The organism is Nocardioides sp. NBC_00850 (assembly GCF_045207335.1).
GTDB lineage: Bacteria > Actinomycetota > Actinomycetes > Propionibacteriales > Nocardioidaceae > Nocardioides.
Window position 1 is genome coordinate 623080 of record NZ_CP108845.1, and the last position, 57194, is coordinate 680273.

Genomic DNA, 57194 nt, shown 5'->3' on the forward strand with positions numbered 1-57194 from the left:
TCGATGGAGACCGTCCACTGCTTGTCCTCGGTGCTCCACGCGGCACCGGTGACCTTGTGCCCGTAGTGGATCAGCTTGTCGACGCCGTAGTCCTTCGCCGTCTGGCGCAGGTAGTCACGGATCTGGTGACCATCGGCGAGCGCCTGCGCGCTCTCCCACGGCCGCCACTTGAAGGCGAAGGTGAACATGTCGGAGTCGGACCGGATCCCCGGATAGCGGAAGAGGTCCCAGGTGCCGCCACTGGAATCACGCTGCTCGAGGATCGCGAGCGTCTTTCCAGGAAGGCGCTCACGGAGCTGTGCGGCCGCTCCGATGCCGGAGACGCCGGCACCGATGATCAGTACGTCGACATGCATGTGGGTCAGGTTACCCGGGAGTACGTGTTTGCGACACCCTGTCCCGCAAACTTTTGCAAGCATTTTGGATCTCCACCGCTGATCAACGGCATGCAAACAATCGCCACCCGGTCACCACAACCGTGCTTGTAGTCACTACGCTGCGAGCTGCAGCTGTGGGGGCGGCGAAGCATCCACAGCGATTTCGGGGTCACTCACCCATCGCTTTCGGTGGCTGAGGCTGCATGCGGACCGCATGGTGCGGTCAGATGGTCTTCGAAAGGTTTTCGAGTGTTGAGTTTCGTACGCGCCGGCGCGATCGTCGCCGGCGTCACCCTTGCCGGGCTCTCAGCCGCCCCGGCGTTCGCGACCGACCCCGCGGGCAACAACGGCACCGTCAAGATCGAGGAGTACCTCGCTCCCGACGACGCGCCCGACACCACGCCGGAGAACGACCCCCACCAGGGATGCAAGTTCGACATCGAGTGGTACGGCTTCGACGAGGGCGTCGACATCGTCTCGAAGGTCTCCTTCGAGCTGCAGGCTCCGACCCTCGACGGCGAGCTCGACGTCGACGGTGAGCTCGAGGTCTTCGTCGGCGACGACGCCGCCTCCGGCGCCGGCACCGACGACGGCTTCGACGGCCGCGAGACCTACACCCTCCACTCGACCGGTGTCGCGCACGCCCAGCAGGGTTACCACGTGAAGGTCACTGTCCACACCCCGGGCAGCCAGGGCAACGACACCAAGTCCAAGGTCTTCTGGTTCGAGAACTGCGTCACGGAGACCGAGTCCCCCTCGCCGTCCCCCTCCGAGTCGCCTTCGGAGTCCCCGTCCGAGACCCCGACCGAGGAGCCCTCCGAGACGCCGACCGAGGCCACCCCGGTCTCCGACGAGACCGAGCCGGCTGACGAGGAGTCCTCCGAGGCGCCGGTCACCGACTCCGACGTCCCGACCAACATCGACGCCGGCCTCGCCGGTGAGAGCGACTCCGCCGTACCCGCGATGTGGCCGCTGCTGGCCATGCTCGCCGGTGCTGCCGCTGCCGGCACCGCGCTCGTCGTGGTCCTGCGTCGCCGCGCTGCCGCTCTGGTCCACAAGGACTGAGCCAACCCGCGTCACATAGAACGGCGCGGCGTATGACCTTCGGGTCGTACGCCGCGCCGTTTCTGCGTCTTCAGTCCTGGAACGCGGCGCCCTTCTCGATCAGCGCGTCGGCGTCCTCGATGCCCCAGGCGGCGAGGGCCTCGCGGGTGTGCTGGCCCGCGCTGGCGGCCGGTCCCGCACCCAGGGTGGAGGTGGTCCGGCTGAACCGCGGAGCCGGGGCGGGCTGGGTGACGCCGTCGTGGGTGACGTACGTCTGGCGGGCCTGCAGGTGCGGATGCGTAGCGGCCTCGGAGGGGGTGAGGACGGGGGCGACGCAGGCGTCGGTGCCCTCGAAGAGCTCGGCCCACTCGGCCATCGTCTTGGACGCGAAGGTCTTGGCGAAGAGGTCGCGCATCTCGTCGTAGCGCTCCATCTCGTACTGCCCCGGGCAGACCCCGTCGAGCCCGAGCCGGGTGACCATCTCGGCGAAGAACTTGCCCTCCAGCGCGCCGACCGCGACCTGTCGACCGTCGGAGGTGTCGTAGAGCGCGTAGAACGGCATCGCGCCGTCGAGCAGGTTGCTCTGGCGCTGCTCGTGCCAGGTGCCGGAGGCGAGCATCCCGGAGATCATCGTGGCGAGGTGGGCGGTGCCGTCCACGATCGCGGCGTCGACGACCTGCCCCTGGCCGGTGGTCTTGGCCTCGACGAGCGCGGCCAGGATGCCCATCACCAGGTAGGTCGATCCGCCCCCGAAGTCGCCGAGCAGGTTGAGCGGGAAGTGCGGACGGTCCCGGTCCTGGCCGAGCCCGTTGAGCACGCCGGTTGTGGCGATGTAGGTGAGGTCGTGTCCGGCGGACTGGGCCAGCGGGCCGTCCTGGCCCCAGCCGGTCATCCGGCCGTAGACGAGGCGCGGGTTGCGCTCCAGGCAGGTGTCGGGTCCCAGGCCTAGGCGGTCGGTGACGCCCGGGCGCAGTCCCTCGATGAGCACGTCGGCGGTCTCCACCAGGCGCAGGACGGTCTCGACGGCGTCCGGGTTCTTGAGGTCCAACGCGATGCTCGGGCGGCCGCGGGTGAGCAGGTCGCCGGCACCGCCGCCGAGCACGTTGCCGCCCGGCCGGTCGACCCGGATCACGTCCGCACCCATGTCCGCGAGGAGCGTGCAGGCGTGCGGCCCCGGCCCGATCCCCGCCAACTCGACGACCTTGACCCCGCGGAGGGGACCGGTGCCCTGGCCCAACGTCACTGATTCAGTCATGACGGCCATCCTTCCAAAGTCCAGCCTCCCAGAGTCCGGAACCCTCCGCCCGGCGTGACCTGATCGCGGAGCCGAGTCCGATACGCTCCGAGACACACTCGCCGGTGCACAGGAGCAGAGAAGTTGTCTCGGGAAATCCCCACATCCCCCCAGTCCGCCCCCCAGGCCACCTCTGTGAGCCCGCTGATGGCGAACGATCCCCGCGAGATGGGTCCGTACGTGCTCACCGGCCGCCTCGGCCACGGTGGCATGGGCGTCGTCTACCTGGGCGAGGACGCGTACGGGATGCAGGCGGCGGTGAAGGCGATCCTTCCCGAGCTCACCTCCGACCCGGGGTTCCGCGCGCGGTTCGAGCGGGAGATCCAGGCAGCCAAGAGGGTCCAGAGCCGGTTCACCGCGAGGGTTCTCGACGCCGACCCCGATGCCGAGCAGCCCTGGATGGCGAGCGAGTACGTCGCCGACCCGCCGCTCAACAAGCTGATCGGCTCCGGCCAGCGCCTGCCCGAGATCGACGTACGCCAGCTGGTCGCCGGCGTCGCCGAGGCCCTCGCGGCGGTGCACGCTGCCGGGCTGGTCCACCGCGACATCAAGCCGGGCAACATCCTCTACGGCGCCACCGACCCGTGCGTGATCGACATGGGCATCGCGCGCTCCGTCGACGGCACCGCGCTGACCCAGACCGGCAAGGCGGTCGGCACCTACGGCTACCAGGCGCCCGAGCAGGTCCAGACCGGCACCTTCTCCAGCGCCGTCGACATCTGGGCGCTGGGCCTGGTCGCCTTCGTCGCGGCCACCGGCCGCTGGCCGTTCAGTGGCGAGATCGGCTCGATGGGGCATCTCCTCAAGGGCGAGTCGCCCAACCTGAGCCTCTGTCCGGTCTACCTGCGCCCACTGGTCGCCGCCTGCCTGGCCGAGGACCCGACCGGACGCCCCTCCGCGGCGGACATCCTGGCCACCAACGGTGACTGGACCCTGCTGCCGGCCCCGGTCACCTCGGAGGAGGAGACCAGCATCGGCACGCTGTCGCCGGCGCTCACCACGGGTGGGATCGCTCGTGCCCCGCACCCCGCCGCGGCTTCTTCCAACACCGCCGACCTGCCGACGATGGCGCCCACGTTCGCTGAGCCTGCCGAGCCTTCCGGCCGGCGCTGGAAGGTCGCGGTCCTGGCTGCGGCGGCCGTGGTCCTGGTCTCGGCCGGCGTGGCCGTCGCCGCCAACCCCGGCCTCCTGCCCGGCCAGGACGAGACACCGAAGGTCGGCGAGGTGACGCCGTCTGCCGAGCCGAGCACCGGCGAGAGCAGCACCGCGCCGACGACGCCGGTCGGCGGCTCGGTCGACACCGGGACGGATCCCGGTCTGAACGAGGAACCCGACGACGAGGGCGCGGAGGGCGACGGCGAGATCGACCCCAGCAGCGGTACGGAAACCGGCGACGCGGCTCCTTCCGAGACACCGGACGCGAGCGCGCCGGCCCCCAGCGACCCGGCCACCGACCCGGCCACCGAGACGCCGACGGCCGAGCCGACAGAGACCGCGACGGTCGAGCCGACCGAGGATCCCGTCGAGGATCCGACGGCGACCGCGACTCCCTGACGGCTCGGTCAGCTCGTTCTGAAGGGCGGCTCGTAGGGGTCGGAGAGACCCCGGTCACACCGTGTCCAAGGTTGGATCGATCAAGGTGGCCGGGGGTCTCGTCACGCCGATAATCGAGCCTGGCGGGGTGTGCCGTCCCTTCTTCCCGAGCAACCGAAAGTTGAGCTGTGAGCGACACCGACGAGACCTTCAACGACTGGCAGCACCGCGAGGAGCTCGCGGAGACGATGATCCCGATCATCGGCAAGCTCTACCGCGAGAAGGATGTCACCATCCTGGTCCACAGCCGGTCGCTGGTGAGCAAGTCCGACATCTCGATCCTCAAGGCGCACCGCTTCGCGCGCCAGATCGAGGGCGAGGAGCTCTCGGTCACCGAGACGTTCCCGCTGCTCCAGGCGGTCGCCAAGCTCGACCTCGGTCCCTCGAAGATCGACCTGGGCCTGCTCGCGGTCCAGTACGCCGAGGACGAGCGTGGCCTCTCCGTCGACGACTTCGTCGCCGAGAAGCTGTCTGGCGCCACGGGCGAGAACAAGCTCGAGCGCAACGGCGGCCAGGACGTCGTGCTCTACGGCTTCGGCCGGATCGGCCGGCTCGTCGCCCGGCTCCTCGTCGAGAAGGCCGGCTCGCGCCACGGTCTGCGGCTGAAGGCCGTCGTTGTCCGCAAGGGCGGCGAGGACGACCTCATCAAACGCGCCTCCCTGCTGCGTCGCGACTCGATCCACGGCCAGTTCGCCGGCACCATCACGGTGGACGAGAAGAACGGCGTGATCATCGCCAACGGCAACCCGATCCAGTTCATCTACTCCAACGACCCGACGACGGTCGACTACACGGCGTACGGCATCAAGGACGCCATCCTCATCGACAACACCGGCAAGTGGCGTGACCGCGAGGGCCTCTCGCAGCACCTGCGTCCGGGCGTCAAGAAGGTCCTGCTGACCGCGCCGGGCAAGGGCGACGTCCCCAACATCGTCCACGGCGTCAACCACCAGACCCTCACCGGCGACGAGTCCGTGATCTCCTGCGCCTCCTGCACGACCAACGCGATCGTGCCGCCGCTGAAGCTGATGGAGGACCGCTTCGGCATCGTCCGCGGTCACGTCGAGACGGTGCACTCGTTCACCAACGACCAGAACCTGCTGGACAACTACCACAAGGCCGACCGCCGCGGCCGCTCCGCACCGCTCAACCTGGTGCTCACCGAGACCGGTGCCGCTTCCGCCGTCGCGAAGGCGCTCCCGGACCTGAAGGCGAAGATCACCGGCAACTCGATCCGCATCCCCACCCCGGATGTCTCGATCGCGATCCTGTCGCTCTCGCTCAAGAGCGAGACCTCGAAGGAAGAGGTCGTCGACTACCTCCGCGAGGCCTCGCTCACCGGCGAGCTGCGTCGCCAGGTGGACTTCACCACCGCCCGCGACGCGGTCTCCTCCGACTTCATCGGCTCGCGCGCCGCCTCGATCGTCGATGGCAACGCGACCATCGTCGACGGCGACTCCGCCATCCTCTACGTCTGGTACGACAACGAGTTCGGCTACTCCTGCCAGGTCGTCCGCACCGTGCAGTCGATCTCCGGTGTCGAGTACCCGACTTTCCCGGCCCCGGCTGCTGTCTGAGCCGCCTGAAGCGGAACAGCCTCTACGCTGCCCCGTCTCGTCCGATCTCCGGATGAGGCGGGGCATCTTGGTCCCAAGCCCGGAGGATGGCGTCGGTGTCGGTCAGGCCGACCTGCGCCACGTCGCGCAGGACCGGGGCGGATCGGAGCCACATCTCGTACTCGAGCCGCTCCTTCTGCTTGTCGGCATCGACCCTGAGCCAGTCGACCTCACGCAACGGCCCGTTCGTCGGCGCACCCCAGACCGTCACCGCCGGCCCGTGCTCGAGGGGCAACCAGGTCTCCTTCATCGGCTCGAACCAGTTGCCCGGCGGTTCGACCCGGAACGTACGCGGCGGCGCACTGCGGTTCGCCGCCGGCGGTGCTCCTTCGTCGTAAGTGTGGCCGGTCACCTCCGCTCCGAACACCACCCAGCTGGCGACCGTCGCGACCAGCGGGAACCGGCCGCCGTCCACGCAGCCCCAGCGGTCCAGCATCGAGCCGAGGAGGGGCGGCAGGTACCAGTTGCGTCGCACGATCTCGGCCTGCTCCTCCCAGGTCTGTGCGAGGTCCAGCTTGCGATCGCGACCGAGCCTGACGATGAGCGGCCGGACCGTGTCCAACGTCTGGTCCGTGCAGCGCGGTCGCGCGAGCAGCTCGGCCAGCCTGCCCACGTCATAGACGATCGAGCTGCCCACCTTCCGCCCTGGGCCGGCGAGACCGGTGGTCAGGACTCTGTTCGCCTCGACCTTCCCGATCATGTGCAGCTCGCAGATTCGACGTATCGCCTCGCGCGTCGTGATTCGTGTAGTGACCGCCATACGCAGGGACGATATGAACCCACGTCGCCCCGTGCGACCCGAAATCAAGACCCTGTGGAAAAGCCTGTGGAAACCGCCTGGTGCCCTTCCACCAGGAGCCGGATCCGTTCCTTTTACAAGACGATGACGCTTTGTGAACCGTTCACAAGGTGTCATCGTCTTGTAAAAGGAACGCGCATCGAAGTTCCGCTCAGGAACGGACCCGAGCGAGGAAGGCGCGGGTGCGCTCCTCGACGGGGTCGCCGAAGAGCTGCTCAGGCGGACCCTGCTCCAGCACGCGCCCACCGTCGAGGAAGCAGACCTTGGTGGCGACCTCGCGGGCGAAGGACATCTCGTGGGTGGCGAGCACCAGGGTCGTACCCGCCTCTGCCTCGGCGCGGACGATCTCCAGCACCTCGCCGACGAGCTCGGGGTCGAGGGCGGCGGTGATCTCGTCCAGGAGCAGCAGGCGCGGCCGCGTGCACATCGCGCGCACCAGCGCGACCCGCTGCTGCTGACCTCCCGAGAGGGCGTCGGGATGAGCATCGGCCTTGTCGGCGAGGCCGAACCTAGCCAGCAGCGTCCGCGCCCGATCAGCGGCCTCATCAGCTCGGACACCATGGACGCGCACCTGCGCCAGCGTGCAGTTGTCGAGCACGGACAGATGCGGGAAGAGGTTGTAGGCCTGGAAGACCATCCCGATCTCGCGGCGAACCGAGCGCGGGTCGACGAGCGGGTCGGAGATCTCCCGGCCGTCGAAGGTGATGACCCCGTCGTCGATCGTCTCGAGCAGGTTCAGGCAGCGCAGCAGGGTCGACTTCCCCGACCCCGACGCACCGATCAGGCAGACCACGTCGTGCTCGGCGACGGACAGGTCGAGGTCGTCCAGGACGACCTTCCCCCGATAGGCCTTACGCAGCCCCTTGGCCTCCAGCAACCCGTACCCAGTCATCGGCCCAGTCATCGGCCCTGCTCCTTCTCGATCTGTCGCCGCATCAGCCAGTCGGTGAGCCGGGTGAGCGGGACCGCGACGATGAGGAAGTACGCAGCGGCGACCAGCAGCGGCGTGCCGTTGAAGTTGTAGCCCTGGTAGTCCTGAGCCGCCCGGAGCGCCTCGAAGACACCCACCGCCGAGATCAGCGCGGTGTCCTTCTGCAGCGAGACGAGGTCGTTCATGAGCGGCGGTACGACGCGGCGTACGGCCTGCGGAAGGACCACGAAGCGCATCGTCTGGGAGTGGGTCAGCGCCAGCGCCTCGGCCGAGGCGACCTGAGTCGGATGGATCGCCAGGATGCCGGCACGGAAGACCTCGGCGACGTAGGCGCCGTAGCAGAGCACCAGGGCGAACGTGGTCAGCCAGAACAGCGAGCTGGTCACCCCCGACAGCCCCAGCGCCGGGATGCCGATGCCGCAGATGACGACGACCAGGATCGACGGCACCCCGCGGAAGAGGTCGGTGTAGCCGGTCGCCAGGAGTCGCAGCGGCGCCAGCCACGGTGAGGTCGTCTGGCGGGCGATGGCGACGAGGGCGCCGAGGATGAGTACGCACGGCTCGGCGACCAGGAAGATCCGGATGTTGATCCAGAACCCCTCCGCGATCGCCGCGAACGACTCGCGCGCGTGCGACCAGCTCAGGAAGTAGTCCCGGACCCGGTCCCACCCGGGCGAGGAGAGGACCAGCAGCACCAGCCCGACCGCGACCACGGCGGTCACCACCGTGGCGATGGCCGTCTGCTGGAGCCGCTGCCGGCGACGTACGGCCTGTCTTTCGAGCTCCCGCTCGCTGGGTTCCCAGGTCACCTGCGGGCTGGTCACTTCAGACTGCGTCATTTCAAGACGGGCACGGAGACGACGTCGGAGAGCCACTCCTTCTCGAGCGCGGCGAGGGTTCCGTCCTCCTCGAGCGCGGTCAGCGCCTCGTCGAGGCAGGACGCCAGGCCGCTGTCCTTCTCGGTCAGCAGGCCGAACTCCTCCGGCTTCTCGCTGCTCTCGAACTGCCCGGTGATCGTGCTGCCCTCGATCTCGGCGGCGGTGATGTAGAACGCGGTCGGCAGGTCGAAGACGAGCGCGTCGACCTGGCCGTTGAGCAGCGCCTGCTTGGCCTGGTCGCTGGTGTCGAAGACCAGCGGGTCAGTGGTCGGCTGCACGTCCTCGCGGATCGCGGTGAGTGACGTGGTCGCGGTCTGGGCGCCGAGCTTGAGGTCCTTCAGGTCGGCCAGCGACCCCGCCGCAGCGGCACCATCTTCCATCGTCACGACCGCCTGCGAGGCCGTGTAGTAGCCCTGCGAGAAGTCGACGACGTTCGCCCGCTCGGGCGTGATCGAGATCTGGTTGATGTCGAAGTCGAACTTCTTCTCGCCCGGCGTGTAGGAGGTGTTGAACGCCTGCTTGACCCAGACGACGTCGTCCTTCGCGAACCCGAGCTGCTCGGCGACGGCGTAGGCGACCGCCGACTCGAAGCCCTTGCCGTTGCTGGGGTCGTTCTCGGAGAACCACGGTTCGTACGCCGGGGAGTCGGTGCCGATGGTCAGCTTGCCGTCTTGCTTCAGCGGCAGGTCGGCGGCCTCGCAGGAGGCCGGTGCGCCGCCCCCGGCGCTGGTGTCGCCCTCGCCTCCACAGGCGGTCAGCGCCGCCGTGAGAGCGAGCGGAGCGACGATAAGGGCAGTAAGGCGAGTACGCATGTGCGGAATGGTAAATGGAACACGCACTGGCCGCTTCTTATTACTCATGAGTAGCATACGGCCATGGCGTACGAATCCCTGCTCTCACCGATCACCATCGGGTCGCTCACGCTGCGCAACCGGGTGGTGATGGGGTCGATGCACACCGGCCTCGAGGACCACGCGTGGGACATCCCGAAGCTGGCGGCCTACTTCGCCGAGCGGGCACGCGGCGGCACCGGGCTGATCATCACCGGCGGCTACGCCCCGAACAAGCGCGGCTGGCTCAAGCCGTTCGCGAGCGAGATGAGCTCCCGGCTGCACGCCGCCCAGCACCGCCGGGTCACCGGCGCGGTGCACGATGAGGGCGGCGCGATCGCGATGCAGGTGCTGCACGCGGGTCGCTACGCCTACACGCCGTTCTCGGTCAGCGCCTCGGCCGTCCAGGCGCCGATCAACCCGTTCAAACCCGCGGCCCTCTCCGACAAGGCCGTGGACGCGACCGTGAACGACTTCGCGAAGAGCATCTCGCTGGCGAAGAAGGCGGGCTACGACGCGGTCGAGATCATGGGCTCGGAGGGCTACCTGATCAACCAGTTCCTCGCCGAGCGGACCAACCAGCGCGAGGACCGCTGGGGCGGCACCGCGACCAACCGGATGCGGTTCCCGGTGGAGATCGTGCGACGCTCTCGCGAGCTGGTCGGTGACGACTTCCCGATCATCTTCCGGCTCTCGATCCTCGACCTGGTCGAGGACGGCCAGACGTGGGAGGAGACGATCGAGCTCGCCTATGCGCTCCAGGACGCCGGCGTCTCGGTGTTCAACACCGGCATCGGCTGGCACGAGGCGCGGGTGCCGACGATCATCACCCAGGTCCCGCGTGGTGCGTGGCTCGACATGACCGCCCGCCTCAAGGCCGAGGTGTCGATCCCGGTCTGCGCCTCCAACCGGATCAACACCCCCGAGCTCGCCGACGGGGCGATCGCCGAGGGCAAGGCCGACCTGGTCTCGATGGCCCGGCCGCTGCTGGCCGACCCCGAGTTCGTCAAGAAGACCGCCGAGGGCCGCACCGACGAGATCAACACCTGCATCGCCTGCAACCAGGCCTGCCTGGACCACGCCTTCTCCAACAAGGCCGCCTCCTGCCTGGTCAACCCGCGCGCGGCGCGCGAGACGACGCTGGTGCTCAGGCCGACCAAGCTCAAGCAGACCGTGGCCGTCGTCGGCGCCGGACCGGCCGGCCTCGCCGCCGCCACCTCGGCCGCCGAGCGCGGCTTCGCAGTGACCCTGTTCGAGAAGTCCTCGCAGGTCGGAGGCCAGTTCCGCCTCGCGATGGCGGTGCCCGGCAAGGAGGACTTCAAGGACACGCTGCGCTACTTCACCCGGCGCCTGGAGGTGCTGGGCGTCGAGGTACGTCTCGACACCGAGGCCACCACCGCCGACCTGGAGCCCTTCGACCACGTCATCGTCTCCACCGGCGTCACGCCGCGGCTCCCGCAGATCGCCGGCTCCGAGGACGACCGGGTCGTGACGTACGCCGACGTGCTCGCCGGCCGGGTCGTCCCGGGCCGCCGCGTGGCCGTGATCGGCGCCGGCGGCATCGGCGTCGACGTGTCCGCCTGGCTGACCCACCAGCCGGAGACCCTCGAGGAGTGGAAGGCCCGTTGGGGCGTCGGCGATCCGGCGACCTTCCGCGGCGGTCTGACCAGGCCGGTCCTGGAGGCACCGGCTCGCCAGGTGACCCTGCTGCAGCGCAAGTCCACCCCGATCGGCATCGGCCTCGGCAAGACCTCCGGCTGGGCCCACCGCGCCCACCTGAAGCAGGACGGCGTCAAGCAGGTCCGGGGCGCGACGTACGACAAGATCGAGGCCGGCGACGACTCCCTCACCCTCCACTACGCCGTCGACGGCGAGCCCCGCACGCTCGAGGTCGACCACGTGATCCTCTGCGCGGGCCAGGAGTCGGTACGCGACCTGTGGACCGAGCGGGAGCACTGGCACCTCATCGGCGGGGCCGACGTGGCCGCCGAGCTCGACGCCAAGCGCGCGATCAGCCAGGGCACCGAGGTCGCCGCGGGCCTGTGACCCGATAGCCTCGGAATATGAGCGATCCCGACTGCCTGTTCTGCAACATCGTCGCGGGCAACATCCCCTCGACGAAGGTCTACGAGGACGAGGAGACGTACGCCTTCACCGACATCGCCCCGGCGGCGGAGGGCCACACTGTGGTGGTGCCGAAGACGCACACCAAGGACGTCCTGGAGGCCGACCCGGCGGTGTACGCCGCGACCGCGAAGACCGCCCAGGCGGTCGCGAAGCGGGCGGTCGACGTGCTGCAGGCGGACGGGGTCAACGTACTCAACAACTGCGGGCCGGCCGCGTGGCAGACGGTGTTCCACCTGCACTTCCACGTGATCCCGCGCTACACCGACAAGACCAGGGACTCGCTCACGCTCCCCTGGGTGCCGCACCCGGGCGACATGGACGCGATCAGGGCGATCGGCGAGAAGCTCGCCTTCTAGTCAGCCGGTCGGGGCGCCTTCGGCATGGGCGGCGACCATGTCGGCGTACCAGCCGAAGGACCGTTTGGGCGTACGCACCCCGGCAGCGTCGACGTGCACCAGGCCGTACTTCCCACCCACGCCGTCCTCCCAGTCCTTGCCGGTGAACGGCGCTTCCCAGCCGTCACGGTCGAGCAGGGTGTAGGCGTAGAAGCCGCGTACGTCGACACCGCGCTCGATGGCGGCCGAGACCGCCTCCAGGTGTGCCTCGAGGTAGTCGATCCGGGCCTGGTCGTCGACCTCGCCGTCGACCATAGGAGCGTCGTACGCAGCACCGCACTCGGTCACCACGATCGGCGGCATCGCGGCGCGATAGCGGGACCGGGTGATGATCAGCCACTCCCGCAGGGCGGTGGGCACCACACCCCAGCCGGTGTCGGTGGCGGGGTAGCCGACGAGCGGCACCATCCGGAACGGGATGTCGTCGCCCTCGGCGGAGGCGCCGATGCGCTGCGGCGCGAAGAAGTTGACCCCGTAGAAGTCGAGGGGTGAACGGATCACGGCCATGTCGCCCGGCATCGTGACCTCGTCGGCGAGACCGGCGATGTCGCGGGGGTAGCGGCCCATCAGCATCGCCTCGAGAGGCACCGCGTTCCAGGCCAGGTCGATGAGCTTGGCCGCGCCGACATCGGCAGGATCCTCCGAGAGCGGCCAGATCGGCTCGTGGTGGTTGGCGCAACCGACGGACTCGACCCCGGCGGCGCGAAGCACCTGCACGCCGCGGCCGTGGGCGAGGAGCAGGTGGTGCATCGCCGCGACGACTCCCCAGCCCGCGCGGCGGCCGGGCGCGATCGTGCCGAGCCCGTAGCCGAGGTAGCCGGCGACGTTGGGATCCTGGACCGGCACCCATTCCGGAACCCGGTCGCCGATCAGGTCCGCGACCGTCTCGGCGTAATCGCCGAACGCATCGACCGTGGCGCGGTTGAGCCAGCCACCGTCGGCGGCCAGCGTCTCCGGCAGCTCGCCGGCGTAGAGCGTGGCCGACGGGCGCAGACCGGCCTCGAGCAGCTCGTCGACCAGGCGGTCGTAGCGAGCGCGGGCATCGGGATCGAAGGCACCGCGCCCACCCGGCTGAAGCTCACGCCAGGAGACCGCGAACCGGTATCCCGGCGCACCGAGACGTTGGAGCAGCGCAACATCCTGCTCGCCCCCCGGCCGGGTGGCGTCTGCAGTGCCGAACACGAAGCCAGTCGGGAACTTGGGAAACGCCACGGCACAATCATGACTGTGACTGCCCAGATCCGCCGAGGAAACGCCCGATTCACGGAACGTCCCCCCGGCCTCCGGCCAGGAAAAATTACCTGGCACACCTACTCATTCGGTTCCCACTACGACCCCCAGCGCGTCGGCTTCGGCCCGATCGTGACCTACGACGAGCACCTGCTGGGCAACGGTGAGGGGTTCGAGACCCATCACCACGCCGGCGTCACGATCGTGACCTGGCCGCTGTCCGGCGAGGTGACCCACACCGACTCGACCGGCGCCACCGGCACCGTCGCGCCCGGCCAGGTCGGCGTCTTCACCACCGGCGACGGTGTCGACCACTCCGAGTTCGCCTCGGCCGCCGGCACCCGGTTCATCCAGGTCTGGATCGCCGGCAGCACCGGCGCGCCGGCGTACGCCGTCCACGACGTCGCCGCGGTCGAAGGCGAGTGGACCGAGGCGGTCCGCCTGGACCAGGGGACGCTGCGGGTCGGTCACGTCGGCACCGCCGGCCATGCCGAGATCACCCTCCCGGAGGCGAGGCTCCGCCATCTCCACGTCGCCTCAGGCGCGCTCCTGCGCAGCGGGATGGCCGAGCCGCTCACCGCTGGCGACGCCTTCGAGGTCACCGCCGGCGACGATCTGCCGCCGGAATTCACGGTCAGAGCGGGCGTACCGACCGAGCTTCTGCTCTGGACCTTCGACTAGGCCGATCAAAGCGCGGACAGGCAGCATCAGAGGCGGATAAGGTCCGCCTTAGACTGCTGCTCAGTGTGGAGACTCTGCCGAAGGATTTGGTGTGACGACGTTCCTGATCATCGGAGCCGTCGGGCTGGGCCTCCTGCTGGTGTCGCTGGTGATCGGCGACCTCCTCGACGGCTTCCTCGGCGGCCTGCTGGACTGGCTGGCGAGCGACTCGTACTCCACCGCCGCGCTGGCCGGATTCGTGTCGGCGTTCGGGTTCGGCGGTGCCATCGCCCACGGGCCGCTGGACCTCGGCCTGCTGCCGTCCATCCTGATCGGCTCCGTCGTCGGAGCGCTCTTCGCCTGGTTCGCGTTGTGGCTGACTCGCCTGCTGAAGGATGACCAGACCGACGCGGCGCCCTCGGGGGAGGCCGCCGTCGGCCTGGACGCTGCCGTGATCACCACGATCCCGGCGGACGGGTTCGGCGTGGTGCGGGTCGCCCTCGGGGGCCACACGGTGACGTACAACGCCAAGGCACCCGACACCGACGAGGCGATCACTCCCGGCACCGCCGTGCACGTGACCGGAGTCCTCTCACCGACGGCAGTCACCGTCGCGCCGACGTGGCGCGAGATCATCTCCTGACTGAAGGAATCCTCATGGAACTGCTGGTGCCGATCGCCGGCCTTGTCGTACTTCTCATCCTGCTTCTGCTGCTGGTCACCAGCCGCTACAAGGTCGCCGGTCCCAACCAGGCCTTCATCGTCACCGGCCGCAAGGGCAAGGCGGTGCTCAACCCCGAGACCGGCCAGCTCACCACCGACCTGTCAGGCCAGAAGGTCGTGCTCGGCGGCGGCGTCTTCGTGGTGCCGTTCGTCCAGAAGCTGGCGACGATGGACCTCTCCTCGCGCCGGATCTCGGTCCAGATCCGCGGCGCGGTCTCCGGGCAGGGCATCAAGCTCAACCTCGAGGGTGTCGCGATCGTGAAGGTGGGCGGCAACGCCGACCAGATCCGGCTGTCCGCACAGCGCTTCCTCTCCCAGCAGGAGGAGATCGAGCCCTTCACGCAGGAGGTGCTCGCCGGCGCGCTGCGTTCGATCGTCGGCGGTCTGACCGTCGAGCAGATCATCCGTGACCGGGCAGCGTTCGCCCAGCGGGTCGCCGACGAGTCCGAGTCGTCGCTAACCGGCCAGGGCCTGATCCTGGACACCTTCCAGATCCAGGACGTCACCGACGACGGCTCCTACCTCGCCAACCTGGGCCGCCCCGAGGCCGCCCGCATCACCCAGGCCGCCTCGATCGCCGAGGCCGAGGCCCGTCGCGCCGCCGAGCAGGCCCGGATCAAGGCCGAGGAGGAGATCGCGGTCGCCCAGCGCGCGCTCGCGCTCAAGCAGGCCGAGATCAAGGCCGAGACCGACGCGGCCACCGCCAACGCCGCCGCCTCCGGTCCGCTGGCCCAGGCCGACCGCGACCAGGCCATCCTCACCGAGCAGGAGAAGGTCGCCGTACGCCAGGCGGCGCTGACCGAGCGACAGCTCGAGACGCAGGTGCGCAAGCCGGCCGACGCGGAGCGCTACCGCGTCGAGCAGGAGGCGGAGGGACGCCGCAGCTCCGAGATCGCCGCCGCGGAGGCCCGCAAGGCGGCCACCATCGCCGCTGCCGAGGCCGACGCCGAGCAGGCCCGACTCTCCGGCGAGGCCGAGAAGGCCCGCCGTGCCGCTCTGGCCGAGGCGGAGGCCATCGAGGGCGCCCGGCGCGGTGACGCGCAGAAGTCGCTGCGTCTGGCCGGCGCCGAGGCCACCCGTGCCGAGGGTGAGGCGAGCGCTGCCGCCACCCTGGCCGTCGGTCACGCCGAGGCCGAGGCGATGGAGAAGCGCGCCGCGGCGTTCGCGTCCTACAACGACGCCGCCGTGCTGCAGATGCTCATCGAGGTCCTGCCGCAGGTCGCCAGGGAGGTCGCCGCGCCGATCAGCGCCATCGACAACCTCACCGTGCTCTCCACCGAAGGGGCCGGCGCCATCCCGAAGCAGGTCAACGACAACGTCATCCAGACCCTCAACATGCTCAAGACCACGACCGGTGTCGACCTCGGCGCGATGCTCCGCAAGGCCGCCGACTCGACCTCGGCGAACGGCACCGTGGAGATCCCGGCCGGGCAGTGACCGATCCACATGTTGCTAACACCCGGTCACAGATCCGGTAGAAAAGCGACATAGACGTGACAGCCAGGAACAAGTCTGGTTATGTATCCACGTCGACGTAGGGAGGGAGCACTCCAAACCTCGACCGGGCCTCGCGGCCGAAAGGCCGCCAGGCTCGCCCCTTGAGCTTCTCTACTGTTCCCCCCGTCGGTAGAGAAGCACCGAGGGAAATTGAATGTGGCCCGGCCTCACGGCCGGGCCACATCTTATTTTGCCGGTCTCTATCGCTCGTTGACCATCCGCAGGAACGCCTCGACGAGCGGGCCCGAGGTGGCGGCACCGTTCTCGCCCTCGTCGACGTAGACGGCCACGGCCAGGTCGCCCTGCGCCGCGATCATCCAGGTGTGCGTGAGGCGCTTGCCGTTGCGGTCGAACTCGGCCGTGCCGGTCTTGGCGATCACCGGCTTGCCCGGAACATCGGCCAGGCCGCTGCCGGTGCCGTCGGTGACCACACCCCGGAAGATCGTACGCAGCTGCTCGGCCTCGTCGGCGGCGAGCGGCTCGACGCCCGACGGCTTGGCGACCTGGCCCTCGACAAGGGTCGGGACCACGGTGTGACCGGCCTGGATGGAGCCGATGACGGCGGCCATCACGAGCGGCGAGGCGAGCACCTTGCCCTGTCCGATCAGGTCGGCGGCGTGCTCGGTCTCGCCCGCGGGCTCGGGGATCTGGCCGAAGTAGGAGGTGAAGCCGGCGTCGCGGTCGATGCCGAAGCCCAGCGAGGCGGCGGCGGAGGCGATCTCGGCGTGGCCGACCTCGCCGGCCACGCCGACCATGGCGGTGTTGCAGGACTCGGCGATGGCGTGGGCGAGGGTGATCTCGCCGAGGGCCGACTTCGGGTACCAGGAGTCGTTCTTGAAGGTCTTGCCGTCGACGGTGGCCTTGGTCGGGCACGTGACCTGACTCTTGGCGTTGAGCCCCTTGCGCAGCAGGGCCAGCGTGGTCGCGGCCTTGAAGGTCGAGCCCGGCGCCGCCTGGCCGTAGGTGGCCAGGTTCATCTTGTTGTCCTCGCCGTTGGCGGCGACCAGCACGGCACCGTCGCTGGGCCGGATCGCCACCAGGGCGCTCTCGGGCTTGACGCGCTTCAGGATCTTCTCGGCGCTCTTCTGCAGCCGCTCGTCGAGGGTGACGGTCAGCGACTTCCCGTCGATCGGGTCGGTGCTGTAGAGCCGCTTGAGGACCTCGCCCTCGTCGCCGAGCACCGCGACCTGCAGCCCGGGCTTCCCCCGCAGCTGCTCGTCGTAGCGTGCCTGCAACCCGGAGAGCCCAGCGAGATCACCCGGAAGGTAGGTCCCGGGCTTCTTCTTCATCATCTCCGCCGTGACCTCACCGACGATGCCGACGACCGGCGAGGCGAACTCCTTGGTCGGGCCGAGCGGGAGGGTCCGGTTGAGCATTGCGGCGCCCTTGATCTTGGCGATCTTCGCGGTCTTGGCCTTCGTCATCATCGGCTTGCGGATCGAGAGCGCCTCGACGAACGCCTTGTCCCCGGCCGCCTTGACGCGCTTGGCGTAGCGCTTCGGGTTGATGCCGACGATCGCGGCGACGTCGCGGGCGGCCGCGGGAGCCGCCACCGGGTCGATCAGGGTCTTGTCGATGCCGACCGTGACGACCGGTCGATCCGCGACCAGGGTCGCTCCGGACGTACTCAGGATCTCGCCGCGCTGCTGCTGGACGGTCTCGACGTGGAGGCTGCGTCCTTCGGCGAGCGTCGGGGCGACGACCGTCGGCTCCCAGACGAACTCCCACTTCTCGTCGGTCTTGCGGAGCTCGACCTCCGACTCGTAGGTCCAGCGGCCGCCCGGCAGGCCCCACGCCCAGGTGAGCGTCGACTTCGCGCTGTCGGTCCCGTGGCCGGAGAAGACCGGCTTGGTCGCGGACACGTCGGGCGCGCCCAGCTTCCCGAACAGGTTGCCCGTCAGATTGCTGTAGTCGGTGGCGACGGCAGCGGGATCGGTCTTCGCCACGAAGTCGACCTTCGTGAAGGTGCCGGTCTCCAGCGCCGTGGTCAGGGTCGACATGCTCGGACCCGGTTCCTTGGCCCCACCACATGCGGCAAGCAGCGGTAAGGCAACAGCAAGGGCCGCTATGCCCCGGGAGACTCGCATGGAACGGTTCTATCAGCCTCGCCCCCAAGATTGGGTTACACCCGTCCAACGCGGAGGTTGTGAAGCCGAGCGCGCCTGGTGGACACACCCGGCTTCACCACCACCTGGATCAGTGCGTCGCCAGCCAGGCGTCCAGGTCGACGCCGCGCTGGTCGGCGAGCTTCTCCAGACGTTCACGGGTCGGCGGCTGGAACACCTTCGGCTCGATGTGGCGGTCGAGGGCGGCGTACTTCCTCTGCTTGGCGGCCTGAGCGGGACCGGTCGCCTCGGCCGCGGCGACCACGGCAGGGGTCGCGGTGACGGAGGCGCCGGTGAGCGGCGAGCTCACCAGAGGGGTGTAGCCGTCACGATGGCCGGCGGTGTTGGCGTGGTAGGACTCCACGATCGGGTTGGAGAGCCCGTTGACCCACTCGGGGTTGTCACAGACCGCGTGTCCGGTGAACCGGCTGATCGGGTTGACGTAGCTGAATCCGGCGGCGCTCGCCCGCGAGGCCGTGGTGTTGTTGAGGAGCACCGCGGTGTCGTTGAGGATCGCCTCGTCCGACGGGCTGAACCAGGTCAACGCGTTGCAGTCCTCGCCCATGAACAGTTTCGGATAGCCCACGACCACCACCTTCGCGCTGGGGGCGGCCGACCGGATCCTCGAGTAGAGGGTCCCTAGGCTGGCCGGGAGCGTGTTGCGGATGTAGTTCTGCGCACCCGCGACGGCTCCCGCGCAGTCGCTCGCCCAGGCGGGGAGAGCGCACTCGGTGATCACGTCGGCGAAGCCGGCGTCGTTGCCGCCGACGGAGATGGTCACGTAACGGGTCGAGCTGGACAGTGCACTGAGCTGGCTGTTGGTGACGTCGGCGACGACCGCGCCCGAACAGGCGCGGAAGTTGAGGCTGTAGCTCTTCGCCGCGGCGACCAGGCTCGGGTACGCCAGGGTCGACCGCATGCATTCGCTGCCGTCGTTGATGTAGCTGCGGGTGCCGACTCCTGAGGAGTAGGAGTCGCCTAGTGCGACGTAAGGCTCCCCAGCCGCGGCGGCTGGGGAGCCTGGGGCGACGGCGAGGCCGGCGCCGAGAAGGACGATGGATGTGAGGGAGACCGCGAGGCGGACTTTGGACAGGCGGAAGATCAAACCGTTCATGGCAACTCCCGAAAGCCGGGGACCGCTGGTGGCGGCCCTTCCCTTCGGTTGTACGCGCCCTTACTTCCGCCCGCAGGAAATTAGTTTCACGTCTTAGTAACTGTCCGGAACCCGCTTACCTGAGTTCATCCGACGTTCTGCAGGCGCGGCAGGAGCCGGTCGAGCCACCGCGGCAGCCACCAGGCGCCGGCGCCGAGCAGCCGCATCACCGCGGGCACGATGAGGCACCGCACCACGACCGCATCGAGCAGCACCGCCACCGCCATCACGAAGCCCATCTCCTGCAGCATCCGGTCGGGGCTGAACCAGAAGGCACCGAAGACCACCACCATGATCGCGGCGGCCGCGGTGATGACGCCGCCGGTGTGCGCCAGCCCTTCTCGGACCGCCTCCTGGGCGTCGCCGCTGCGCAGCCACTCCTCGCGCATCCGCGAGATCAGGAAGACCTCGTAGTCCATCGAGAGCCCGAAGACGATCGCGAAGGTCATCACCGGCAGGAACGCCTCGATCGGACCGGGCTCGACCCCGAGCAGCCCCTCCTGGAAGACGTACGTCATCGCGCCCATCGAGGCGCCGATCGAGAGGAGGTTGAGGATGGCCGCCTTGATCGCCACCGCGACGGATCGGAAGACGCACATCAGCAGCAGCGAGGAGAGCCCGACGACGAGCCCGATGAAGAGCGGCAGCTTCTCCCCGACCGCGTCGGAGTAGTCGATCAGCGCCGCGGTCGATCCGCCGACGAGGACGTCGTCGCCGAGATCGGTGCGCAGATCCTTCACCAGCTCGGTGGTCTCGGCGTCCTGCGGGCCGGTCTCCGGGAAGGCGATGGAGGTGTACACCGCACCGTCGGCCGACGGCTGCGGCGGGGTCACGGAGGCCACACCCGCGTACCCCGTGACCTTCTCGTACGCAGCGACCGCCTGCTCCTGGGAGCCCTCGGTCATGATGATGAGCGGGCCGTTGGCACCGGGGCCGAACTTGTCGCTGACCAGGTCGTACGCCTTCCGCGTGGTCGAGGATGGGTCGTCGTTGCCGGCGTCGGCGAAGCCGAGCTGGAGGCCGAGGACCGGGGTGGCCAGCGCGCCGAGAGCGACCAGGGAGACGACCAGCGCGGCCCACGGGTGCCGCTGGACACCGGAGGCCCATGCCCGCCAGCGCTGGCCGGGCTCACGCCGAGACCGGGCCGCGTGCTTGCGTACGGACTTCTCCAGGCGCTTGCCGAACAGCGTCAGCAGCGACGGCAGCAGGGTGACCGCGGCGATCATGGTCATCAGGACGGTGAGGGCGACGCCGAGCACGACCCCCTGGATCGAGGTCAGCTGCAGCACGTAGAGGCCGCAGAGAGCGAGGATCACGCTGACGCCGGCGAAGAGGACCGAGCGACCGGCGGTGTCGATCGCGGTCGCTGCGGCATCCTCCCGGGTGGCGCCACCGAGCAGCTCGCTGCGGTAGCGCGAGAAGACCAGCAGCGCGTAGTCGATGCCCACGCCGAGCCCGACGATCATCAGCATCGGTGCGGTGTAGTCCGGGATCGTGGTCAGGTGCGAGAGCAGCGTGACCACTCCGAAGGTCGTGCCGACCGCGAAGATCGCGGTGATAAGCGGCAGGCTCGCCGCCAGGAACGAGCCGAACATGAACAGCATGATCACCAGCGCGGCGAGCATGCCCATCCCCTCGGAGCTGCCGCCCTCGCCCTCGTTCACCTCGCGCATCGAGTCCCCGGACATCTCGATCTGGAGGTCGTCGGTCGACGTCTCTTCCGCCAGCTCGAGGAACGGCTCATAGGCGCTCACGGGGAGCTCTCCGGCCTCGGCGTCCATCACGATGGTGACCAACGCGGTCGTACCGTCCTCGCTCACCGACCCGCGCTGCGGATCCGCCGCTTCGACGGTCTCGACATGAGGGACCTCGGCGAGGTCGGCGAGCAGCTGATCCACGGCCTGCTCGTCGGTGTTCCAGCCGCGCTCGTCGTGGATGACCGCGCGCACCTCGTCACCGGTCGATCCGCCGTGCTTCGCCTGCAGGTCGGCCATCTCCTGCGACTGGGTGCCGGGGATGTCGAAGGAGTTGCGGTAGTCGTCGCCGATGCTCTGCGCCGCCGCCGTCACGCCCACCAGGACGACCACCCACAGCAGCAGCGCGGTCCAGTGATGGCGTTGGGAGAAGGACGCCAGTCGCCGCAGCGGACTGGGTCTCGTGATCGTCTGGGTGGTCATCATGTCTCCTGTCGTGTCTCGCCTGGCTATAGGTAGTCTGGCAACATGTATGGAGCCAATGTACGTCGGACTGTGTAGGCTGTCTACATGAAAGCCGATGCCCTCCGTGGCCACCTCGACTCGCTGATCCTGGCCGTCGTCGAGAAGCAGCCCCTCCACGGCTACGCGATCATCGAGGCCCTGAGTGCCCGCAGCGGCGGCGAACTCGACCTCCCCACCGGCACCATCTACCCCGCGCTGCGCCGCCTGGAGAAGGCCGGCTACCTCGACAGCTCCTGGTCCGAGGTCGGCGGCCGCAAACGCCGCACCTACGAGCTCTCCTCCGCCGGCCGTAGCGCCCTCGCCGCCGACCGCCAGGAGTGGCGGACCTTCGCCAAGGTCGTCTCCGGCGTACTCGGCGAAGCCTGACCCCTCGCCGAGACGGCACTTCTGTCGGCCGAGACCGCACTTACGTCGGCCGAGTCGGCACTTCTGGCGAGTCATTCAGGGAGTTCCCTGATGTGCCCGACACCGCCGAAGACAGAAGATGAGCGCATGAGCGCCGTCGACGTCTACCTTGCGGACCTGCGCGCCGCGATCCCCGGTCCGAGCTGGACCCGGCGCGACCTCCTGCGGGAGGCCGGCGACCACCTCGAGGACGCGACCGACGCCTACACCGCCGCGGGCTACACGCCCACCGAGGCCGAGGCGCTCGCCCTGCGCGACTTCGGCTCCGTCGCCGACATCACCCCCGGCTTCCGCGACACCGTCGCGATCGGCGCCGCCCGACGTACTGCCATCCTGCTCGTCCTCGTCATGCTCCCCCAGGCCTTCCTGTGGGACGGCGGGATCGAGCTCGGCGCGAGCGCCCACTCAGCCGCGCCGGACAGCGGCCTCTTCCACGTCCTCGACATCGTCATCGGGTACGTCGGCACAGCAGGCGCCGTCGGCGCCCTGGTCGCCCTGGCCGTGACCGCGATCGGTCAGCGCTGGCTCCGGATCGGGCGTCGTACGGCCCGGCTGACCGCCACCTGGTCCCTGGCCACGGCCATGATCGTGCCGATCATCGGCTTCACGATGCTGGCCCTGACCGGCGGCCTCACCGTGTTCCTGGCCTTCAGCGCGCTGGCCTTCATGGCCGCGCCGTTCGCCCTGGTCGCCCTCTCCGCGCAGCGCACCCTCGCCGCCTGCTGAAACACGAGTGCCGCAGCCGCTCTGGCAGCGGTCGCCAGCGGGCTGACGCGTGGGCGAACGCTCGTCGGGCCGTCCCTCTCGCCACTTCCGTCACGGTGCTCAGGCAACGCCTGCACTTCTCAGGCGTTGCAATGCCTGAGAAGTGCAGGGATACCCGGTTAACCGGGTATCCCAACGTCAGTCGAACTTGCGCTTCTGCCGCGGCTTGCGGGGGCGGTCGCCGAAGTCGGAGCTGCTGCCCGGTCGGCCGCCCTTGTCGAAGCGACCGCCGGAGCGACGCACGGGGCCGCCGCCGGAGTCCTCGGAGAGCTCGATGAGCTTGCCGGAGATGCGGGTCGACTCGAGCGCCTTCCAGGTCTCGGGAGCCAGGTCCGCGGGGAGCTCGACGAGCGAGAAGTCGTTGCGGATGGAGATGTTGCCGAAGTCGGCGCGGCGCAGGCCGCCCTCGTTGGCGATGGCGCCGACGATCTGGCGGGGCTCGACGCGGTGGCGCTTGCCGACCTGGATCTTGTAGGTGGCCAGCGGCTGCCCGCTGTGACGCGACGTGCCGGTCTCGCGGCGAGGGCCACGCTCACCACCACGGTCGCTGCCGCGGTCATCGCGACGCCCGCGCCGGTCCTCGTAGGCAGGCTTCTCGGGCTCCGGGTCGAGGAGCAGCGGCTCCTCGCCGTGGAGGACGGCGGCCAGAGCGGCCGCGACGTCGACCTCGGGGATGTCGTGCTCCTCGACGTAGTGACGCACCACGTCGCGGAAGAACTCGATGCGCTCGCCCTCCTGCAGCGCGGCGGTGATGCCGTCGTCGAAGCGGGAGAGGCGGGTCGCGTTGACCTCGTCGACCGAGGGCAGCTGCATCTGCACCGGCTGGGCCTTGGTGTGCTTCTCGATCGCGCGCAGCAGCCACCGCTCACGCGGGGTGACGAACGAGATCGCGTCGCCGGTGCGGCCCGCGCGCCCGGTGCGACCGATGCGGTGGACGTACGCCTCGACATCGGTCGGCAGGTCGTAGTTGACCACGTGCGAGATCCGCTCGACGTCGAGACCGCGAGCCGCGACGTCGGTCGCGACCAGGATGTCCAGCGAGCCGTCCTTGAGCTGGTTGACGGTCTTCTCGCGCTGGGCCTGGGCGATGTCGCCGTTGATCGCGGTCGCGGCGAAGCCACGCGCGCGCAGCTTCTCAGCCAGCGACTCGGTCTCGGACTTGGTGCGCGTGAAGACGATCATGCCCTCGAAGTTCTCGACCTCGAGGATGCGGGTGAGCGCGTCGACCTTCTGGGGGTAGGACACCATCAGGTAGCGCTGGGTGATGTTGGTGGCGGTCTGGGTCTTCGCCTTGACCGAGATCTCCTTCGCATCGCGAAGGTACTTCTTCGACAGCCGGCGGATCTGCGCGGGCATCGTCGCCGAGAAGAGCGCGACCTGCTTGTCCTCGGGGGTGTCGGCGAGGATGGTCTCGACATCCTCCGCGAAGCCCATGTTGAGCATCTCGTCGGCCTCGTCGAGCACCAGGAAGCGCAGCTGGGAGAGGTCGAGCGTGCCCTTCTCCAGGTGGTCCATGATCCGGCCGGGGGTGCCGACGACGACGTGGACGCCGCGACGCAGCGCGGTCAGCTGGGGACCGTAGCCCTGGCCGCCGTAGACCGGCAGGATGCGTACGCCGTCGAGGTTGGACGCGTAACGCTCGAACGCCTCGCACACCTGCAGGGCCAGCTCGCGCGTCGGCGCGAGCACGAGCGCCTGCGGCGCGTTCTGGTAGACGTCGAGGTTCGAGAGCACCGGCAGCGCGAACGCGGCGGTCTTTCCGGTGCCGGTCTGCGCGAGACCGACGACGTCACGGCCCTCGAGCAGCGACGGGATCGTCGCCGCCTGGATCGCCGAAGGCGTCTCGTAGCCGAGCGCCTTCACGGCCTCGAGGACACCGGCGGAGAGGCCGAGTGAGTCGAACGTCGGACCCTGCTCAGCCTCCACGCTGGACCCACCGCTGGGCGCACTCGGCTCCTCGGGCGCGGTAGTGGTGGATACGGCAGATTCAGGGTCGGTGCTCACCCTGCAACGGTAGGCCCATATAGCACGTTCTATGCATTTCTCGGCGCGGTGGGCCCCGTCACTCACCCCTCGCTCGAGCCGCTCAGGAGACGATGACCTCGTCGCCGACCGCGATCTCGCCGGGATGGGCGACGGCGAGATGCACCGCCGCCCAGACCTTGCCGTCCCAGCGGCGATGCTTGGCGAGTGCCCGGAGCGGGTCCTTGCCCGACTCCAGCGTGTCGGCGTCGATGGTCGTCATCACGCACCGGTCGATCGGGGCTGCGACCCGGAACCGAGCGCCACCGATCCCGACCTCCCTCCAGCCGTCCTCGGCGAACGCCTCCGGGGCACCCTCGATCAGCAGGTTGGCACGGAAGCGCTGCGCAGGGACGTCGCCCTCGGCCCACGCGTCGATCTGGTCGGCCGAGGCGTCGGTGATCAGCGACACCGGGGAGGAGTCGTGGAACGCAGCGAACTCACCGGGCCGATACTTGTCCGGGTTCATCGCCCGCTTCGTCGGGTCGGCACACCACATCAGCCTCAGATCGTCGCGGCCGAGCGCCTTCCTCAGCCACGCGTCGGCAGGCTCCCCGACTGCCTGCGCCGTGAGCGACTTCGCGAAGAAACGTACGCCGACGGCCGGCGCCTCCCGCTCGGGCACCGCCACCTCCAACGGGTCCATCTCGGGAGCGTTGAGCAGCAGATCCACGCCCGCCGGCCCGCCGGTCGACGGCGTGTCCGCCACGACCTTGAACAGCTCCCTCACCTCACGAGCCGTCACCAGCTTTCCACTGCCGTCGACGACCATCCACTCGCGGTCTCCCACGATCCCGGCCCGGCCGACGTACGCCTCCTCGACCGGTCTGATCGCCGTCGACTTCACCGGATGGATGTTGATCCCTGCGAGGCGCATGGGGCCCATTGAAGCGGACACCACTACTCGACCGTGACCGATTTAGCGAGGTTCCGGGGCTTGTCGACGTCGTGGCCGAGGGCCTTGGCGGCGTGGAAGGCGATCAGCTGGAGCGGGATGGTCAGCAGGATGGGGTCGAGCTCGACCTCGTTCTTCGGTACGTCCACGCGCAGCGCGTCCAGCTCGCCGAGGTCGACATCGGGGTGGGTGACGACGACCAGCGGCCCGCGGCGGGCGCTGATCTCGTGCAGAGCCGCGACGTTGCGGTCGGTCAGCTCGTCCTGCGGCACGATCGCCACGGTCGGAACGGACTCCGAGATCAGCGCGAGCGGGCCGTGCTTGAGCTCGGAGGTCTGATAGGCCTCGGCGTGCCGGTAGGAGATCTCCTTGAGCTTCTGAGCTCCTTCGCGCGCGACCGGGTAGCCGCGTACGCGACCGACGAAGAACATCGACTCGGCCTCGGCCAGCCGTGCGGCGACCTCCTCGAGGTGGGACTCGCTCTTGAGGATCTCCTCGATCTGGGTCGGCAGCGCCTGCAGGCCGGCGATGAGCCGCTTGCCGTCGGCGATCGAGAGGTCGCGCACGCGGCCCAGCTGGAGCGCCAGCAGCGAGAACGCGACGAACATGTTGGTGAGCGCCTTGGTCGAGGCGACCGCGATCTCCGGACCGGCGTGCAGGTAGATGCCGCCGTCGACCGCGCGCGCGATCGCCGAGCCGACGACATTGACGACGCCGAGCACCCGGCCGCCCTTGCGCTTGATCTCCTGGACGGCGAGCAGCGTGTCGATCGTCTCGCCGGACTGGGACACGGCGACGTAGAGGGTGTCGGGCTCGATGATCGGGTTGCGGTAGCGGAACTCCGACGCTGCCTCGGCGTCGGCGGGGACCCGCGCGAGCTCCTCGATCAGTCCGGCGCCCATCTGGCCGACGTAGTAGGCGGATCCGCAGCCGAGGATCTTCACCCGGCGGATCGCGCGCAGCTCTCGCGGGTCGAGGTTGAGCCCGCCGAGGTGGGCTGTGCCGAACCGTTCGTCGAGCCGGCCACGCAGCGCCCGCTCGACCGAGGACGGCTGCTCCAGGATCTCGGTGAACATCCGCGGCTCGTCGGCGAGCTCGCCGTACTCGTACGCCGACGGATCCACATCGACCTCGCGAGCCGTCGTGGTGGTCGTCGTCAGGTCCTGGCGGAAGGTCGTGAAGCCGGTCGCGGTGATGGTCGCGAGCTCGCCGTCGTCGAGGTGGGCGACGGTGGTGGTGTGGCGTACGACCGCGGCCAGGTCCGAGGCGACGTACATCTCCCCGTCGCCCACGCCGACGATCAGCGGCGAGCCGTTGCGCGCGACGACCATGCGGTCGGGGAAGTCGGCGTGCACGACGGCCAGGCCCCAGGTGCCCTCGACCTGGGAGAGCGCGTCGACGACCTTGGCCTCGAGCGTATCTGCGGTCGACGCTCCGATGAGGTGGGCGAAGACCTCGGTGTCGGTGTCGCTGACCAGCTCGACCCCCGCCTCGGTGAGCCGCTCCCGCAACGAGGCGGCATTGTCGACGATCCCGTTGTGGACGACGGCCACCCGGCCATCGGCGGAGACGTGCGGGTGGGCGTTGGTGTCGTTGGCCGGACCATGGGTCGCCCACCGGGTGTGGCCGATGCCGACCTTGCCGGAGAACCGCTTCGGCAGAGCGTCGACCAGATCGCGTACGCGGCCGGCCTTCTTCACCACCTGGAGCCTGCTGCCCAGCACCGCGACGCCCGCCGAGTCATAGCCGCGGTGCTCCAGCCGGGCCAGCCCCTCGGTGAGCAGGCCGGCGGCCTGCTGGGGTCCGATGTAGCCGACGATTCCGCACATGTGTCCTGTCCGTTCTATCCGTAGATGAGCCGTCGCAGCTGCCGTTCGGTCAGCTGCGGCGCGGCAACGACCCGCGCCCGAAGCTCCTCGGCGAGCTGCGCGAAGATCGCGTCGTTCTTCGCGCCGTAGGTCTTCAGCTGTGCATGGCGGCGGCGTACGTAGGCCTCGACCGGTTCGTCGAAGTACGCCATCACGTCCTCGATCACGCGCGCCGCCTCCGCGGGCCGGAGCCCGGTGGTGGCGACCAGGTGGTCGATCAGCGCTTGCTCGGCCTTCACTCCACCAACTGTGAGCCACTCACGGGACAAGGTTCAAGTTTCTGCCCGATTTCGGGCAGAACTCGCCTTTTAGACCCAAGTGGGGCGCCACACACCCGCAGCGCACCTTTCGGTGTCTCGAAGTGGAGCACGACACGTCATCTGGCGGACTGCTTGGACATCGGAGTGGGGGTGCGGTACCTTAGGTGAACACAAGGTGAACAGGAGGTGTCTGATGAAGGGTAATAAAGTGACTGGCAAGCTCGAGCTCCGCTGGCTCCCCGTCGTCGACCGCCGCGGCCGTAAGCACTTGGAGGCCCGCTGGGTCGAAGTCAGTGCGCCCGCGACCACTCGTCACGCTGCCTGACAACCGCTCAACGCTCCCGAGGCCCGCCCCCGACAGGGGAGCGGGCCTCGTGCGTTTAGGGATAGCGTTGTCACTGCAACCAATTTTCCCTCGTCGTCAGGAAAGGCCACGCGAGCGGGAACATTGGGAGAGATTCCCCCGTTATGATGCTTGCAGTTTCAACCAATTCTTCCAGGAGCACATTCGCTATGGGCATTTTCAGCAAGAAGGACACGGCACCCGCCGAGACCGAGTTCGACACCCCGACCGCCGCCATCGAGGACATCGCGGGTGACTACACCCTCGACGTCGCCCACACCCGCCTGGGCTTCTCGGCTCGCCACGCGATGGTGACCACCGTCCGCGGCTCGTTCAAGGAGTTCGAGGGCACGGCGACGATCGACACCGCCGAGCCGGCCAAGTCCAAGGTCTCGCTGACGATCAAGGCAGCCTCCGTCGACACCGGCAACGCCGACCGCGACGGCCACCTGCTCTCGGGTGACTTCTTCGAGAACGAGGCTCACCCCAACATCACCTTCGAGTCGACCGAGGTCGAGTTCGACGGCGAGACCTGGAACATCACCGGCGACCTGACCATCAAGGGCGTCACCAAGTCGGTCACCGTTCCGTTCGAGCAGACCGGCTCCGCCAAGGACCCGTTCGGCAACACCCGCGTCGGCTTCGAGGGTGCCGTCGCGATCAACCGCACCGACTGGGGCCTCTCCTTCAACGCCGCCCTCGAGACCGGCGGCGTGCTCGTCTCCGAGAAGATCAAGCTCGAGTTCGACATCTCCGCGATCAAGACCGCGGACGAGGCTGCCTGATCCTGAGGTCGATCTGACCCACGAATGCGCTGGGGCCACCGGGAGATCTCCCGGTGGCCCCAGCGCATTTCATCCTTGGATCGCTCAGGGCGCGTCCTGGACGTAGTAGTGCTTCTCCGCCCCGACCCGACCGGTGCCGACGACGTCCACGGACGAAGAGTCACCGGTCGCTCCCCCGGCGAAGCCGACCTGGTCCGTGCCGAGATCGACACCGCGACCGCCACCCAGCGGCGAGCCGGTGTCATCGTCATGGTGGACGACACCACCACCGGCGGCGTTGTCGACCGGAGACTCGACGTGCGCGCGGCCACTGGCCACGACCGTCGTCCCATCGGTCGTCACCGTCACCGCCGCGTCGTTGCCGGCTGCCGCTCCCGAGATCGTCACCGGACCCGCGGGTCCGCGATCCGGAGCCTTGATCGGTTGCTGGGCCACCGAGGCGGCCCGGCTGTCGGCCTGCTCGACGGACTGCGAGTCGGCGCAGGCGACCGCGGCACCGGCGACCATCAAGCCACCTGCCACAAGGGTCACCGCCACCGATCGCCGAAGTCCCCGGAGGACCTTCGAGTTCATCGCGTTCTCCTGACGTGTTCGGGTGTTGAGGGAATGCGGGACCCCGTCAGCGCCTGCACCCGGCGCCCGAGCGCTCGGGGATCGCGGCTGGCGCGGACGGGGTCCCGCCGAGCAGGGCGAGCGAGGTCCTGGTCACGCTCATAGCCCCACCCATCGGACCGGACGGATCGGCAGTCTGAGACGACTGGCCAGCTTCACGCCCGGTGGTAGATCCATGCAGGGCGACGCCCCCCGGCGTCCAATCGCCCACATGGATCCGTTGCTCGGTTCGACACTCGATCGTCACGGCGCGTCCGGCGTCACGAGCCGTCGCGGCACGGCGTACACCGTGGCCTCGACTGCTCGTCGAGGCCGTCACAGCCTCATTGCTCAACATGGACGCTCCCGAGTTCGGTCCGAATCAGAGCCTTCAGTACTTGTTACGTACGTCGATGCGCCGATGTTGCAGTTCTTGGAGAAATATCGAAGAAGTCCCGCAAACACGTCGCCGAGACGTGTTTGCGGGACTTTGTGTCCGAGTCAGTAGCCCTCAGCGCACCTCCGTCGTCGAGCTCAGCTCCTCGACGACACCCTCGTCGCCGGCGTCGACCGAATAGTCCGAAGCCGAGGTGGCGTCCTCACCGTCCGGCACGTTGAGCGCCCTCAGGATCGGGGTCAGGACGACGACCACGATGAGGTTGAGCAGGAACGCGGTGAGCGCGATGTAGATCGGCGTCTCCGTGCCCGGGAACGGCGCCAACGGTCCTCCGAAGTGCTCCTGCGTGGGCGAGGAGACGCCGTACGCGACGATCGTCCCGTACGCCATCCCGACCGCCCAGCCGGCCAGGACCGCCCAGCGGTGGAACCACCGGGTGTAGAGGCCGACGACGATCGCCGGCAGCGTCTGCAGGATCCAGACACCGCCGAGCAACTGCAGGTTGATGGCGTACGACTTCGAGAGCGCCAGCACGAAGATCAGCGCCCCGAACTTCACGACCAGGGACACGATCTTGGCCTGCTTGGCCTCGTCCTGCGGGGTCGCGTCGGGCTTCAGGTACGCCTTGTAGATGTTGCGCGTCCACAGGTTGGCGGCCGCGATCGACATGATCGCCGCCGGCACCAGCGCACCGATGATGACGGCCGCGTACGCGACACCCGCGAACCACGCCGGGAACTGGTCCTCGAAGAGCTGCGGGATCGCCAGCTGCGGGTTCGGCGGGTCGCCGACCATCACCCCGGCCGCGAGGGCCACGAACCCGAGCAGCGCCAGGAGCCCCAGCAGGAACGAGTACGCCGGCAGCAGCGAGGCGTTGCGGCGGATCACGTTGCGGCTTCGGGTGGAGAGGACGCCGGTGATCGAGTGCGGGTACATGAACAGCGCCAGCGCCGATCCGAGGGCCAGGGAGGCGTAGGCCCACTGGCCGGCCGCCTGCGTCGGGAACAGCGCCTTCGGGGCGGCGTCGCCGGCGGCGATCGCGTCGGCGTTCTCGGTGTTGAACGTGTCGAAGCTGTTCTGCACAGTCTCGAAGATGTTGCCCCAGCCACCGAGCTGCGACGGGATGTAGATGATCGCCACGATGATCACGATGTAGATCAGCGAGTCCTTCACGAACGCGATCAGCGCCGGCGCCCGCAGCCCGGAGGAGTACGTGTAGGCGGCCAGCACCGCGAACGCGATGAAGAGCGGCAGGTCACGGATGAACCAGTTCGAGGAGTCGCTCTGCAGACCCATGACCTCGAGCACGACCTCCATGCCCACCAGCTGCAGCGCGATGTAGGGCATCGTGGCCAGCAGGCCGGTGACCGCGACGGCCAGACCCAGGGACCTGGACCCGTAGCGGCCGACGACGAAGTCGGCCGGGGTGACGTACCCGTGCTCGTGCGAGACCGACCACAGCTTCGGCAGGAACGCGAAGATCAGCGGGTAGACGAGGATCGTGTAGGGCACCGCGAAGAACCCGACCGCCGAGCCGGCGAACAGCGTCGCGGGCACCGCGATGAAGGTGTACGCCGTGTAGAGGTCGCCTCCGATGAGGAACCAGGCCACGAACGTACCGAAGCCACGGCCACCCAGACCCCACTCGTCGAGGTTGTCCATCGACTTCGCCCGGCGCCAGCGCGCGGCGGAGAAGCCGAGGATCGTGACCAGCAGGAAGAGGAAGGCGAAGACGGAGACTGCTACCGCGCTCACTGGCCACCCTCCTTCCACGGACGCCCGGCGGCGGCACGGTCACGCCGGAACGCGGCCTTGGCGACGAAGTAGGCGATGGTCGTGAACAGGACCGAACAGGGGATGAGGACGAGCTGGAACCAGAAGTAGAACGGGAATCCGGCGAACGTCGGGTCCTCCTTCGCGTACAGCGGCACCGCGAGTGACGGCGCTGCTGCCGCGAACAGGAGGACCCCGACAAGGATCCACGAGCCCTTGGACGAGGACGGCATGGGTCACCTCCGAGATCTGTCGAAGTGGGGTTGGACGACCTGTGACCTTGGTCACATTCAGGGGTCGTGTCCAGCCCAATTCGACCGACACGACGACGAACGGTCGATCTGCCGGGACGAACGGTCGCAGCCGAGTCCGATTCGCCTCCGCGGACGGTTCGTACGCTGCTAGTTTCCGCCCGTGACTTCCCCCCACTCGGGTGATGGCATGCCCGGATCACACCCACCGATCACGGCCACGGAGCTCGCCGCCGCCCGGGCCAAGTACACCCAGGAGCGCGAGCGCAGAGTGCGGCCGGACGGTCTCGGCCAGTACCGCCGGCTCGTGTCCGATCCCACCGCCGCCCCGCTCGACCCGTTCACCGAACGTGTCGAGCGGCCACCCCTCACCGACCACGTCGACGCCCTCGTCATCGGCGCAGGGCTCGGCGGGCTGCAGACCGCGATCCGGCTGCGCCAGGCGGGCCTCGAGCGGATCCGGCTGATCGACGACGGCGGCGACGTCGGCGGCACCTGGTACTGGAATCGCTACCCCGGCGTCCACTGCGACATCGAGTCCTACCTCTACATGCCGATGCTGGAGGAGGTCGGGTACGTCCCGCGCGCTGGCGCTACGCGCCCGGCGAGGAGATCCGCCGGCACATGGTCGCGCTCGCGGAGAGGTTCGACCTCTACCGCGACGCCGCCTTCCACACCTCGGCGACCGAGCTGCGCTGGGACGAGGACGGCGCCAGGTGGCACGTCGGAACCGACCGTGACGACGCGTTCACGGCGACCTATGTCGTCGTCTCCTCGGGTTCGCTGTCGCTGGCCAAGCTGCCGGGGATCGAGGGGATCGAGGGCTTCCGCGGGCGGGCGTTCCACACCAGCCGGTGGGACTACGGCTACACCGGCGGCGACGCGTCCGGTGGGCTGGTCGGGCTCGCGGACAAGCGGGTCGCGGTGGTCGGGACCGGGGCCACCGGGATCCAGGTGGTGCCGATGGTCGCGGAGCATGCTGCCCGGACATACGTCTTCCAGCGGACGCCGGCGACCGTCGACGTGCGCGACAACCGGCCGACCGACCCCGAATGGGCCGCCTCGCTGACGCCCGGGTGGCAGAAGCGGCGGATGGACAACTTCCTGGCGATCATGGCTGGGGAACCCGTCGCCGAGGACGTCGTCCAGGACTCGTGGACCGCCAACGCCGGGCTGCAGCGGAAGATGATCACCGGACGGATCGACCGCTCCGGCGACCCCGCGGAGCGCGAGCTGGCCGAGGAGATCCTCGACCTGGCGACCATGAACCGGCTCCGCGACCGGGTCGCTGCCACCGTCCGCGACCAGGAGACGGCGGAGGCGCTCAAGCCCTTCTACCGCTACCAGTGCAAGCGGCCGGGCTTCAGCGACGACTACCTGGAGGCGTTCAACCGACCGAGCGTGACGCTGGTCGACACCGCCGACACCCACGGCATCACCCGGATGATCGAGACCGGGATCGTCGTCGGCGACCGGGAGTACGAGGTCGACTGCGTCATCTTCGCGACCGGCTTCGAGACCGGCATCTCCGGTCTTCTCTCCGGGTCGCTGATGGTCCACGGTCGCGGCGGGACCAGCTACTTCGAGTCGCTGATGAGCGGGTTCCGTACGCTGCACGGCTTCTACAGCCATGGCTTCCCGAACCTCTTCCAGCTCTCGCTGTTCCAGAACGCCAACTCGGTCAACTACTCCCACATCCTCAGCGAGCAGGCGCGCCACATCGGCCTGGTCGTCGCCGCCGCGCGCTCGCGCGGGGCGGCCTATGTCGAACCGTCGCGCGAGGCCACCGAGGCCTGGGCGCGGGTCGTCGAGGAGTCGGCCAACGACAACCTCGACTTCCTGCGCACGTGCACGCCCGGCTACTACAACAGCGAGGGCCAGCCCGCCGAGATGAAGATCTCCTACGGCCCGGGGCCGGTCGCGTTCCACCGGCTGCTCGAGGAGTGGCGCCGCACATCCATCGACGAGGTCCTCGTCGACCTTCCCCCTAGGAGAATGAGATGAACCGACGTACGTCCGTCCCTGCTGTCGCGCTCGCGGGTGCACTGGTCGCCGGCGCGCTGGTCGGTCCCTCCGGCGCGGTGGCGCACCCGCAGTGGCCGCGGGAGATCATCGCCGAGCAGGTGGTCAGGGCGACCAGCCCGCACCCCGGGCTCAACATGACCCTGCTCGAGGGCCCGACGTTCGGCGCCGACGGCGACCTCTACTTCGTCGACGTGGTGGCCTCCTCGCCGGCGCCGAAGGTGCTGCGGCTCGACGCTGCCTCGCGGGAGGTCTCCGGCTTCTTCACCGACGAGGCCGGGGCCTACACGTCAGCGCAATGGAGTCCCGTCGACGGCCGGCTCTACCTGACCGACTACCAGGGCACGATCCGCAGCGTCGCAGCGGACGGCAGCGACCCGCGCACGGTCTTCGCCGGTGCGGTCGAGGGCAGCCCGATGAATCCCGACGACCTGACCTTCGACCCCGAGGGCAACATGTACGTCACCGACCTGACCGGCTACCTCGACCCGGCCAAGGAGCCGGTGGGCAGGGTCGTACGCATCGCCGCCGACGGCTCGAGCGCGACCGTGCTGGCCGACGAGCTCGCCGCCCCGAACGGCATCTCCTTCGACCGCCGCTACCGCGGGCTCTACGTGAGCACCCTGTGGGAGAACCGGATCAGCTATCTGGCCCTCGACCGGTCGCGCACCTCGGTCGTCGCCACCCGGACCGTCGCCGAGGTCGACGACGGCCCCGCTGAGACCGAGACCGACTCCAACGCCGTCGACGCGGCCGGCAACATCTACCAGGCCACCCACGGCGAGCCGGTCATCCGCGTCTTCTCCCGGCACGGCCGGCCGCTCGCGACCGTCCGGGTCCCGGCCGCCGACCGGGCCGGGCTCACCTCAGCGACCAACATCGCGATCCGACCCGGGACCAAGAAGGCGTACGTCACCGTCTCCGGCGACGCGGGCGGCTTCATCTACAGCTTCGACGCGCTGGCCAAGGGCATCCGGCAGTCCAACGGCGGCTAGGGCGGTCGCCGCCAGGAATTCGCCTGCCGAGCGACGCCGTCAGGGCTAGCCTGCAAGGTGATCCGCACCCCTCGGCACAGGAGCGCCCCCATGAGCACTGAAGTCCCCAGGATCGACCGGCGCCGTCTGCTCGGCGCTGCCGCAGCCGGCGCCGTGGCAGCGCCGCTTCTCACCGGTTCGGCGGGAGCCTCGACCGAGCAGGTCTCACCGCTGGGCGGTGGCGAGGCGGTCAGGACCGGCGCCGAGCGAGCCGCCGGCGACGGCTGGTCGGTGCTCTCGGGCGACCGGGTCGGCGTCATCACCAACCCCACCGGCGTGCTCCGCAACCTGCGCAACATCGTCGACGAGATGCACGAGTCGGGGGCGGTCGAGATCGCCGGTGTCTTCGGACCGGAGCACGGCTTCCGCGGCACGGCCCAGGCGGGCGGCTCGGAGGGCACCTTCGTCGACGAGCGCACCGGGCTGACCGTCTATGACGCCTACGGCGCCAACGTGGCGAAGATGACCGAGCTGTTCACGACCGCCGACGTCGAGACCGTCGTCTTCGACATCCAGGACGTCGGCTCCCGGTTCTACACCTACATCTGGACGATGTGGACGGCGATGCAGGCGGCCGTCGCGACCGACAAGCGCTTCGTGGTCCTCGACCGCCCCAACCCCGTGGGCGGGACCGCCCGCGGACCGATGATGACCGCGGCGTACACCTCGGGCGTCGGCGCCCGCGAGATCGTCCAGCAGCACGGGATGTCGGTCGGCGAGCTGGCCCGGTTCTTCGACGGCGAGTTCCTCGAGGAGCACGCCGGCGGGCGGCTGGCGCAGCTCGACGTCGTCCAGGTCTCCGGATGGCGGAGAAGGACGTTGTACGCCGACACCGGGCTCGACTTCGTCCTGCCGAGCCCCAACATGCCGACCCCCGACACCGCGCTGGCCTACCCCGGCACCTGCATGTTCGAGGGCACCAACCTCTCCGAGGGGCGAGGCACCACCAAGCCGTTCGAGCTGATCGGGGCGCCGTTCGTCGACCACCGCTGGGCCGCGGCGCTCGAGGAGGCGAACCTTCCGGGCGTGACGTTCCGGGAGGCGTACTTCAACCCCTCGGTCAACAAGTTCGCCGGCCAGGTCTGCGGCGGAGTGCAGGTCACGATCCAGGACCGCGACCGCTTCGACCCCGTCCGCACCGGCGTCGAGATGCTGGTCACCGCCAAGGCCCTCTACCCGGAGTTCGCCTGGCGCCAGGACTCCTGGGACACCGCCCGGCCGTTCTGGATCGACAAGCTCACCGGATCGACGAGGCTGCGTACGCAGATCGACGCGGGCGCCACCGGCGACGAGGTCGAGGCGGCCTGGCGAGACGAGCTCGCCGCCTTCGACTCGACCCGTCGCCAGTACCTGCTCTACCGCTGACCTCGCCCACCCGGCGAGGTCAGCGGAGAGCGGCGGTGGCGGCTGCGAGCGCGGTGACGCGGTCCCAGTCGCCGGAGGCGAGCGCGTCGGCGGGGGTGAGCCAGGAACCGCCGACGCAGCCGACGTTGGCGAGGCCGAGGTAGCTGGGCGCGGTGGCGAGCGTGATGCCGCCGGTGGGGCAGAAGCGTGCGTCGGGGAGCACGGACGGCAGCGAGCCCAGGTACTTGGCACCACCGGAGGCCTCGGCCGGGAAGAACTTCATCGCGGTGTGACCGGTCTCGAGCACCGCGAGGGCCTCGGAGACGGTGGCGGTGCCGGGCAGGAACGGCAGGCCGGTGTCGCGCATCGCGCCGAGCAGCGTCGGGGTGGCACCCGGCGAGACCAGGAACTGGGCCCCGGCCGCGGCGGCCTCCTTCGCGAGCATGGGAGTGGTCACGGTGCCGGCGCCGATCAGGACCTCCGGCACCTCCTCGGCGATGGCCCGGATCGCGTCGAGCGCCACCGGCGTACGCAGGGTCAGCTCGACCACGGGCACGCCACCCTCGGCGAGAGCGCGGGCCACGGGCACCGCCTGGTCGACGGAGTCGACGACGACGACCGGGATCACCGGGGAGAGGTCGAGCAGGTGGGCGGAGGTGAGGTCAGACATGAACGGGGGTCTCCTGGGGCGAGGCGAACTGGAAGACGGACGCGCCGGTGTCGGCGGAGCCGACGGTGGCACGGAAGGCGGAGAAGAGCTCTCGGCCGGTGCCGCGCCACTCGGCGTCGAGCGGTGCCCGACCGGTGGTGGGACGGTGCGCGAACTCGTCGGCGTCGACCCCGATGCTCAGGGTGCCGGCGACGGCGTCGACGGTGATCAGGTCGCCGTCCTGCACGCGGGCGAGCGGACCGCCGAGCGCGGCCTCGGGAGTGAGGTGGATGGCCGCGGGCACCTTCCCCGACGCACCGGACATCCGGCCGTCGGTGACGATGGCGACGTGCTGGCCGCGATCCTGCATCACCCCGAGCGCCGGGGTGAGCTTGTGCAGCTCGGGCATGCCGTTGGCCGCGGGGCCCTGGTAGCGCAGCACCGCGACGAAGTCACGACCGTCGAGGCGCTTCTCGGAGAAGGCGGTGAGGAAGTCGGCCTGGTCGTCGAAGACGATCGCGGGGGCGGAGACCACCTGGTGCTCGGGCGCGACCGCCGAGGTCTTGATGACGGCGGTGCCGAGCTCGCCGGTGAGCACCCGCAGGCCACCGTCGGGTGAGAACGGGTCGTCGGCCGGGCGCAGCACGTCGAGGTCGCCTGAGATCGGGGCGCCCTCGACGAACTCGATCTCGCCGTCGCGGGTGAGCCGCGACTCCTGGGTGTAGGCCGACAGGCCCGGGCCCAGGATCGTGGTCACGTCCTCGTGGAGCAGCCCGGCCTCGAGCAGCGTGCGGACCAGGAAGCTGACGCCGCCGGCCGCGTGGAAGTGGTTCACGTCGGCGGAGCCGTTGGGGTACATCCGGCTGATCGACGGGACCACCGGCGACAGGTCGGAGATGTCGGCCCAGGTCAGCTGGATCCCGGCGGCGCGGGCGATCGCGACCAGGTGAAGGGTGTGGTTGGTGCTCCCGCCGGAGGCGAGGAGGGCGACACACGCGTTGATGATCGACTTCTCGTCGATCATCTCGCCCACGCCCGGACCGCCGGTGAGCGCCAGCTCGGTGGCACGGGCGGCGGCGGCGCGGTTGAGCGCGGCCCGCAGCAGGGTGTCCGGCGAGGCGAACGAGGAGCCCGGCAGGTGCAGGCCGAGCACCTCCATCAGCAGCTGGTTGGAGTTGGCGGTGCCGTAGAAGGTGCAGGTGCCGCGGGAGTGGTAGCTGGCGGCCTCGGCCTCGAGCAGCTCTTCCCGCGTGGCCTCGCCTGCTGCGTACCGCTGTCGGACGCGGGCCTTCTCCTTGTTGGGGAGCCCCGAGGACATCGGGCCGGCCGGCACGAAGACGGTCGGCAGGTGACCGAACGAGAGGGCCCCGATCAGCAGGCCGGGCACGATCTTGTCGCACACGCCGAGCATCAGCGCGGCGTCGAACATGTCGTGCGAGAGGGCGATCCCGGCCGACATCGCGATCACGTCGCGGGAGAAGAGGGAGACCTGCATCCCGTCGCGACCCTGGGTGATGCCGTCGCACATCGCGGGTACGCCGCCGGCGACCTGCGCCAGCCCGCCGGCCCGCATCACCGCGGCCTTGAGGAGAGGCGGGTAGGTCTCGTAGGGCGCGTGCGCCGAGAGCATGTCGTTGTAGGAGGTCACGATCGCGACGTTGGGCTTCGCGGCGGGGGTGACCACCTTGAGCTCGGCCTTCGTCGGCGCGGTGGAGGCTGCGAAGCCGTGGGCCAGGTTGCTGCACGCGAGCCGGCCGCGGGCAGGCCCGGTCGCGCGGGCGGAGGCGATGCGGGCCAGGTAGTCGGCCCGCGTGGCTGCGGAACGCTCGATGAGACGCGCGGTGACGTCAGCGACGGTGGGGGATACGGCAGTCACGGGTCCTCCAAAAGGCAGTGTGCTTTCGCACACCTTGACACGATCTTTGGATCGATACAAGTAAATCTTTGGTACACGAAAGACATAAGGGGCGTACGCTTCACCCCATGCCCGAGATGACAACCGCCGCCGACGTCCTCGCTCTGGTGCGCTCCGGACGCGCCCTGACCCGCAGCGATCTGCAGAAGACGACCGGTCTGTCGCGTACGGCTGTGGTCTCCCGGGTCTCGGCTCTCGTCGACGCCGGACTGATCCTCACCGGGGAGGAGCTCGCCTCCACCGGTGGCCGCCCGCCGGGCTCGCTGACCTTCAACGCGGACGCCGGGGTGGTGCTGGCGGTGGCGATCGGGCGCTCACGAAGCCAGCTCGCCGTCTTCGACCTCGACGGCCGCGAGCTCGCCGGCGACACCCGGGACCACGAGGTCGGGATCGCCGCCGACGACCTCATGCCCGACGTGACCGACCGGCTCGAGCGGCTCCTCGATGGCATCGAGCCGCCGGTGCTCGGGGTCGGGATGAGCCTGCCCGGCGTCGTCGACCCCGTCCGCCTGGTCTCGGTCGACTCACCGGTGATGCGGGGCTGGGACGGCGTCGCGCTCGACCCCTACTTCGACCGGCTCACCGACGGACCGCTTGTTCTCGTCAACGACACCGACGCCCTGGCCACGGCCGAGCTCTTCGGCAGCGGGCTGCACCCGCGTGACGCACTCGTCGTGAAGGCGTCGACCGGCCTCGGTCTGGCGGTCATCGCCGACGGCCGGGTGCTGCGCGGCCACGCCGGTGCCGTCGGCGAGATCGGGCACACCCGGGTCGAGTCCGCCGGCGAGCGCCCCTGCCGGTGCGGGGCAACCGGGTGCCTGGAGACGGTCGCGGCCGGCTGGGCGCTGACCCAGGGCCTGGTCGACTCCGGCGTCTCCGCCGGACACATCCGCGACCTGGTCGCCGCCGCGCTCGCCGGCGACGCCATCGCCCGCGGCCTGCTGCGCGAGGCCGGTCGCCAGCTCGGCGAGGTGCTGGCGATCGCGATCAACCTGCTCAACCCCGAGGTGGTCGTCATCGGTGGCGACATGGCGGGTGCCTTCGACCTCTACACCGCGGGCGTACGCGAGACCGTCTACTCGCGCTCGACCGCCCTGGCCACCCGCGACCTGACCTTCGTCCCCTCCACCCACGCCGACTCCACCGGCATGGTCGGCTGTGCCGCGGTGGTCATCAACCACCTGCTCTCCCCCGAGCGTCTCGACGCCCACCTCGACGCCGTCGCGAAATGAGCCCTACTTCGCTCCGACGGTGAAGGCTGCTTCGACCTCGGCGTAGACCGAGATGTCGTCGGGATCGAAGGCCAGATCGGGTGCGCCCGAGCCCGACTTCCGGGCTGCGGCGGGGGCCATCTCCATGTCCATCGCCGACGCGTACGTCACCTCGCGGCTGACGCCGACGTCGTTGATGCTCCGGACCGCGACCGGGCCGAGGTCGAGCGCGTCGGCGTAGTCCTGCGCGCGCACCTTGGCCTGGCGCACTGCCTCCTGGCGTACGTCACGCTCGACCTTCAGCCGGCTCTCCTTGGTCAGCTGCCACGAGACGTGGTCGACCCGGAGACCCTCATTGCCCGCGGCGCGGCCGACCCATGTCGCCAGCGCCTTGAAGTCGACGAACTCCGCCCAGAGACCGACCGTGGCACGGTGCACCAGCGGCAGCTGCTTACCGTCCTTGTGCCAGGGCCGCTCGGCCGAGGTGCGCGCCCGCTGGATGACGAGCCTCTTGATCGCGCCCTCCTGCTCGAGCCGCTCGAGCTCCGTACGCACGCCGTGCAGCCCACGCCGCAGCTGCTCCATCACCGGCTCCGGCGCGGGACCGTCGAACCGGATCTCGGCGGACACCACCCCTCGCTCCGGCGCCACCTCGACACTGTGCGACCCGCGCACCTTGATCAGGATTTCGCTCATGTCAGGAAACGTACGCCCGACGTCCTATCCTCACCACGTGAACGCAACCAGCCGCCTGCGCCAGATGACCGGACGCGACCCGCACGAGGAGCATCGGGCCGCGACTCCCTTGGAGCTGCTCTTCGACCTCACCTTCGTCGTGGCCTTCGGCATGAGCGGCAACGAGCTGGCCCACCAGCTCGCGGAGGGCCACGTCGCGGCGGGGGTCGTGGCCTTCTGCTTCGCCTCGTTCGCGATCTGCTGGGCGTGGATCAACTACTCCTGGATGGCCTCGGCGTACGACACCGACGACTGGGCGTTCCGGCTGCTCACGATGGTGCAGATGGTCGGCGTGATCATCATGGCCCTCGGCCTGCCGGAGATGTTCGAGAGCGTCCACGAGGGCGACCAGCTCCACAACGAGATCATGATCGCCGGGTACGTCGTGATGCGGGTCGCGCTCTGTGGCCAGTGGCTGCGCGCCTGGCGCCAGGACCCGGGCCGGCGCGGGGCACACCGGGTCTACCTCGTCTCCGTTCTCGGTTCGCAGGTGCTCTGGTGCGTCATCGCCATCCTGCCGCTCGACGTGGCGGCGGCGTTCGCCGCGATGATGGTGCCCCTGGTGATCGAGCTCGTCGGGCCGTTCATCGCCGAACGCCACTTCGGCGGCACTCCCTGGCACGCCGACCACATCGCCGAGCGCTACGGCCTGCTGACGATCATCACCCTCGGCGAGGGTGTGATCGGCACCGTCGCGGTGATGTCCGCGATCGTCCACGAGCCCGAGCTGGGGTGGAGCCTCGACGCGATCCTGCTGCTCGCCGCCGGTATCGGCCTGACCTTCGGCCAGTGGTGGACCTACTTCACGATCCCCTGGGCCACCATGCTCGAGCGGCGACGTGACCGCTCGTTCCTGTGGGGCTACGGCCACATCCTGCTCTTCGCCGCGATCGCGGCCACCGGAGCCGGCCTGCACGTCGCCGCCTACCTGCTCGAGCACCACTCCAAGCTCGGCGAGGTCGGCACGGTCATCTCCGTCGCGCTCCCCGTCGGCGTGTACGCCCTGGTCCTCTATCTCCTCTACAACATGTTCATGCACGTCATCGACCCGTTCCACATCCTCCTGGTCGCCCTCACCGTGGCCGTGCTCGTCGCGAGCGTCGCGATGGCGATCGCGGGCGTGCCGGTGGCCTGGTGCCTCGTCGTCGTCGCCCTCGCGCCAGTCGTCACCATCGTCGGCTACGAGGCCGTCGGACACCGCCACCTCGCCAGCCACCTCGACGCCCTCTGACCCACCCCTCACATGAGCAGGTGCCCCACACTCGAGAGCGTGGGGCACCTGTCGTTGGCGGGCATCAGGGCTTCGGGTCGGGGCCGGGCTCGCCGTCCTCGGACTCCTCGACCTCGTCGATCTGCTCGGCGGTGACGGTGTGTTCGTCGTCGCCGGCCGCGAGGATGCCGTAGAGCTTGCGCCGGGTGTCGGCGAGGACGTCGGCGGCGGCCTGGCGCTGGGCGTCGGTGCCGGAGGTGGCGAGCTGCCACACGGCCGGGAGGACCTGGGCGAGCTCGCCGCCGAGGACTCCGAAGCCGGCCAGGTCACCCAGACCACCGGGACCACCACGGCCGCCGCGACCCTGGCCGCGGGCGTCGTCGACGGCCTTGTCGAACGGCGTCCAGACGGCTGCCAGCTCGTCGGCGTGCTCGGTGGCGTAGGTCTTGCCGGCCTCGGTCAGCCGGATCGCCCGGCGGCCGTGCTCGTCGTCGGACTCCACGAGACCCTCGTCCTCGAGCTGCTGGATGGTCGGGTAGACCGAGCCGGGGCTCGGCCGCCACTCACCCGAGCTGCGCTCGGAGATCTGCTGGATCACCTGGTAGCCGTTGATCACCTGGGCCTGCTCTGCCGCTTCGGCCATCACGTAGATGATCGCGGAGCGTACGTCACCACGACGGACCCGGGGACCGGGCCGCTGCGGGGGCTGGTTCTCGAAGCCGAGCAGCGCCGCGATCCACGGCGGCGGACCAGCCGGTCCACGACCGCGACCGTGGTGGCCGCCCTGCCAACCGGGACCGCCAGGTCCGCCCCAACCGGGACCGCCCTGCCAGCCATGGGAGCGGCGCGGGCCGCCCTTGCCGAACTCTCGACCCATCTGGTCGATCCACTCACCCCAAGGGTTGCTGTTGTTGTACGTCATCAGGTTTCTCTCCAACTTTCGGAAGACTAGATCGCGTTCCTTCGCGATATATCGTGATCTTACGCTGGAGATCAGACCGATTCAAGTCAAAAGCAAGGGAGCCCCCGAAGATCCGGGGGCTCCCTGAGTCAGACCCTGAGGGTCGTGAGTGCGATCAGACGCCGGGCGTCTGCGGCGGCGTCGGGTTCTGAACGGTCGGCGTAGCAGCAGAACGCGCGCCACTCTCGGCCTGGAGCCGCTCCAGCTGCCGGGCGGCAGCGTCGCGACCGCCGAGTCCGAACGCGAGCGCCGCAGCAGCGGCACCACCGACGACCACGGCACCGAAGCCGAGGTTGATGATCGAGTCGGCAAGCCCCATGAAGCTCAGCCCGATCGCGACGAAGAGCACGATCGTGGCGTACTTCAGGATCTGCGACACCGATCCCGGGACGATCTTCGCGAGCACCGAGGCGATCAGGACACCGGCAGCGATGATCGCACCACCGAAGACGACCCGGCCACCGAGCTCGAGAACCTCGGCGATGAACGCGGTGATCTGCGGGAACTCCAGCATCTGCGCCGCCATCACGGCGAAGAAGAGCACGATGCCGATCTGGATCACCTTGGTGACGATCGGGGTCGCGCTCTGCCCCTGCGGCAGCACGTCCATGGAGTGGAGGGCCCGGTCGAAGCCGAGCCCGTCGATGAGCTGACCGAGGATGTCGGCGGCGAAGCGGGCGATGACCACCCCGATGCCGAGCAGGATCGCGGCAGCGATGATCTTCGGGATCGCGGCCAGGATCATGGCGAGCATGAGCTCGGCAGGCCGCGAGATCGAGCTGATCCCGAGAATCTGCAGAGCGGCGATGGCCACCACGATCATGATGATCGCGTAGAGCACGAGACCGATGACCTTGATGATCTGCGCGGCCGTATTCGAGGGCGGAGCCGACGCGTCGTACGGGTCTGCGGTGGCGTCCACGCCCACCGTCTTGTCAACCTGGCCGGAGAGCTTGCTGCCACTGCCGATCCACTTGTCGAACGGAACCGCACCGAGTGCGGTCTCGACGAGCTGGCGGACGACCTTGGCGACGAGCGCACCGATGATGAAGACGAAGACCGCTCCGATCACGTTGGGCAGGAAGCCCAGCACGCCGTCGAGCAGACTCTTGATCGGGTCCAGCACAGGGCTGAGCTCGAACAGGTCGAGCAGCGCGATCAGACCGAAGAGCCACACCAATAGCGCGGCCACGGAACCGAGGCTCTTGCCGATGCTGTCCCCGTCGCTTCCAGCCTTCTGGAGCAGCGGGATCTTGGAGGTCAGCTTCGCGAACGCCCAAGCGACGATCTTCGCGATGATCCAGGTGACCAGGAGGATGACGATCGCGGCGGCCACTTTGCCACCGAGACCCACCCAGTCGATGTCCTTCACGGCATCCATTTGTCTCTCCCCTCAATAGGGTTTTCGGAGGAGGTGCCTGAGATCGACGTGCAGCCCGAGTGATGCGCGCAACAGGCACCCCTGCTCTTAGAGACGTTCGTCCAGTTGGAGCCGTGAAGCAAGTTTGGCGCTCCAGCGGACGCAAATCGGGAAATGATTTACAATCTGGCGCCTGCTGTAACCACTGGCTTGAAACGTGCCCTAAGAGACCAACCAGGCCGCGTACGCATCGAAGGAGTAGGGCCGGCCGAGGAAGTCGGCAACCAGGTCGGCGGCGTCCTTCTCGCCGCCGCGGGCGAGCACCAGATCGCGGTAGCGGCCCGCCACCTCGGGGTCGAACAGGTTGGCACGGTCGAAGGCGCTGAACAGGTCCTTCGCGATGACCAGCGACCACATGTAGGTGTAGTAGGCCGAGGAGTAGCCGCCCAGGTGGCCGAAGTTGGCGAAGAAGTGGGTTCCTTCGATATAGGGATAGGGAGAGTAGGCCGCTTGGAGCTCCTCGAGCCGCTTGGTCAGGTCGTCGGGCTGCTCCTTGTGGAACCAGTAGGAGATCGCGGCATAGAACATCTGCTGCCGGGCGTGGTAGCCCTTGCCGAAGTCGTCCGCGGCCCGCATCCGCGCGACCAGGTCGGCCGGGATCGGCTCGCCGGCCGCGTTGGTGGCGAAGGTCTGGAGTACGTCGGCGTCCCAGGCCCACTCTTCGAGCATCTGACTCGGCGCCTCGACGAAGTCCCACTCCGTCGCGACCCCGGAGAAGCGCGCCCACTCGCCCTGGCCGCCGAGCACGTGGTGGATCAGGTGGCCGAACTCGTGGAAGAGGGTCACCACGTGGTCGTGCTCCATCAGGCCGCGGGAGAAGTTGCAGACCAGCACGCCCGCGGGGAGCTGGCGGCCCTTCACGCCGGGGGCGAGGTCGAACTGCGCGGCGTGCTTGTACTTGCCCTCGCGTGGGTGGAGGTCGAGATAGATCCGGCCGAGGGGCTCGTCGCCGTCCTGCTGATAGACGTCGAAGATGCTCACGTCCTCGTGCCAGGTGACGACGTCGGAGACCGGTTCGTAGCGCAGTCCGAAGAGCCGGCCGGTGACGTCCAGCAGGCCCTGGTGCACCTTCGCGAAGTCGAAGAACGTACGCACCACCTGGCTGTCGACGTCGTACTTCTCCTGCCGCACCAGCTCCTCGTAGTAGAGAGCGTCGGCAGCGGAGACCGCGCTGGCGCCGGGGACGTCGCGGTCGTAGCGATCGAGGAGCACCTCGAGGTCGCGCTTCATCCGCCCCTCGGCGGCGCCGGCGATCTTGTCGATGAACTCCGGGATCGCCGGTCCCTCACCGATCATCTTCACCGCGGCGTCGAAGGCCGGCCAGTCCTCGTAGCCGACCAGGTTGGCCAGCTCGTGACGCAGCGCGAACATCTCCTTCAGGACCGCTTCGTTGTGCGGCCAGCCGCGCTCGAGCCCGGCCACGGTGACGGCGCGACGGATCGCGGGATCCTTCACGAACATCCGGGCGGGAAGCGCGTCGGGGTAGTCGGTGGTGATCTCGACGAGTCCCTTGTCGTTGACCGGGTGCGCCTCCAGCCAGTCGGCCGGCATCCCGTCCAGCTGCTCGGGCGTGGCCAGGGTGATGCGTACGTCGTCCCGGGTCACCCGGGCGAACTCGAGGTTGAGCTCGGTGAGCCGTTCGTTGATCTCGGTGAGCCGGGCCCGGGTGGCGTCGTCACGGTCGACGCCCGCGCGGGTGAAGTCCTGCAGCGTCTTCTCCAGGAGCCGCTTGGCCAGCGGGTCGAGCGAGTCCGTCTGGTCGGCCGGGAGGTCCGCGAAGACGCGGTAGAGCGCCTGGTCCTGGGTGAGCTCGGTGCGCAGCCGGTCGACCTCGACCTCGGTGTCCTCGCACGCCGTACGGACCGTCTCGACGGGGTGCACGTTGGCGAGCAGTCCGGCCAGGCCGCCGAGCGAGCCGAGCTCCAGGGACAGCTCGTCCCAAGCCTTCAGCACCTCGATCGCCTCGCTCGGCGGCGCGGTCCGCAGCTGCTCGGCCAGCTCCCGCACGTGGGTCAGCGTCGCGGACGTACGCTCCTTGACCCAGCTCTCCGCGGCTTCGGTCTCGGGCAGGGCAAGCGGCTCTGGCGTCGTCATGCGGCAAGCCTGCCACGACCTGAAACGCTTCGCCGCCGAGATCCGGCGAAGCGTTTCAGGTGCGTACGCTCACTCCTCCGATCGGAACATGTCCGGGAACCGATGGACTTCTTGCGGCCAGTCGAGCGCGACCGTCAGCCGACCCGCCCAGTAGCGCGCCGCATCCTCGTCGGGGGCGTCGATGACGCAGAAGCCACCGAGGTGCTCCTTGGTCTCGACGTACGGGCCGTCGGTGAAGACCGGTTCGCCGTTGCTGGCCTCGACGCTGAAGAGCGCGGTCGAGGCATCGAGCGCTCCGTTGCCGTAGACGAAGACACCTTCGGACTTCATCTCCTCGATCACGGCCGTCGAGGTGTCGCGCTTCAGCTTCAGCTCCTCCATCGTGTGCTCGGGAACCCACTCGTCGTTGAACACGATCAGGTACTCAGGCATGCGTATCGTCTCCTCGTCTCTGGGGCAGTCCGGTGACCGCCGCTCACTCCTTCTACGAACGCACCTGCGCCGATCCGACAGCGTCGCACGAAATATCTTCAACTTCGTCCGAGCTGGTCCCGGCGTCTGGTCAGCAGCGCGACCTCGGCGGCGTTCTCGGCGAGCTCGATGGCCTTGTCGTACGCCGCACGCGACTCGCCGCTGCGGCCGAGTCGGCGCAGCAGATCGGCTCGGGTGGCGTGGAAGGCGTGGTAGTCGTCCAGGCCGAGCCGGTCGATCTCGGCGAGCGCGACCTCGGGGCCGTCCAGCTCGGCGACGGCGATCGCCCGGTTGAGACGGACGATCGGTGAGCCGTCGACCCGGATCATCTGGTCGTAGAGCGCGACGATCTGGGACCAGTCGGTGTCGCGGGCGTCGCGAACCGAGGTGTGGACGGCGTTGATGGCGGCCAGGATCTGGTAGCGCCCGGGCCGCGGGCCACCGTTCGCGACGACCTCGAGCCGCTCGCGCACCAGCGCGTGGCCCTCGGCGATCAGCGCGAGATCCCACGAGCCGCGGTCCTGCTCATCGAGCCGGACCAGCTCGCCGGTCGCCGAGATCCGAGCCGTACGCCGCGCCTCGATCAGCAGCATCAGGGCCAGCAGGCCAACGACCTCGCCGTCGTCCGGGAGCAGCGCACGGACCAGCCGGGTCAGCCGGATGGCCTCGAGGGTCAGGTCGCCGCGTACGGGATTCTCGTGGTCGCCGGAGGAGAGGTAGCCCTCGTTGAAGACCAGGAAGAGGACGGCCAGGACGCCCGAGACGCGCTCGGGAAGATCGGCTGCCTCGGGGACCCGGTAGGGGATGTGAGCGGCCTTGATCTTGGTCTTCGCGCGGGTGATCCGCTGGCCCATCGTGGTCTCCTGGACCAGGAAGGCGTTCGCGATCTCGGGCACGGTCAGGCCGCCGACCATACGCAGCGTCAGCGCGATCCGCGCCTCGGGTGCGAGCGCGGGGTGGCAGCAGGTGAACAGCAGTCGGAGCCGGTCGTCCTCGATCGCGCCGAGAGGCTCGTGCGGGGTGTCATCGTGCATCGCGACGGCCTCCTTCTGCTTGTCGTCACGCTTGGACTCGCGGCGGATCCGGTCGATCGCGCGGCGGTTGGCGGTGGTGGTGAGCCAGGCGCCCGGGTTAGGGGGTACGCCATCGAGCGGCCAGCGCTCGACTGCGACCGTGAACGCCTCGGCCGCGGCCTCCTCGGCGATGTCGAGGTCGCCGAAGCGCTTGGCGAGGCTGGCGACCACCCGTGCCCACTCCTCTTGGTGGGCCCGGGTGATCGCCTCGTCGATATCCGTCAACGGCAGCTCACGCCTCGGGGCCGGTCTGCATCGGGCGCACCTCGACCTTGCCGAGGCAGGCCGCGGAGGCCTCGCCGGCAAGCTTGAGGGCGACATCGAGGTCGGGGACATCGATGATCCAGAAGCCCGCCATGTACTCCTTGGCCTCTGCGTAGGGGCCGTCGGTGATGACCGGCTTCTCGCCCTGACCGTCGACGACGGTCGCCGTCTTGGCGGCATCGAGGCCGTCGGCGAAGACGAAGTAGCCCTCCTGCTGGAGCTTGTCGTTGAACTTCCCGGTCGCCTCGAACGACTTCATCATCTCTTCCTCCGAGGCGTAGCCGTAGTTCTCCTTCTCGTAGTCCGAGTCGGGACCCCAGACGGACATCAGGTACTTGGCCATGGTGCTCACTCCTTTGTGTCGGACGGCCTCGGTGGCCGCCTCTCACCCTTGCTACGAACGTCTACACCTCGATCCGACACCTCACATCAGAATTTCTCCAGGTAAATTCATTCGCTTAGCATCGTTAACCATGTCGAAGACCGCACAGCGATGAGCATCAGCGCCAAGCTCAAGGGTGCCGTCGCGGACACCCGCCCCCTGCAGGAGCCACACTTCCGGCGCCTGTGGATCGCCGGGATCATCACGATGATCGGCGCCCAGCTCACCGTCGTCGCGGTGCCGGCCCAGATCTACGCGGACACCGGCTCCTCGGCGTACGTCGGGCTGACGGGTGTCTTCGGACTCGTCCCGCTGATCGTCTTCGGTCTCTACGGCGGCGCGCTCGCGGACCACTTCGACCGGCGTACGATCCTGATGGTCTCGACCACGGGGCTGATCGGCACCAGCGCGCTCTTCTGGCTCCAGTCCGCGCTCGGCAACACCAACGTCTGGCTGCTGCTGTGCCTCTTCTCGGTCCAGCAGGCCTTCTTCGCGGTCAACCAGCCGACCCGGAACTCGCTGCTGCCCAAGATCCTGCCCGCGCACCTGCTCCCGGCCGCCAACTCGCTCAGCATGACGGTCTTCCAGGCCGGCGCGATCGCGGGACCGCTGGTCGCCGGCGTGATGCTGCCGTTCACCGGGTTCACCTGGCTGTACGCCATCGACACCGTCACCCTCTTCGCGACCCTCTACGCGGTCGTGCTGCTGCCGAGGATCCCCGTCGAAGGCGCCGGCTCGAAGGTTCCCGGGCTGCGCTCGGTGTGGGACGGCTTCGCCTACCTGCGCCATCAGCCGGTGCTGCTGATGAGCTTCGTGGTCGACCTGATCGCGATGGTCTTCGCGATGCCGCGGGCGCTGTTCCCGCAGATCGCCCACGAGTCCTTCGGCGGCCCCTCGGAGGGCGGGATCGCGTTCGCGCTGCTCTTCGCGGCGATCCCGGCCGGCGCGGTGATCGGTGGGATCTTCTCCGGCTGGGTCTCGCGGATCGAGGCCCAGGGGCGCGTGGTCATCTACTGCATCGGCGTGTGGGCCCTCGGGATCACCCTGTTCGGGCTCACCGTCGCGTTCGCCGAGCTCGCCGTTGACAAGCGCAGCACGGCCCTGATGCTGGGGCTCGCCGTGTTCTTCATGATGGTCGCCGGCGCCGCCGATGTGGCCTCCGCGGCCATCCGGATGTCGATCCTGCAGTCGGCGGCCGACGACAACGTACGCGGCCGGCTGCAGGGGGTCTTCACGGTCGTCGTCGCGGGTGGCCCGCGAGTGGCCGACGTCCTGCACGGAGGCGCGGCAGCCGTGGTCGGCACCGCGATCGCGACCACCGGAGGTGGCCTGCTCAACCTCCTTGGGATCGCGGTGTGTGCGCTACTCGTCCCGAGCTTCCTCGCGTACCGGGTCAACCGGACCGCGACCACCGAGCACGAACTCACGAAGTAGCCCGGCGAGCAGCTCGGGCTGGTCGATCGGCACCAGCGTGGAGGAGTCCTTGACGATCTCCAGCCGGGCGTCCGGATAGTGCGCGACCAGACGCGGACCGTGCTCGGCAGGCATCATCGTGTCCTGGTCGGCCCAGACGACGAGCACCGGCTTGGTGAACTTCTGCTGACCCTCGGCCAGCTCGAGCAGCTCGTCGCGACCAGGAGCACCGCCGGCGAACTTGATGAAGTCGCGGCGGATCGCCCGGTCGGTCAGCGCCGGCGCGAACCAGCCGTGAACGAGGTCGTCGTAGAGGTGGTAGCTCTTGTCGACCGACATCCCGCCGTAGCCGGAGCTCATCTGCCGGAAGCTCTCCATGCGGAGCAACTGAAGCGCGGCGGTGAACAGCGGCGGCACCTTCGAGAGCACCGCCAGCGGCTTGGCCGCCTTGGGCGGGTAGTTGTCGAAGGCCTCGCACGCCACCAGCGCCAACCGCGCGATGCGGTCGGTGCGGTCGGCGTTGATGAGGAACTGGCCACCGCCCCAGTCGTTGAGGACGAGGGTGACGTCGTGGAGGTCGAGCGCGTCGAGGAAGTCGCCGAGGATGCTCGCCACACCCTGCTGGCTGAGGTCCGCGTCGGGCCGCATCGGCCGCCGGTGACCACCCAGCGGAAGTGTCGGCCGGATCACCCGGAAGCCGCCGAGGTAGGGCAGCGCACGGCGCCACAGACGGCCATCCATCGGCACTCCATGGAGGAGTACGAGGACAGGGCCGTCACCGCCGGTATCCTCGAAATCGATCGGACCGGCCGACAGCTCGACGCTGGGCATTCAGTGGGCTCCTCGAAGCAATGACGTGGGGTGCCCACACCTTGCCCCCCGGGGAACAGGCGTGCAACGGGAATCGCCCAATTCCCTACGCATCTGGGTATATCGCAGGTCTTAAGTCCCTGAGCCACTAGGGCCGTGTTATACGCCCCAGGGCTTTCCGTTGGAGGCCGACAGGGAGGTGCTCAGAGCCCGACGGGCAGGTCCTCCGCAGCGGCGAATACCTCGATGCCCTTGGCCGGGCCACGCTCGTCGATCGTCTCGATGAGGGCGGCGAGGTCGTCGCGGCGGTCCTGCGAGACCAGCCAGGCCATCAGGCGCTGGCCACGCGGGACGGTGGTCTCCTCGAAGGGGACGCCGGCGTCGTACCAGAACTCGAGGACGGCGCCGCGCAGCAGCGACCAGTAGCGGTCGGGGTCCTCGGTGGTGGGGTTGACGGCCGCGCGGAAGTGCTCCCACATGTCGATCGGGAGGATCTCGGTGCGCAGCGTACGCATCAGCTTCGCCGAGCCCGAGCCGGCCACGAGCTCGACGGTCTGGCGCTTGGTCGTGATCCGCTCGAGCAGGTTGGCGATCTGGGCGCGCTTCTGGGTCGCGGAGGAGAAGTCGGAGCGGACCCGCCAGTCGTAGACGACGTCGGTGAGGATGTCGAAGTTCCTGGCGGCCAGGAACGCCTGGGTCAGGGCCACCTGGTCCTGATAGCGGGTGCGCTCGGGGAAGGTGATCTCGTTGTCGGTCCAGAAGGAGCGCCGGAAGATCTTGTTCCACACGAACACGTCCGCGAGCATCAGCGGGGCGTCCTCGATCCGGCATCTGAGTCGTGTCCGGGTGTGGTTGCGGCGCATCAGCGGGGTGACGTACCTCCGCTCCTCACCGTTCACGAGGGTGATCCGCTCGGCGGAGCCGACGACGAAGTCGGAGCCCGTACGCCGCAGCGTCTTCACCATCGAGCTCCAGGCGTCGCGGGGCAGGATGTCATCGGGGTCGACGAAGGTGAGCAGGTCACCGCTGGCGGCCTCGATCCCGGTGTGACGGGCGATCGAGACACCGGAGTTGGGCTGCGAGATCAGCGTGACCCGAGGGTCCTTCGCGGCGATGTCCTTGACGATCTCGGCCGACCCGTCGGTGGAGCCGTCGTCGACGACGAGCACCTCGATGGCACAGACCTCACGCAACGGCTGATGAAGGATGCTGTCGAGGCTGTCGGCGACGTAGTCGGCCACGTTGTAGACCGGCACGACGACGCTGAGCAACCTCGGCTTCCTCCTTCTGAATCCCCCCACGCGCATCAACTCTAATTGGGTGCGCATCAACGCGACCTAGCGATGGTGAGCGTGTCGACCTCGGAGCCGTCGGTGGCGATGACCTCGAGGTCCAGCCTCGCCTGCCCGTGGGCGTCGCGCGGGTGCGCGTCGAAGAAGGCGACCGAGTGGGTGGCGTCGCCGACGGCGCGGTAGGTCGTCGGCTCGGGGATCTTCAGGCCGTTCTTGTCCGTGTAGTAGGAGAGCACCGGCAGCACATCGGGATAGGTCGAGCCGCCACCGCCGCCGGCGGTGATGTAGATCGTCCCCTCGTTGGTGCTGACCGTGGAGCCGCGCGGCGCCTCCTGGACCGGCTTGCCGTCGCGCATCAGGTGGGTGCGCTCGTAGCAGTGGTTGTGGCCGTTGATCACGACGTCGACCTGATAGCGATCGAAGAGCGCCTCCCAGCGGTCGCGGATGCCGCCGTCCGAGGCGTGCGCGATGTTGGTGCAGTAGGCGCACTGGTGGAAGCCGACCAGGATGAAGTCGATGTCCTTGCGGGCCCGGAAGTCGGCCAGCCGCTGCTCGAGCCAGCTGTCCAGCGTCTCGCCGAGGTAGCCCGCGTTCCGCGTGTACTCGTACGTCGCGTCGTTGCCGTCGAGGGCGATGAAGGCGACGTTGCCGCGGACGAAGGAGTAGGTCTCCTGTCCGCCGCCGGCGCCGTTGCCGGGGTGACGGAAGCGAGCGCGGTGGCCGTCGTAGCCGAGCTCGCCGTTGCCGTTCTCCATCTCGTGGTTGCCGACGACGGTCATCCACGGGATCGCGTTGGCGCTGGGCTGGATCTGGGTCAGGAACTCGTCCCAGACACCGAAGTCCTGCTGCGTCTCCCGGCTCTTGCCCTGGCCACCGGTGTCGGCGTACGCGATGTCGCCGACGACGAACGCGAACTCGGCGCGCTGCTGACGGATCAGGTTCACGTTGCGCGCCGCGTCCTCGGCCACGCCCATGTCGCCGAAGGCGGCGAAGCGGAAGGACCCCGTGGTCTTCGGGGCGGTGGTGAACGAGCCCCTGGTCGCGGTGCCCCCGTCGTGGCTGAGCCGGTAGTAGTAGCGCGTGCCCGGTCGCAGGTCGCTCAGGTCGACGTGGTGGTAGACGCTGTCGACGCGGATCGAGGAGAGCGACTCGGGTCGGAGAGTGAGCCCGTAGTCGGGCGTCACGCCCAGGTCGAGCCGCGGCGCCTGCACCGACCCGGCAGTCGACCAGGAGACGTTCATCTGCTTGACCGGGTTGGCGCCGTACGACAGATGTACGCCGGTGGCCGGTGCGGCCGACCTGGCCGCCTGCGTCCACAGCACTGGGCCGGCGACCACACCGGCACCACCGATCAGGCCGGCCTTGAGGAAGGTGCGCCTGGAAGGGGCCGTCATCGTCGGGCCAATGTGGGGGCTATCGGTCACGGGAGGATCAACGCATAGGTAGGCGAGACGTTAGGCCACGTGCAGTGTCGCCCGGGTGAACGAGTGGTGAGGAATTAGGCACTCGCGGCATGGGATGCTGCCATTTGGGCGCCGAAGGCTGCGTTGTCGCGCACCAGCGCGATGTTGGTCGCCAGCGAGTCGCCGCCGGTCAGCTCGACGATCCTGGCGAGCAGGAACGGGGTGATGTCCTTGCCGTGGATGTCACGGGCCTCGGCGTCGGCGAGAGCCTGGTCGATGTGTTTCCCGATCACCTCGGCGGGGATCTCGTCGGCGGCCGGGACCGGGTTGGCGACGACCAAGCCGCTGGGGAGGCCGAGCTCCCAGGTGGCCTTCATGACCGCGGCGGCCTCGTCGGGGCCGTCGATGCGCAACGGCGCCGCGAACCCGGAGCTGCGGGAGTAGAAGGCCGGGAACTCGTCGCTCCCGTTGACCAGGACCGGCACCCCGTAGGTCTCCAGGGTCTCCAGGGTCAGACCGATGTCGAGGATCGACTTCACGCCGGCGCTCACCACCGCGACCTGGGTGCGGGCGAGCTCGGTCAGGTCGGCGGAGATGTCGAAGGAGGTCGCCGCGCCCCGGTGTACGCCACCGAGCCCGCCGGTCACGAACGTCCTGATCCCGACCATGGCCGCCAGGCGCATGGTGGCCGCGACCGTGGTCGCGCCGTGGAGGCCGCGGGCGACGACGTAGGGAAGGTCGCGGACGCTGACCTTGGTCACGTCGGGGTCGGAGGCGAGGAGCTCGAGGTCGTCGGGCGACAGTCCGGCACGAGGGATGCCGTCGAGGAGCGCGATCGTGGCCGGGACGGCGCCGTTGTCGCGCACGATCTGCTCGACCTCGGTGGCCATCTTGACGTTGTCGGGATAGGGCATGCCGTGGCTGATGATCGTCGACTCCAGCGCGACGACCGGGCGGCCCTCGGCGAGCGCGACCCCGACCTCTTCGGTGAGCCGGACCTTCACGCCAGCTCCCGGACGAGGCTCTCGCTGAGGTCCATCCGGACGGTGTCATGGGTGCCGCAGGTCAGCGCTGCCGCGGCGTGCCCGAACCGGGCCGCCGCGACCAGGTCGACGTCTCGGAGGAGCTCGTGGGTGAACGCGGCGAGCATCGCGTCGCCCGCGCCGGTGACGTCGACGACGTCGGTCGGCACGGCGGGAAGCTCTTGGTAGATGTCGTTGTAGCTGATCACCGAGCCGCGGGCGCCGAGGCGCACCCAGACGACGCCGACACCGCGGTCGTGCAGCGAGTGGACGGCCTTCTCGATCTCCGCGTCGGTGCCGGCGGGCAGGTCGGTCAGCGCGGCCAGCTCTGCCTGGTTGGGCGTGACCAGATAGAGCTCGCGGTCGGCCCGGATGAGCTCGCGCGCCCGCCTCGCCTTCGGCACCGAGACCGGGTCGAACACGACGGGCACGTCGAACTCGCGGGCCAGGTCGATCGCCACGTCGGCGGTGCGGACCGGGATGTTGCCCTCGACGAGCACACCGCGAGCACTCTTGATCAGGTCGCGGGCCGCCTCGACGACCAGCGGGGAGAACTCGTCGGTCGCGGCCATGTCGGCCACCGCGACCACCAGCTCACCGGAGGAGTCGAGCACGGCGTTGTAGGTGCCGGTGCGTACGTCTGCCCGGCGTCGGACGTAGGTGCAGTCGACGCCGACGTCCTCGGTGTAGCTGATCACCTCGTCGCCGATCGGGTCGTCGCCGACGACCGAGACCAGCGCGACCGAGTCGCCCAGCCGAGCGAGGTTCTCCGCGACGTTGCGGCCGACCCCGCCGGGCGAGAGACCGGCGGATCCGGACATGCTCGACCCCATCACCACCTGCTCGTGTGCACGAGCGTGGAGATCCATGTTGGAGCCGCCGATCACGACGATGTCTGGCGGAGATTGCGGGTTCATCACTTGAATCGTAAGTGGGGTACACAGATCGCGCCCCCTCATAAAGTATGAACTTGGCACGGCCGAGGCGTGTCCCTGCTCTCACCTGCTCTCCTCAGCCGAGGAGCTCGCGGCCGATCTCTTCGACAGAGCGGCAGCCGACGAGGCCGAGGGAGAGGTCGAGCTCGGCGATCATGTGCTCCAGGACAGCCTGGACGCCGGCGGCACCGGCGAGGGCGAGGCCGTAGACGTAGGGGCGGCCGAGGAGGACCGCGTCGGCACCCAGGGCGAGCGCCTTGAGGATGTCGGCGCCGGAGCGGATGCCGGAGTCGAAGAGGACCGGGATGCGGCCGTCGACCTCGTCGACGATGCTCGGCAGGGCGTCGATGGAGGCGATGGCTCCGTCGACCTGGCGACCGCCGTGGTTGGAGACGATGATCCCGTCGACGCCGTGCTCGAGCGCGCGCCGGGCGTCCTCGGGCGCCTGGAGTCCCTTCAGCACGATCGGCAGGTCGGTCATCTCCCGCAGCCGGTCGAGGTCGTCCCAGATCAGGTCGGAGCGGGAGAAGACGTCGAGGAAGGTCTCGACCGCGGCTCGGGCGTGACCGGAGCGAAGGTTGTCGACGAGCTTGCCGGGATGGTGCTGGGCCATCGAGGCGACCGCGGTGAGCGCCGAGGGGATCTCCCGGAGCCCGGGTCGCACGCTCGTCCCGCTGCCGCCGGAGAGGCGCTGCTCGACGAGGGCACGGAAGGCGGGATCGGACGTGTACTGGGCGATCCCCAGCCCCCGCGCGAAGGGCAGATAGCCCAGATCTAGATCACGCGTACGCCACCCGAGCATGTGCGTGTCGAGAGTGACGACCAGCGCGTCGGAGCCGATGGCCTCGGCGCGGCGTACGAAGGACTCGACGATCGTCTCGTCCTTCGACCAGTAGAGCTGGTAGAGCCGTGGGGTGTCACCCAGGTCCATTGCGACCTCCTCCATCGGGACGGAGGCCTGGGTGGAGATCACCATCGGGATGCCCGTCGCGCGGGCCGCCGCGGCGACCTCGTGCTCGGCGCGAGGATGGGCGAGCTCGAGCACGCCGACCGGGCCGAGCATCAGCGGCGCCGGCATGTCCACACCGAACAGCGTGGTGCGCAGATCGCGGCTCTCGACGTTGGTGAGCATGCGCGGGACCAGCCGGAAGTGGTCGAAGGCGGCGGTGTTGGCGGCGACGGTGCGCTGCTGGCCGGCTCCGCCGTCGACGTACGCCCAGGCCTCCTTGCTCATCGCCCGCTGGGCGGCCGCGGCGAGCGCCGAGGGCTCGGTCGGCACCACGGGCCGGTGGCCGAACAGGCCCTTGCGGAAGATGGCCGACTGGAGATCTCTGCCGATACTCACGCGCGTAGGCTACTGCGTTCCGCCGGTCCTCGGCCCGCAGATACGACGGGGAGTTCTGCAGGGGTTACGCGGCAGTAACTCCTGCAGAACTCCCCGTCGTACCTCGCTGACTCAGCCCGCGCTGAGATCCACGGCGAGGTCCGCGGGTAGCGCGGCGCCGGAGATCGCGATGATCAGCCGATGACACCGCTCCGTCATCTGAGCGGGCGTGACCCCGGGATGGTCGAGCCACCAGGTGATCAGCGCGTCGACCGCACTCATCCAGACCGCGGTCAGCGCGGAGGCGTCGAGGGGATCATCATCACCGACGAGCCTCATCAGCTCGCCGACGCCCTCGACGGCGAGGCGGGTGATCCGGTCGGT

At 69.1% G+C, this 57194-nt stretch carries 50 protein-coding genes and 1 pseudogene (2 of these 51 only partly in view); 18 read left to right on the forward strand and 33 right to left on the reverse strand.

Going from position 1 to position 57194, the window contains the following annotated elements; translation table 11 throughout:
• Positions 1–356 carry the start of a flavin-containing monooxygenase gene (locus OH802_RS03030; RefSeq protein ID WP_406024971.1) on the reverse strand. It extends 1159 nt beyond the left edge of the window, so 356 of the gene's 1515 nt are visible here — the first part of the coding sequence; it begins with the start codon at positions 354–356; its stop codon lies off the left edge, out of view.
• 273 nt (positions 357–629) lie between these two features.
• Here OH802_RS03030 and OH802_RS03035 point away from each other — a divergent pair, with 273 nt between their 5' ends.
• On the forward strand, positions 630–1442 hold the full coding sequence (locus tag OH802_RS03035; RefSeq protein ID WP_406024973.1) for a hypothetical protein: 813 nt from the start codon (positions 630–632) through the stop codon (positions 1440–1442).
• Between the two features lie 70 nt (positions 1443–1512).
• On the opposite strand, the gene OH802_RS03040 is transcribed toward OH802_RS03035, so the two are convergent.
• The gene (locus OH802_RS03040; RefSeq protein ID WP_406024975.1) at positions 1513–2676 is read right to left on the reverse strand and encodes a CaiB/BaiF CoA transferase family protein; all 1164 of its coding nucleotides are present in this window, start codon (positions 2674–2676) and stop codon (positions 1513–1515) included.
• Between the two features lie 186 nt (positions 2677–2862).
• Between OH802_RS03040 and OH802_RS03045 the strand changes: the two genes are divergently transcribed.
• Positions 2863–4269, forward strand: a complete 1407-nt coding sequence (locus OH802_RS03045) for a protein kinase domain-containing protein (RefSeq protein ID WP_406024977.1) — start codon at positions 2863–2865, stop codon at positions 4267–4269.
• A gap of 167 nt (positions 4270–4436) precedes the next feature.
• Positions 4437–5885, forward strand: coding sequence for a glyceraldehyde-3-phosphate dehydrogenase (locus OH802_RS03050; RefSeq protein ID WP_378817907.1), 1449 nt, complete (start codon positions 4437–4439; stop codon positions 5883–5885).
• Between the two features lie 22 nt (positions 5886–5907).
• On the opposite strand, the gene OH802_RS03055 is transcribed toward OH802_RS03050, so the two are convergent.
• From OH802_RS03055 to OH802_RS03070, 4 genes are all read right to left on the reverse strand, one after another.
• A complete protein-coding gene (locus tag OH802_RS03055; protein ID WP_406024980.1) occupies positions 5908–6624 on the reverse strand; it encodes a hypothetical protein in 717 nt (238 codons plus the stop codon).
• 250 nt (positions 6625–6874) lie between these two features.
• The gene (locus OH802_RS03060) at positions 6875–7627 is read right to left on the reverse strand and encodes an amino acid ABC transporter ATP-binding protein (protein ID WP_406024982.1); all 753 of its coding nucleotides are present in this window, start codon (positions 7625–7627) and stop codon (positions 6875–6877) included.
• Positions 7624–8493 carry an amino acid ABC transporter permease gene (locus OH802_RS03065; RefSeq protein ID WP_406024984.1) on the reverse strand — a complete coding sequence of 290 codons (870 nt, stop codon included), beginning with the start codon at positions 8491–8493 and terminating at the stop codon, positions 7624–7626. Before OH802_RS03065 ends, OH802_RS03060 begins: the two co-directional genes overlap by 4 nt.
• Complete coding sequence (locus OH802_RS03070; RefSeq protein WP_406024986.1) at positions 8490–9344, reverse strand: ABC transporter substrate-binding protein; 855 nt, start codon at positions 9342–9344, stop codon at positions 8490–8492. The genes OH802_RS03065 and OH802_RS03070 overlap by 4 nt, the downstream gene beginning before the upstream one ends.
• Positions 9345–9407: 63 nt before the next feature.
• Between OH802_RS03070 and OH802_RS03075 the strand changes: the two genes are divergently transcribed.
• Complete coding sequence (locus OH802_RS03075; protein WP_406024988.1) at positions 9408–11408, forward strand: NADPH-dependent 2,4-dienoyl-CoA reductase; 2001 nt, start codon at positions 9408–9410, stop codon at positions 11406–11408.
• 17 nt (positions 11409–11425) lie between these two features.
• Positions 11426–11845, forward strand: coding sequence for an HIT family protein (locus OH802_RS03080; protein ID WP_406024990.1), 420 nt, complete (start codon positions 11426–11428; stop codon positions 11843–11845).
• Here the strand turns inward: OH802_RS03080 and OH802_RS03085 are convergent, their stop codons facing one another.
• The gene (locus tag OH802_RS03085) at positions 11846–13066 is read right to left on the reverse strand and encodes a glycoside hydrolase family 1 protein (protein WP_406024992.1); all 1221 of its coding nucleotides are present in this window, start codon (positions 13064–13066) and stop codon (positions 11846–11848) included. It lies immediately after the preceding gene.
• Positions 13067–13111: 45 nt separating this feature from the next.
• Between OH802_RS03085 and OH802_RS03090 the strand changes: the two genes are divergently transcribed.
• The 3 genes from OH802_RS03090 to OH802_RS03100 all read left to right on the forward strand — a co-directional run bounded on the left by OH802_RS03090 (position 13112) and on the right by OH802_RS03100 (position 15934).
• Positions 13112–13795: a pirin family protein gene (locus OH802_RS03090; protein WP_406024994.1), complete on the forward strand. Its 684-nt coding sequence runs from the start codon at positions 13112–13114 to the stop codon at positions 13793–13795.
• 91 nt (positions 13796–13886) lie between these two features.
• Positions 13887–14417 (forward strand): hypothetical protein, encoded by a 531-nt coding sequence (locus OH802_RS03095; protein WP_406024996.1) that lies wholly within the window; start codon positions 13887–13889, stop codon positions 14415–14417.
• Between the two features lie 14 nt (positions 14418–14431).
• Complete coding sequence (locus OH802_RS03100) at positions 14432–15934, forward strand: flotillin family protein (RefSeq protein ID WP_406024998.1); 1503 nt, start codon at positions 14432–14434, stop codon at positions 15932–15934.
• A gap of 260 nt (positions 15935–16194) precedes the next feature.
• Here OH802_RS03100 and OH802_RS03105 read toward each other — a convergent pair whose 3' ends face one another.
• From OH802_RS03105 to OH802_RS03115, 3 genes are all read right to left on the reverse strand, one after another.
• On the reverse strand, positions 16195–17994 hold the full coding sequence (locus OH802_RS03105) for a penicillin-binding transpeptidase domain-containing protein (protein ID WP_406025000.1): 1800 nt from the start codon (positions 17992–17994) through the stop codon (positions 16195–16197).
• A 196-nt stretch (positions 17995–18190) separates the two neighbouring features.
• Positions 18191–19213 (reverse strand): SGNH/GDSL hydrolase family protein, encoded by a 1023-nt coding sequence (locus OH802_RS03110; RefSeq protein WP_406025002.1) that lies wholly within the window; start codon positions 19211–19213, stop codon positions 18191–18193.
• 125 nt (positions 19214–19338) lie between these two features.
• Positions 19339–21429, reverse strand: coding sequence for an MMPL family transporter (locus OH802_RS03115; protein ID WP_406025004.1), 2091 nt, complete (start codon positions 21427–21429; stop codon positions 19339–19341).
• A gap of 87 nt (positions 21430–21516) precedes the next feature.
• Here OH802_RS03115 and OH802_RS03120 point away from each other — a divergent pair, with 87 nt between their 5' ends.
• On the forward strand, positions 21517–21837 hold the full coding sequence (locus OH802_RS03120; RefSeq protein ID WP_406025006.1) for a PadR family transcriptional regulator: 321 nt from the start codon (positions 21517–21519) through the stop codon (positions 21835–21837).
• Between the two features lie 126 nt (positions 21838–21963).
• A complete protein-coding gene (locus OH802_RS03125; RefSeq protein WP_406025008.1) occupies positions 21964–22602 on the forward strand; it encodes a permease prefix domain 1-containing protein in 639 nt (212 codons plus the stop codon).
• Between the two features lie 177 nt (positions 22603–22779).
• Here OH802_RS03125 and OH802_RS03130 read toward each other — a convergent pair whose 3' ends face one another.
• From OH802_RS03130 to OH802_RS03145, 4 genes are all read right to left on the reverse strand, one after another.
• A complete protein-coding gene (locus OH802_RS03130; protein WP_406025010.1) occupies positions 22780–24645 on the reverse strand; it encodes a DEAD/DEAH box helicase in 1866 nt (621 codons plus the stop codon).
• An 82-nt stretch (positions 24646–24727) separates the two neighbouring features.
• Positions 24728–25540 carry an MOSC domain-containing protein gene (locus OH802_RS03135; protein WP_406025012.1) on the reverse strand — a complete coding sequence of 271 codons (813 nt, stop codon included), beginning with the start codon at positions 25538–25540 and terminating at the stop codon, positions 24728–24730.
• 23 nt (positions 25541–25563) lie between these two features.
• Positions 25564–27387 (reverse strand): glutamine--fructose-6-phosphate transaminase (isomerizing), encoded by a 1824-nt coding sequence (glmS, locus tag OH802_RS03140; RefSeq protein ID WP_350839942.1) that lies wholly within the window; start codon positions 27385–27387, stop codon positions 25564–25566.
• Between the two features lie 14 nt (positions 27388–27401).
• Complete coding sequence (locus OH802_RS03145) at positions 27402–27665, reverse strand: hypothetical protein (protein ID WP_406025015.1); 264 nt, start codon at positions 27663–27665, stop codon at positions 27402–27404.
• A 534-nt stretch (positions 27666–28199) separates the two neighbouring features.
• On the opposite strand from OH802_RS03145, the gene OH802_RS03150 reads away from it, so the two are divergent.
• Positions 28200–28814, forward strand: coding sequence for a YceI family protein (locus OH802_RS03150; protein WP_406025017.1), 615 nt, complete (start codon positions 28200–28202; stop codon positions 28812–28814).
• An 84-nt stretch (positions 28815–28898) separates the two neighbouring features.
• Here the strand turns inward: OH802_RS03150 and OH802_RS03155 are convergent, their stop codons facing one another.
• From OH802_RS03155 to OH802_RS03165, 3 genes are all read right to left on the reverse strand, one after another.
• Complete coding sequence (locus OH802_RS03155) at positions 28899–29387, reverse strand: hypothetical protein (protein WP_406025019.1); 489 nt, start codon at positions 29385–29387, stop codon at positions 28899–28901.
• Between the two features lie 529 nt (positions 29388–29916).
• Positions 29917–31557, reverse strand: a complete 1641-nt coding sequence (mctP, locus tag OH802_RS03160; RefSeq protein WP_406025021.1) for a monocarboxylate uptake permease MctP — start codon at positions 31555–31557, stop codon at positions 29917–29919.
• Positions 31554–31808, reverse strand: coding sequence for a DUF3311 domain-containing protein (locus OH802_RS03165; protein ID WP_350717928.1), 255 nt, complete (start codon positions 31806–31808; stop codon positions 31554–31556). The genes mctP and OH802_RS03165 overlap by 4 nt, the downstream gene beginning before the upstream one ends.
• A 208-nt stretch (positions 31809–32016) precedes the next feature.
• On the opposite strand from OH802_RS03165, the pseudogene OH802_RS03170 reads away from it, so the two are divergent.
• From OH802_RS03170 to OH802_RS03185, 4 genes and pseudogenes are all read left to right on the forward strand, one after another.
• A pseudogene (locus OH802_RS03170) lies at positions 32017–32319 on the forward strand (FAD-binding protein); the annotation flags it as partial.
• Between the two features lie 131 nt (positions 32320–32450).
• A complete protein-coding gene (locus OH802_RS03175; protein ID WP_406025023.1) occupies positions 32451–33830 on the forward strand; it encodes a flavin-containing monooxygenase in 1380 nt (459 codons plus the stop codon).
• The gene (locus OH802_RS03180) at positions 33827–34843 is read left to right on the forward strand and encodes an SMP-30/gluconolactonase/LRE family protein (RefSeq protein WP_406025025.1); all 1017 of its coding nucleotides are present in this window, start codon (positions 33827–33829) and stop codon (positions 34841–34843) included. The genes OH802_RS03175 and OH802_RS03180 overlap by 4 nt, the downstream gene beginning before the upstream one ends.
• A gap of 90 nt (positions 34844–34933) precedes the next feature.
• Positions 34934–36247, forward strand: coding sequence for an exo-beta-N-acetylmuramidase NamZ domain-containing protein (locus tag OH802_RS03185; protein WP_406025027.1), 1314 nt, complete (start codon positions 34934–34936; stop codon positions 36245–36247).
• Between the two features lie 19 nt (positions 36248–36266).
• Here OH802_RS03185 and eda read toward each other — a convergent pair whose 3' ends face one another.
• The gene (gene eda, locus OH802_RS03190) at positions 36267–36896 is read right to left on the reverse strand and encodes a bifunctional 4-hydroxy-2-oxoglutarate aldolase/2-dehydro-3-deoxy-phosphogluconate aldolase (protein WP_406025029.1); all 630 of its coding nucleotides are present in this window, start codon (positions 36894–36896) and stop codon (positions 36267–36269) included.
• A complete protein-coding gene (edd, locus tag OH802_RS03195) occupies positions 36889–38751 on the reverse strand; it encodes a phosphogluconate dehydratase (protein WP_406025031.1) in 1863 nt (620 codons plus the stop codon). The genes eda and edd overlap by 8 nt, the downstream gene beginning before the upstream one ends.
• Before the next feature lie 107 nt (positions 38752–38858).
• On the opposite strand from edd, the gene OH802_RS03200 reads away from it, so the two are divergent.
• Positions 38859–40022 (forward strand): ROK family protein, encoded by a 1164-nt coding sequence (locus tag OH802_RS03200; protein WP_406025033.1) that lies wholly within the window; start codon positions 38859–38861, stop codon positions 40020–40022.
• A gap of 3 nt (positions 40023–40025) precedes the next feature.
• Here OH802_RS03200 and OH802_RS03205 read toward each other — a convergent pair whose 3' ends face one another.
• Positions 40026–40697 carry an SIMPL domain-containing protein gene (locus OH802_RS03205; protein WP_406025035.1) on the reverse strand — a complete coding sequence of 224 codons (672 nt, stop codon included), beginning with the start codon at positions 40695–40697 and terminating at the stop codon, positions 40026–40028.
• A 37-nt stretch (positions 40698–40734) separates the two neighbouring features.
• Between OH802_RS03205 and OH802_RS03210 the strand changes: the two genes are divergently transcribed.
• Positions 40735–41967 carry a low temperature requirement protein A gene (locus tag OH802_RS03210; protein ID WP_406025037.1) on the forward strand — a complete coding sequence of 411 codons (1233 nt, stop codon included), beginning with the start codon at positions 40735–40737 and terminating at the stop codon, positions 41965–41967.
• Positions 41968–42031: 64 nt separating this feature from the next.
• Here the strand turns inward: OH802_RS03210 and OH802_RS03215 are convergent, their stop codons facing one another.
• From OH802_RS03215 to OH802_RS03240, 6 genes are all read right to left on the reverse strand, one after another.
• A complete protein-coding gene (locus OH802_RS03215; RefSeq protein ID WP_406025039.1) occupies positions 42032–42868 on the reverse strand; it encodes a PadR family transcriptional regulator in 837 nt (278 codons plus the stop codon).
• A gap of 154 nt (positions 42869–43022) precedes the next feature.
• Positions 43023–44288: a mechanosensitive ion channel gene (locus OH802_RS03220; protein ID WP_406025041.1), complete on the reverse strand. Its 1266-nt coding sequence runs from the start codon at positions 44286–44288 to the stop codon at positions 43023–43025.
• Between the two features lie 201 nt (positions 44289–44489).
• Positions 44490–46421 carry a M3 family metallopeptidase gene (locus OH802_RS03225; RefSeq protein ID WP_406025043.1) on the reverse strand — a complete coding sequence of 644 codons (1932 nt, stop codon included), beginning with the start codon at positions 46419–46421 and terminating at the stop codon, positions 44490–44492.
• Between the two features lie 69 nt (positions 46422–46490).
• The gene (locus tag OH802_RS03230) at positions 46491–46853 is read right to left on the reverse strand and encodes a YciI family protein (protein WP_406025045.1); all 363 of its coding nucleotides are present in this window, start codon (positions 46851–46853) and stop codon (positions 46491–46493) included.
• Between the two features lie 98 nt (positions 46854–46951).
• Complete coding sequence (locus OH802_RS03235; protein ID WP_406025047.1) at positions 46952–48190, reverse strand: RNA polymerase sigma factor; 1239 nt, start codon at positions 48188–48190, stop codon at positions 46952–46954.
• Positions 48191–48197: 7 nt separating this feature from the next.
• The gene (locus OH802_RS03240; protein WP_406025049.1) at positions 48198–48572 is read right to left on the reverse strand and encodes a YciI family protein; all 375 of its coding nucleotides are present in this window, start codon (positions 48570–48572) and stop codon (positions 48198–48200) included.
• A 150-nt stretch (positions 48573–48722) separates the two neighbouring features.
• Here OH802_RS03240 and OH802_RS03245 point away from each other — a divergent pair, with 150 nt between their 5' ends.
• Positions 48723–50045, forward strand: a complete 1323-nt coding sequence (locus OH802_RS03245) for an MFS transporter (protein WP_406025051.1) — start codon at positions 48723–48725, stop codon at positions 50043–50045.
• Here the strand turns inward: OH802_RS03245 and OH802_RS03250 are convergent.
• The 7 genes from OH802_RS03250 to OH802_RS03280 form a co-directional block, all read right to left on the reverse strand.
• The gene (locus OH802_RS03250) at positions 49974–50855 is read right to left on the reverse strand and encodes an alpha/beta fold hydrolase (protein ID WP_406025053.1); all 882 of its coding nucleotides are present in this window, start codon (positions 50853–50855) and stop codon (positions 49974–49976) included. The two genes, OH802_RS03245 and OH802_RS03250, sit on opposite strands and share 72 nt — an antisense overlap.
• A gap of 182 nt (positions 50856–51037) precedes the next feature.
• A complete protein-coding gene (locus OH802_RS03255) occupies positions 51038–52105 on the reverse strand; it encodes a glycosyltransferase family 2 protein (RefSeq protein ID WP_406025055.1) in 1068 nt (355 codons plus the stop codon).
• A 56-nt stretch (positions 52106–52161) separates the two neighbouring features.
• Positions 52162–53520: a purple acid phosphatase family protein gene (locus OH802_RS03260; RefSeq protein WP_406025057.1), complete on the reverse strand. Its 1359-nt coding sequence runs from the start codon at positions 53518–53520 to the stop codon at positions 52162–52164.
• 104 nt (positions 53521–53624) lie between these two features.
• Entirely contained in the window at positions 53625–54533 is a 909-nt protein-coding gene (locus OH802_RS03265) for a pseudouridine-5'-phosphate glycosidase (protein ID WP_406025059.1), read from the reverse strand.
• A complete protein-coding gene (locus OH802_RS03270; protein WP_406025061.1) occupies positions 54530–55468 on the reverse strand; it encodes a carbohydrate kinase family protein in 939 nt (312 codons plus the stop codon). Before OH802_RS03270 ends, OH802_RS03265 begins: the two co-directional genes overlap by 4 nt.
• A gap of 94 nt (positions 55469–55562) precedes the next feature.
• Entirely contained in the window at positions 55563–56831 is a 1269-nt protein-coding gene (locus OH802_RS03275; protein WP_406025063.1) for an alpha-hydroxy-acid oxidizing protein, read from the reverse strand.
• Positions 56832–56942: 111 nt separating this feature from the next.
• Positions 56943–57194: the final stretch of a TetR/AcrR family transcriptional regulator gene (locus tag OH802_RS03280; protein ID WP_406025065.1), read on the reverse strand. Its footprint extends 393 nt past the window's final position; only the last 252 of its 645 coding nucleotides appear in the window; the start codon falls outside the window, past its right edge; its stop codon occupies positions 56943–56945.

What these genes read in the sequence shown, in the direction of transcription:
- OH802_RS03270 (WP_406025061.1), bottom strand. Translation starts at nt 55,468, where the DNA reads ATGAACCCGCAATCTCCGCCAGACATCGTCGTGATCGGCGGCTCCAAC.
- OH802_RS03045 (WP_406024977.1), top strand. Translation starts at nt 2,863, where the DNA reads ATGGCGAACGATCCCCGCGAGATGGGTCCGTACGTGCTCACCGGCCGC.
- OH802_RS03120 (WP_406025006.1), top strand. Translation starts at nt 21,517, where the DNA reads ATGAAAGCCGATGCCCTCCGTGGCCACCTCGACTCGCTGATCCTGGCC.
- OH802_RS03245 (WP_406025051.1), top strand. Translation starts at nt 48,723, where the DNA reads ATGAGCATCAGCGCCAAGCTCAAGGGTGCCGTCGCGGACACCCGCCCC.
- OH802_RS03110 (WP_406025002.1), bottom strand. Translation starts at nt 19,213, where the DNA reads ATGAACGGTTTGATCTTCCGCCTGTCCAAAGTCCGCCTCGCGGTCTCC.
- OH802_RS03180 (WP_406025025.1), top strand. Translation starts at nt 33,827, where the DNA reads ATGAACCGACGTACGTCCGTCCCTGCTGTCGCGCTCGCGGGTGCACTG.
- OH802_RS03225 (WP_406025043.1), bottom strand. Translation starts at nt 46,421, where the DNA reads ATGACGACGCCAGAGCCGCTTGCCCTGCCCGAGACCGAAGCCGCGGAG.
- OH802_RS03215 (WP_406025039.1), bottom strand. Translation starts at nt 42,868, where the DNA reads ATGACGTACAACAACAGCAACCCTTGGGGTGAGTGGATCGACCAGATG.
- OH802_RS03240 (WP_406025049.1), bottom strand. Translation starts at nt 48,572, where the DNA reads ATGGCCAAGTACCTGATGTCCGTCTGGGGTCCCGACTCGGACTACGAG.
- OH802_RS03080 (WP_406024990.1), top strand. Translation starts at nt 11,426, where the DNA reads ATGAGCGATCCCGACTGCCTGTTCTGCAACATCGTCGCGGGCAACATC.
- glmS (WP_350839942.1), bottom strand. Translation starts at nt 27,387, where the DNA reads ATGTGCGGAATCGTCGGCTACATCGGACCCCAGCAGGCCGCCGGCCTG.
- OH802_RS03125 (WP_406025008.1), top strand. Translation starts at nt 21,964, where the DNA reads ATGAGCGCCGTCGACGTCTACCTTGCGGACCTGCGCGCCGCGATCCCC.
- OH802_RS03260 (WP_406025057.1), bottom strand. Translation starts at nt 53,520, where the DNA reads ATGACGGCCCCTTCCAGGCGCACCTTCCTCAAGGCCGGCCTGATCGGT.
- OH802_RS03060 (WP_406024982.1), bottom strand. Translation starts at nt 7,627, where the DNA reads ATGACTGGGCCGATGACTGGGTACGGGTTGCTGGAGGCCAAGGGGCTG.
- OH802_RS03250 (WP_406025053.1), bottom strand. Translation starts at nt 50,855, where the DNA reads ATGCCCAGCGTCGAGCTGTCGGCCGGTCCGATCGATTTCGAGGATACC.
- OH802_RS03055 (WP_406024980.1), bottom strand. Translation starts at nt 6,624, where the DNA reads ATGATCGGGAAGGTCGAGGCGAACAGAGTCCTGACCACCGGTCTCGCC.
- OH802_RS03185 (WP_406025027.1), top strand. Translation starts at nt 34,934, where the DNA reads ATGAGCACTGAAGTCCCCAGGATCGACCGGCGCCGTCTGCTCGGCGCT.
- OH802_RS03135 (WP_406025012.1), bottom strand. Translation starts at nt 25,540, where the DNA reads ATGCGCCTCGCAGGGATCAACATCCATCCGGTGAAGTCGACGGCGATC.
- OH802_RS03175 (WP_406025023.1), top strand. Translation starts at nt 32,451, where the DNA reads ATGGTCGCGCTCGCGGAGAGGTTCGACCTCTACCGCGACGCCGCCTTC.
- OH802_RS03205 (WP_406025035.1), bottom strand. Translation starts at nt 40,697, where the DNA reads ATGAGCGAAATCCTGATCAAGGTGCGCGGGTCGCACAGTGTCGAGGTG.
- OH802_RS03075 (WP_406024988.1), top strand. Translation starts at nt 9,408, where the DNA reads ATGGCGTACGAATCCCTGCTCTCACCGATCACCATCGGGTCGCTCACG.
- OH802_RS03155 (WP_406025019.1), bottom strand. Translation starts at nt 29,387, where the DNA reads ATGAACTCGAAGGTCCTCCGGGGACTTCGGCGATCGGTGGCGGTGACC.
- eda (WP_406025029.1), bottom strand. Translation starts at nt 36,896, where the DNA reads ATGTCTGACCTCACCTCCGCCCACCTGCTCGACCTCTCCCCGGTGATC.
- OH802_RS03105 (WP_406025000.1), bottom strand. Translation starts at nt 17,994, where the DNA reads ATGTCGACCCTGACCACGGCGCTGGAGACCGGCACCTTCACGAAGGTC.
- OH802_RS03165 (WP_350717928.1), bottom strand. Translation starts at nt 31,808, where the DNA reads ATGCCGTCCTCGTCCAAGGGCTCGTGGATCCTTGTCGGGGTCCTCCTG.
- OH802_RS03220 (WP_406025041.1), bottom strand. Translation starts at nt 44,288, where the DNA reads ATGGATGCCGTGAAGGACATCGACTGGGTGGGTCTCGGTGGCAAAGTG.
- OH802_RS03200 (WP_406025033.1), top strand. Translation starts at nt 38,859, where the DNA reads ATGCCCGAGATGACAACCGCCGCCGACGTCCTCGCTCTGGTGCGCTCC.
- OH802_RS03115 (WP_406025004.1), bottom strand. Translation starts at nt 21,429, where the DNA reads ATGACCACCCAGACGATCACGAGACCCAGTCCGCTGCGGCGACTGGCG.
- OH802_RS03100 (WP_406024998.1), top strand. Translation starts at nt 14,432, where the DNA reads ATGGAACTGCTGGTGCCGATCGCCGGCCTTGTCGTACTTCTCATCCTG.
- OH802_RS03070 (WP_406024986.1), bottom strand. Translation starts at nt 9,344, where the DNA reads ATGCGTACTCGCCTTACTGCCCTTATCGTCGCTCCGCTCGCTCTCACG.
- OH802_RS03040 (WP_406024975.1), bottom strand. Translation starts at nt 2,676, where the DNA reads ATGACTGAATCAGTGACGTTGGGCCAGGGCACCGGTCCCCTCCGCGGG.
- OH802_RS03065 (WP_406024984.1), bottom strand. Translation starts at nt 8,493, where the DNA reads ATGACGCAGTCTGAAGTGACCAGCCCGCAGGTGACCTGGGAACCCAGC.
- OH802_RS03230 (WP_406025045.1), bottom strand. Translation starts at nt 46,853, where the DNA reads ATGCCTGAGTACCTGATCGTGTTCAACGACGAGTGGGTTCCCGAGCAC.
- OH802_RS03150 (WP_406025017.1), top strand. Translation starts at nt 28,200, where the DNA reads ATGGGCATTTTCAGCAAGAAGGACACGGCACCCGCCGAGACCGAGTTC.